At 65.6% G+C, this 53,950-nt stretch carries 53 protein-coding genes and 1 pseudogene; 36 read left to right on the top strand and 18 right to left on the bottom strand.

The annotated features are described in order from the left end of the window. Positions 1-155: 155 nt before the first annotated feature. The 6 genes from CEK65_RS06840 to CEK65_RS06865 form a co-directional block, all read right to left on the bottom strand. Positions 156-863, bottom strand: a complete 708-nt coding sequence (locus tag CEK65_RS06840) for a 2OG-Fe(II) oxygenase (RefSeq protein WP_152181204.1) — start codon at positions 861-863, stop codon at positions 156-158. A gap of 84 nt (positions 864-947) precedes the next feature. Further along, the gene (locus CEK65_RS06845) at positions 948-1,559 is read right to left on the bottom strand and encodes an NAD(P)H-dependent oxidoreductase (protein WP_017910083.1); all 612 of its coding nucleotides are present in this window, start codon (positions 1,557-1,559) and stop codon (positions 948-950) included. A 169-nt stretch (positions 1,560-1,728) separates the two neighbouring features. Next, complete coding sequence (locus CEK65_RS06850) at positions 1,729-2,001, bottom strand: hypothetical protein (RefSeq protein WP_152181205.1); 273 nt, start codon at positions 1,999-2,001, stop codon at positions 1,729-1,731. Positions 2,002-2,189: 188 nt separating this feature from the next. Continuing rightward, positions 2,190-2,582 (bottom strand): hypothetical protein, encoded by a 393-nt coding sequence (locus CEK65_RS06855; RefSeq protein WP_148827834.1) that lies wholly within the window; start codon positions 2,580-2,582, stop codon positions 2,190-2,192. Positions 2,583-2,843: 261 nt separating this feature from the next. Continuing rightward, entirely contained in the window at positions 2,844-3,860 is a 1,017-nt protein-coding gene (locus tag CEK65_RS06860; protein WP_148827833.1) for a class 1 fructose-bisphosphatase, read from the bottom strand. A gap of 169 nt (positions 3,861-4,029) precedes the next feature. After that, entirely contained in the window at positions 4,030-5,232 is a 1,203-nt protein-coding gene (locus CEK65_RS06865) for an amino acid aminotransferase (RefSeq protein ID WP_026144580.1), read from the bottom strand. Positions 5,233-5,362: 130 nt separating this feature from the next. Between CEK65_RS06865 and CEK65_RS06870 the strand changes: the two genes are divergently transcribed. Both CEK65_RS06870 and CEK65_RS06875 read left to right on the top strand, forming a co-directional pair. Next, positions 5,363-7,489: a TonB-dependent receptor gene (locus CEK65_RS06870; protein ID WP_193314716.1), complete on the top strand. Its 2,127-nt coding sequence runs from the start codon at positions 5,363-5,365 to the stop codon at positions 7,487-7,489. 441 nt (positions 7,490-7,930) lie between these two features. Next, a complete protein-coding gene (locus CEK65_RS06875; protein ID WP_017910076.1) occupies positions 7,931-8,350 on the top strand; it encodes a hypothetical protein in 420 nt (139 codons plus the stop codon). A gap of 122 nt (positions 8,351-8,472) precedes the next feature. Here CEK65_RS06875 and CEK65_RS06880 read toward each other — a convergent pair whose 3' ends face one another. Further along, entirely contained in the window at positions 8,473-9,237 is a 765-nt protein-coding gene (locus CEK65_RS06880) for an SDR family oxidoreductase (RefSeq protein ID WP_152181206.1), read from the bottom strand. 341 nt (positions 9,238-9,578) lie between these two features. Then, entirely contained in the window at positions 9,579-11,477 is a 1,899-nt protein-coding gene (locus CEK65_RS06885; protein ID WP_152181207.1) for a sigma-54-dependent Fis family transcriptional regulator, read from the bottom strand. A gap of 243 nt (positions 11,478-11,720) precedes the next feature. Between CEK65_RS06885 and adh the strand changes: the two genes are divergently transcribed. From adh to CEK65_RS06900, 3 genes are all read left to right on the top strand, one after another. After that, a complete protein-coding gene (adh, locus tag CEK65_RS06890; protein WP_152181208.1) occupies positions 11,721-13,250 on the top strand; it encodes an aldehyde dehydrogenase in 1,530 nt (509 codons plus the stop codon). 126 nt (positions 13,251-13,376) lie between these two features. Beyond that, positions 13,377-14,405 carry an alcohol dehydrogenase AdhP gene (gene adhP, locus CEK65_RS06895; protein WP_148828231.1) on the top strand — a complete coding sequence of 343 codons (1,029 nt, stop codon included), beginning with the start codon at positions 13,377-13,379 and terminating at the stop codon, positions 14,403-14,405. Continuing rightward, positions 14,405-14,800 carry a DUF779 domain-containing protein gene (locus CEK65_RS06900; protein ID WP_152181209.1) on the top strand — a complete coding sequence of 132 codons (396 nt, stop codon included), beginning with the start codon at positions 14,405-14,407 and terminating at the stop codon, positions 14,798-14,800. The genes adhP and CEK65_RS06900 overlap by 1 nt, the downstream gene beginning before the upstream one ends. A gap of 229 nt (positions 14,801-15,029) precedes the next feature. Here CEK65_RS06900 and CEK65_RS06905 read toward each other — a convergent pair whose 3' ends face one another. Further along, positions 15,030-15,332: a hypothetical protein gene (locus tag CEK65_RS06905; RefSeq protein ID WP_170268176.1), complete on the bottom strand. Its 303-nt coding sequence runs from the start codon at positions 15,330-15,332 to the stop codon at positions 15,030-15,032. Positions 15,333-15,490: 158 nt separating this feature from the next. Here CEK65_RS06905 and CEK65_RS06910 point away from each other — a divergent pair, with 158 nt between their 5' ends. Together CEK65_RS06910 and CEK65_RS06915 are read left to right on the top strand one after the other, a co-directional pair. Then, on the top strand, positions 15,491-15,886 hold the full coding sequence (locus CEK65_RS06910; RefSeq protein ID WP_152181211.1) for a hypothetical protein: 396 nt from the start codon (positions 15,491-15,493) through the stop codon (positions 15,884-15,886). Further along, positions 15,886-16,872, top strand: a complete 987-nt coding sequence (locus CEK65_RS06915; RefSeq protein ID WP_152181212.1) for a Ku protein — start codon at positions 15,886-15,888, stop codon at positions 16,870-16,872. The genes CEK65_RS06910 and CEK65_RS06915 overlap by 1 nt, the downstream gene beginning before the upstream one ends. 42 nt (positions 16,873-16,914) lie before the next feature. On the opposite strand, the gene lldD is transcribed toward CEK65_RS06915, so the two are convergent. The 5 genes from lldD to CEK65_RS06935 form a co-directional block, all read right to left on the bottom strand. Beyond that, on the bottom strand, positions 16,915-18,075 hold the full coding sequence (gene lldD, locus CEK65_RS06920; RefSeq protein WP_152181213.1) for an FMN-dependent L-lactate dehydrogenase LldD: 1,161 nt from the start codon (positions 18,073-18,075) through the stop codon (positions 16,915-16,917). A gap of 13 nt (positions 18,076-18,088) precedes the next feature. Then, positions 18,089-18,889: a transcriptional regulator LldR gene (gene lldR / locus CEK65_RS06925; RefSeq protein WP_152181214.1), complete on the bottom strand. Its 801-nt coding sequence runs from the start codon at positions 18,887-18,889 to the stop codon at positions 18,089-18,091. A gap of 103 nt (positions 18,890-18,992) precedes the next feature. Beyond that, the gene (locus CEK65_RS06930; RefSeq protein WP_226980501.1) at positions 18,993-19,298 is read right to left on the bottom strand and encodes a DUF2214 family protein; all 306 of its coding nucleotides are present in this window, start codon (positions 19,296-19,298) and stop codon (positions 18,993-18,995) included. 3 nt (positions 19,299-19,301) lie between these two features. Then, a complete protein-coding gene (locus tag CEK65_RS21145; RefSeq protein WP_226980496.1) occupies positions 19,302-19,448 on the bottom strand; it encodes a hypothetical protein in 147 nt (48 codons plus the stop codon). Positions 19,449-19,458: 10 nt separating this feature from the next. Next, complete coding sequence (locus tag CEK65_RS06935; protein ID WP_051067643.1) at positions 19,459-20,040, bottom strand: PEMT/PEM2 methyltransferase family protein; 582 nt, start codon at positions 20,038-20,040, stop codon at positions 19,459-19,461. 224 nt (positions 20,041-20,264) lie between these two features. On the opposite strand from CEK65_RS06935, the gene CEK65_RS06940 reads away from it, so the two are divergent. The 3 genes from CEK65_RS06940 (at position 20,265) to fabV (ending at position 23,550) form a co-directional block, all read left to right on the top strand. After that, positions 20,265-21,362 carry a histidine kinase gene (locus CEK65_RS06940; RefSeq protein ID WP_152181215.1) on the top strand — a complete coding sequence of 366 codons (1,098 nt, stop codon included), beginning with the start codon at positions 20,265-20,267 and terminating at the stop codon, positions 21,360-21,362. Further along, the gene (locus CEK65_RS06945) at positions 21,359-21,991 is read left to right on the top strand and encodes a response regulator transcription factor (protein ID WP_017910062.1); all 633 of its coding nucleotides are present in this window, start codon (positions 21,359-21,361) and stop codon (positions 21,989-21,991) included. Before CEK65_RS06940 ends, CEK65_RS06945 begins: the two co-directional genes overlap by 4 nt. 353 nt (positions 21,992-22,344) lie before the next feature. Further along, positions 22,345-23,550 (top strand): enoyl-ACP reductase FabV, encoded by a 1,206-nt coding sequence (fabV, locus tag CEK65_RS06950; RefSeq protein WP_017910061.1) that lies wholly within the window; start codon positions 22,345-22,347, stop codon positions 23,548-23,550. 572 nt (positions 23,551-24,122) lie between these two features. Here fabV and CEK65_RS06955 read toward each other — a convergent pair. Continuing rightward, on the bottom strand, positions 24,123-25,145 hold the full coding sequence (locus CEK65_RS06955; protein WP_152181216.1) for a sugar kinase: 1,023 nt from the start codon (positions 25,143-25,145) through the stop codon (positions 24,123-24,125). A 295-nt stretch (positions 25,146-25,440) separates the two neighbouring features. On the opposite strand from CEK65_RS06955, the gene CEK65_RS06960 reads away from it, so the two are divergent. The 15 genes from CEK65_RS06960 to CEK65_RS07040 all read left to right on the top strand — a co-directional run bounded on the left by CEK65_RS06960 (position 25,441) and on the right by CEK65_RS07040 (position 43,875). Then, the gene (locus CEK65_RS06960) at positions 25,441-28,218 is read left to right on the top strand and encodes a TonB-dependent receptor (protein WP_193314717.1); all 2,778 of its coding nucleotides are present in this window, start codon (positions 25,441-25,443) and stop codon (positions 28,216-28,218) included. A gap of 445 nt (positions 28,219-28,663) precedes the next feature. Then, on the top strand, positions 28,664-32,452 hold the full coding sequence (locus CEK65_RS06965) for a LamG-like jellyroll fold domain-containing protein (RefSeq protein WP_152181217.1): 3,789 nt from the start codon (positions 28,664-28,666) through the stop codon (positions 32,450-32,452). Between the two features lie 248 nt (positions 32,453-32,700). After that, the gene (locus CEK65_RS06970; RefSeq protein ID WP_152181218.1) at positions 32,701-32,910 is read left to right on the top strand and encodes a hypothetical protein; all 210 of its coding nucleotides are present in this window, start codon (positions 32,701-32,703) and stop codon (positions 32,908-32,910) included. 907 nt (positions 32,911-33,817) lie between these two features. Next, positions 33,818-34,468 (top strand): DUF4145 domain-containing protein, encoded by a 651-nt coding sequence (locus CEK65_RS06975; RefSeq protein WP_152181219.1) that lies wholly within the window; start codon positions 33,818-33,820, stop codon positions 34,466-34,468. A gap of 76 nt (positions 34,469-34,544) precedes the next feature. Further along, positions 34,545-35,480 (top strand): restriction endonuclease, encoded by a 936-nt coding sequence (locus CEK65_RS06980; protein ID WP_152181220.1) that lies wholly within the window; start codon positions 34,545-34,547, stop codon positions 35,478-35,480. Between the two features lie 182 nt (positions 35,481-35,662). Next, positions 35,663-36,517 (top strand): serine protease, encoded by an 855-nt coding sequence (locus CEK65_RS06985; RefSeq protein WP_152181221.1) that lies wholly within the window; start codon positions 35,663-35,665, stop codon positions 36,515-36,517. 408 nt (positions 36,518-36,925) lie between these two features. Beyond that, positions 36,926-37,174: a SymE family type I addiction module toxin gene (locus CEK65_RS06995; protein WP_343192910.1), complete on the top strand. Its 249-nt coding sequence runs from the start codon at positions 36,926-36,928 to the stop codon at positions 37,172-37,174. A gap of 485 nt (positions 37,175-37,659) precedes the next feature. Continuing rightward, the gene (locus CEK65_RS07000) at positions 37,660-38,013 is read left to right on the top strand and encodes a hypothetical protein (RefSeq protein WP_226980497.1); all 354 of its coding nucleotides are present in this window, start codon (positions 37,660-37,662) and stop codon (positions 38,011-38,013) included. 230 nt (positions 38,014-38,243) lie between these two features. Then, positions 38,244-38,597 (top strand): DUF2185 domain-containing protein, encoded by a 354-nt coding sequence (locus CEK65_RS07005; protein WP_150410026.1) that lies wholly within the window; start codon positions 38,244-38,246, stop codon positions 38,595-38,597. Between the two features lie 563 nt (positions 38,598-39,160). Next, positions 39,161-39,616 (top strand): hypothetical protein, encoded by a 456-nt coding sequence (locus CEK65_RS07010; RefSeq protein WP_150410025.1) that lies wholly within the window; start codon positions 39,161-39,163, stop codon positions 39,614-39,616. A gap of 430 nt (positions 39,617-40,046) precedes the next feature. Further along, positions 40,047-40,742 carry a DUF1963 domain-containing protein gene (locus tag CEK65_RS07015; RefSeq protein WP_226977897.1) on the top strand — a complete coding sequence of 232 codons (696 nt, stop codon included), beginning with the start codon at positions 40,047-40,049 and terminating at the stop codon, positions 40,740-40,742. 175 nt (positions 40,743-40,917) lie between these two features. Beyond that, positions 40,918-41,214, top strand: coding sequence for a hypothetical protein (locus CEK65_RS07020; protein ID WP_152181223.1), 297 nt, complete (start codon positions 40,918-40,920; stop codon positions 41,212-41,214). A gap of 67 nt (positions 41,215-41,281) precedes the next feature. Beyond that, the gene (locus CEK65_RS07025) at positions 41,282-41,716 is read left to right on the top strand and encodes a hypothetical protein (protein WP_226980498.1); all 435 of its coding nucleotides are present in this window, start codon (positions 41,282-41,284) and stop codon (positions 41,714-41,716) included. 131 nt (positions 41,717-41,847) lie between these two features. Continuing rightward, on the top strand, positions 41,848-42,336 hold the full coding sequence (locus CEK65_RS07030) for a hypothetical protein (protein ID WP_152181224.1): 489 nt from the start codon (positions 41,848-41,850) through the stop codon (positions 42,334-42,336). 1,101 nt (positions 42,337-43,437) lie between these two features. After that, on the top strand, positions 43,438-43,875 hold the full coding sequence (locus CEK65_RS07040) for an Imm1 family immunity protein (RefSeq protein WP_226980499.1): 438 nt from the start codon (positions 43,438-43,440) through the stop codon (positions 43,873-43,875). Positions 43,876-44,544: 669 nt separating this feature from the next. On the opposite strand, the gene CEK65_RS07045 is transcribed toward CEK65_RS07040, so the two are convergent. Then, on the bottom strand, positions 44,545-45,849 hold the full coding sequence (locus CEK65_RS07045; RefSeq protein WP_043093929.1) for a hypothetical protein: 1,305 nt from the start codon (positions 45,847-45,849) through the stop codon (positions 44,545-44,547). A gap of 151 nt (positions 45,850-46,000) precedes the next feature. Here CEK65_RS07045 and CEK65_RS07050 point away from each other — a divergent pair. From CEK65_RS07050 to CEK65_RS07070, 5 genes are all read left to right on the top strand, one after another. Then, a protein-coding gene (locus CEK65_RS07050; protein ID WP_150410023.1) for an IS3 family transposase occupies positions 46,001-47,106 on the top strand; the annotation gives its coding sequence in 2 pieces (ribosomal slippage) (positions 46,001-46,259 and positions 46,259-47,106; 1,107 coding nt in all). Between the two features lie 72 nt (positions 47,107-47,178). Then, a complete protein-coding gene (locus tag CEK65_RS07055) occupies positions 47,179-47,667 on the top strand; it encodes a hypothetical protein (protein ID WP_152181225.1) in 489 nt (162 codons plus the stop codon). Positions 47,668-47,992: 325 nt separating this feature from the next. After that, positions 47,993-48,559, top strand: a complete 567-nt coding sequence (locus tag CEK65_RS07060) for a hypothetical protein (RefSeq protein WP_152181226.1) — start codon at positions 47,993-47,995, stop codon at positions 48,557-48,559. 94 nt (positions 48,560-48,653) lie between these two features. Then, a complete protein-coding gene (locus tag CEK65_RS07065) occupies positions 48,654-48,917 on the top strand; it encodes a hypothetical protein (RefSeq protein ID WP_017914672.1) in 264 nt (87 codons plus the stop codon). A 70-nt stretch (positions 48,918-48,987) separates the two neighbouring features. Continuing rightward, positions 48,988-49,446 carry a T6SS immunity protein Tdi1 domain-containing protein gene (locus CEK65_RS07070; protein ID WP_226980500.1) on the top strand — a complete coding sequence of 153 codons (459 nt, stop codon included), beginning with the start codon at positions 48,988-48,990 and terminating at the stop codon, positions 49,444-49,446. Between the two features lie 337 nt (positions 49,447-49,783). Here CEK65_RS07070 and CEK65_RS07075 read toward each other — a convergent pair whose 3' ends face one another. After that, positions 49,784-50,461 (bottom strand): hypothetical protein, encoded by a 678-nt coding sequence (locus CEK65_RS07075; RefSeq protein WP_026143233.1) that lies wholly within the window; start codon positions 50,459-50,461, stop codon positions 49,784-49,786. A 240-nt stretch (positions 50,462-50,701) separates the two neighbouring features. Here CEK65_RS07075 and CEK65_RS07080 point away from each other — a divergent pair, with 240 nt between their 5' ends. From CEK65_RS07080 to CEK65_RS07105, 6 genes are all read left to right on the top strand, one after another. Further along, on the top strand, positions 50,702-51,136 hold the full coding sequence (locus CEK65_RS07080) for a hypothetical protein (protein WP_017914675.1): 435 nt from the start codon (positions 50,702-50,704) through the stop codon (positions 51,134-51,136). Between the two features lie 113 nt (positions 51,137-51,249). Beyond that, positions 51,250-51,531 carry a hypothetical protein gene (locus tag CEK65_RS07085; RefSeq protein WP_026143234.1) on the top strand — a complete coding sequence of 94 codons (282 nt, stop codon included), beginning with the start codon at positions 51,250-51,252 and terminating at the stop codon, positions 51,529-51,531. 59 nt (positions 51,532-51,590) lie between these two features. Then, positions 51,591-52,043: a hypothetical protein gene (locus CEK65_RS07090; protein WP_017911385.1), complete on the top strand. Its 453-nt coding sequence runs from the start codon at positions 51,591-51,593 to the stop codon at positions 52,041-52,043. A gap of 142 nt (positions 52,044-52,185) precedes the next feature. Continuing rightward, the gene (locus tag CEK65_RS07095) at positions 52,186-52,446 is read left to right on the top strand and encodes a hypothetical protein (RefSeq protein ID WP_017914677.1); all 261 of its coding nucleotides are present in this window, start codon (positions 52,186-52,188) and stop codon (positions 52,444-52,446) included. 267 nt (positions 52,447-52,713) lie between these two features. Then, positions 52,714-53,106: a hypothetical protein gene (locus CEK65_RS07100; protein WP_017914678.1), complete on the top strand. Its 393-nt coding sequence runs from the start codon at positions 52,714-52,716 to the stop codon at positions 53,104-53,106. A gap of 97 nt (positions 53,107-53,203) precedes the next feature. Beyond that, positions 53,204-53,656 (top strand): hypothetical protein, encoded by a 453-nt coding sequence (locus CEK65_RS07105; protein ID WP_017914679.1) that lies wholly within the window; start codon positions 53,204-53,206, stop codon positions 53,654-53,656. A 69-nt stretch (positions 53,657-53,725) separates the two neighbouring features. On the opposite strand, the pseudogene CEK65_RS20945 reads toward CEK65_RS07105, so the two are convergent. Next, positions 53,726-53,950: pseudogene (locus tag CEK65_RS20945) on the bottom strand (IS110 family transposase); the annotation flags it as partial.

Here is a 53,950-nt window from a genome sequence, read left to right on the forward strand (position 1 = left end):
GGGATTCGGAATTCGGGATTGGGGATTAGCAAGAGCGGCGCGTCGCGGCGGCCCGACGCAGCCACTGCAATTCAGCCACCAAGAAAGCAGCTTTTACGAATCCCCAATCCCCACTCCCGAATCCCTGCTTTTGACGAATCCCCATTCCCCATTCCCTATTCCCTGCCGTAAAGCGCCTGCGCCGACTGGAACAGGATCCAGCTCGTCGCGATGAACTTGTCGCCGCGTTGCGGGCGGTTGCCGCGGTGGGTGTGGGTGAAGGCGGTCGGGGCGATCAGCAGGCTGCCGGCGCGCGGGACGATCTTGCGCTGCTGGAACAGGAACTCGGTCTCGCCCTCGTCGAAATCGTCGTTGAGGTACAGGGTCCACAGCAGGTGCCGGTGCAGGGTCTCGGCACTCGGATCGCGCGGGTACAGTTCGCAGTGCCAGTACGGGTAGCCGCCCTCGCCCGCTTCGTACCACTGCAGGTTGATCGCGCCCGGGCGCAGGCAGGTGCGCGCCAGGTTGGACAGCGCGGCGTCGTCTAGCAGGGCGAAATCGTCGGCGCCGAGCCGGTGCGGCTGGCCGTCGGCGCCGGGCACCTGCAGCATCAGCGGCGAGATCAGGGTCTGCGGGTACTTGCGCAGGTAGCCGAGCAGCCCGCCGAACACTGCCTGCTGCAGCCGCTGTTCCACGTCGCGCCATGGCTCCAGGCCGCTGATGCGCAGGTCGCGGCTGCGCTTGAGCTCGGGGAACACGCCGCTGCCGATCTCGCCGGGCCGCAACTGGGTGCTGCCGCGCAGGCGGCGCAGGATGGCGGCGCAGTCCTCGCGGGACATGGCGCCATCGAACACTTCGATGAAATCGGGATGCAGGTCGGACATCGCGCGACCTTACCAGCGATTTCGCAGGGTTGCAGCCGCAGCGCAGCGGCTCCGTGCCACTGGCGCTCCGACGCGGCGGAACGCTCAGGCCAGCGGCGGTGGGTACGGATTGGCCTTGAGCAGGCGCGCCAGGTGCGCGGCGTTGCTGGCGGCGGTCTTGATGGTGTCGGCCAGCACCTTCGGCGTCTGCTTCAGGTCCTGGTAGTCGGTGCTGCCCATCGCCTCGCCGACCCAGTACGGCGGGCTGCCGGCGGCGACGCTGAAACCGAAGTCGGTCAGCCCCTGGTAGAGATCGGCACTGACCTTGTGCGCGCCATCCTCGTTGCCCACCACCGCGACCATGGCCACGCGGTTGAAGGTCGGATACACGCCGTCGTCGCCGATTTCGCCGAGGAACGCATCCATGCGCTCCAGCACGCGTTGCGCCAGGCTCGAGGGATGACCGACCCAGATCGGCGTGGCCAGCACGACGATGTCTGCGTCCAGCACGCGCTGGCGCAGCTGCGGCCAGGCATCGCCGTCGCCTTCGTCGGCACGTACGCCGGGGCGCACGTCGAAGTCGGCCACACGCGCCGAATCGCCCTGCACGCCATGCGCGGCCAGTGCCTGCAGGATCTGATCCAGCAGGCGCTGGGTGGACGAGGGCGCAGTGCCGCGCTTGAGCGAGCAGTTCAGGCCGAAGGCGCGCAGGGACATGGTCCGACTCCGTCAGTAAAACCTCACTGTGGATTGGGCGCGATGGGCCTGACGTCGCGATGGCGTGCAAGGGTCGTGAGCGCTGCGGCACCGCAAACGTGCACCGAGCGCGGTCCGCCGCCGCGATCGCCCATCGCGCACCGACCAGGCGTGCAGGCGTTGTCGATGGCTAGGAGCGCTCGGATGACCCGGGCGTGCCGCGGATCGCGATGCCCAACAGCGCCAGCCACAACGCCAGCGCCAGCAGGGTTGGCAGCTCGAAGCGGCTGGAGTTGTACAGGGTGAAGCTGCGGGCGGCGAAGAACAGCAGCGTCCACAGCGCCAGGTTGACCAGCACGATCCGCCGCCGCCAGCGGTGGCGGGTGAACAGCGCGATGACCGTGGGCATCAGCGCGACCGGTGCGGTGGCGAAGAAGAACAACACGACGAGGGTCTGGTTCATGGGGTTCCTCCCGCCCGGGACGACCAGGTGCACGCGACGAACGCCGGCGATCAACGCGTTTTGCTTGCGCCGGACGCCGCTACCCTACCGCAGTCGAGCCATCGTGCAGTGTCCGCCGGCCTGATCCGTTCGATTTCCATCCGTGTCGTTCGCCACTGCCGGCGCAACGCGGAGCGCATGCGGCCGTGCTAGAAATAGCCGCCCTGCGCTTCCTGCCAGATTCGGTAACCCTCGAGTTCTTCCTCGGTTACCGAGGACTGCTGGACAAAATGAAGATCCCAGCCAGCGAAAGAGGCTCTGGAGATCGGGAGGTGGCCCATGCCCAAGGGTTCATCATCGTGTCGATTGTCCCCAGCGAGATATAGGGTGGACGTGTCGACCGCTTTGGGCGGTACTGGGTAAACGTTGCTGTAGACGCGCACATGTACGCCATCCGCGTCCAGCTTGAGGATCTTGAGCAATACGTAGCCACCCTCCTGCCGACTGGTCGCGTAGAGGCCTCCCTCCCGCCACGAGTCGGCCGCCGCCGGGGAAGCGGCGGCAAATAGTGCTAGCAGGGCGGCAAGCCATCGTTTGAGCATGTTAGGTCTCCTGACACCTGAGTGGCTGCAATGTGCGCTGCGTGGCAGCGTGCACGCAGCGACTGGCTAGCCCAGCGTCTCACAGATCTGGAGGAATCGATTGGCATCGACGCCGCCGATCCGCTCGCTCCTCGCCTGAAGTACCACGGCGTCACCTCGCATCAGGCAAAACGCCTATGCGATGCCTTGCGCGGCAGACAGCGGCCGGATGAGAGCGAAGACGGGGCAACGTCCTGCCCGCGCCACCGACCGCGGCGCCGCTCAGCCATTTGCCGCGTCGTGCTCCAGGTGATACCGCACCGCCTCGGCCACTTCGTTCTTCGAGCCCAGGAACACCGGCACGCGCTGGTGCAGTTGCTCCGGTTGCAGGCCGAGGATGCGTGCGCGGCCGGTGCTGGCGGCGCCGCCAGCCTGCTCCACCAGCATGCCCATCGGGTTGGCTTCGTACATCAGCCGCAGCTTGCCGGCCTTGCCCGGGTCCTTCTTGTCCCAGGGATAGATGAAGATGCCACCGCGGGTGAGGATGCGGTGCACGTCGGCGACCATGCTGGCGATCCAGCGCATGTTGAAGTTCTTGCCGCGCACGCCCTCGCTGCCGGCCAGCAGGTCGGCCACGTACTGCTGCATCGGCGCTTCCCAGTGGCGCTGGTTGGACATGTTGATCGCGAACTCGGCGGTGTCCTCGGGGATGCGCATGTCGGCCTGGGTCAGCAGGAAGCTGCCCTCCTCGCGCTCCAGGGTGAAGGCGTGGGTGCCGTGGCCCAGGGTCAGCACCAGCATCGTGCTGGGGCCGTAGATGCAGTAGCCGGCGGCGACCTGCGCGGTGCCCGGCTGCAGGAAGTGCTCGTCGCCGGGCTTGTCGGTGCCTGGGGGCGCGCGCAGCACCGAGAAGATGGTGCCGACCGAGACGTTGACGTCGATGTTGGAGCTGCCGTCCAGCGGATCGAACAGCAGCAGGAAATCGCCGCTGGGGTACTTGTCGGGCACCGGCTGGCAGTGGTCCATCTCTTCCGAGGCGCAGGCGGCGAGGTGGCCGCCCCAGGCATTGGCTTCGAGCAGGATGTCGTTGCTGAGCACGTCCAGCTTCTTCTGCGCTTCGCCCTGCACGTTGCCGGTACCGGCATCGCCGAGCACCCCGCCGAGGGCGCCCTTGCTGACCGCGATGGAGATGCGCTTGCAGGCGCGGGACACGATCGTGATGAGCTGGCGCAGCTCCGGGCCGATACGCCCGGCATGCTGTTCTTCGATCAGGAAGCGGGTCAGCGACGTTCGCGACATGGGCAGGACGGCCTTGCGTGAGAAGGGGGCCGCCATTGTCGCGGGTTGCGCCGCAGATTTCGATCAAGGGTGTTCCGCGACCACGCCGGCGCGGGCCGACACGGCCCCCATGCAGGCGCAAAAAAGCCGGAAGCGCAGGCGCTTCCGGCTCGGTGCGGGACCGCAGGGCTCAGCCCTTGTGCACGGTCGCCACGGCCTGGGTCACGTAGTCCAGGTTCTTCTGGCTCAGCGCGGCCACGCAGATGCGGCCGGTGCCGACCGCATAGATGCCGAACTCCTCGCGCAGCCGGTCCACCTGCGCCTTGCTCAGGCCCGAGTAGGAGAACATGCCGGCCTGCTGCTGGATGAAGCCGAACTCCGGCGCGCCGAGGGCGGCCAGCTTCTGCACCATGCCGGCGCGCAAGGCGTGGATGCGCTCGCGCATCTCGGTCAGTTCCTGCTCCCACATCGCGCGCAGCTCCGGGCTGTTGAGCACCCCGGCGACCAGCGCGGCGCCGTGCGTGGACGGGCTGGAGTAGATGGTGCGGATGATGCGCTTGACCTGCGACTGCACCGCCTTGCTCTCGGCAGCATTCGCCGAGACCACCGACAGCGCGCCGACGCGCTCGCCGTACAGCGAGAACGACTTGGAGTACGAACTAGCGACCACGTAGTTGTCGATGCCGACCTCGGCCAGCAGGCGCACCGCGTAGGCGTCGGCATCGATGCCCTTGTCGAAGCCCTGGTAGGCGATGTCCACGAACGGGAACAGGTTGCGTTCCTTCAGCAGCTCGGCCACGGTGCGCCACTGCGCCTGGCTCAGGTCGGCGCCGGTCGGGTTGTGGCAGCAGGCGTGCAGCAGCACCACGCTGCCGGGGGCGAGCTGGCGCAGGTCGGCGAGCATGCCGTCGAAATTCAGGCCGTGGCTGGCCGGATCGAAATAGGTGTACTCGACCACGTCGAAGCCGGCGGCACCGAACACCGCGCGGTGGTTCTCCCAGCTCGGGTTGCTGATGGCGATGGTGGAAGTGGACAGCAGCTTCTTCAGCAGGTCCGCGCCCACGCGCAGCGCACCGCTGCCGCCGATGGTCTGCGAGGTGGCGACGCGGCCGGCGGCCAGCAGCGGCGACTCGGCGCCGAACAGCAGTTTCTGCGTGGCCAGGTCGTAGGCCGGCAGGCCGTCGATCGGCAGGTAGCCGCGCGGTCTGGCGTCCTGCGCCAACTGCTGTTCGATCTGCTGCACCGCGCGCAGCAGCGGGATGCGGCCGTTTTCGTCGTAGTAGATGCCCACGCCCAGGTTGACCTTGGTCGGGCGGGAGTCGGCGTTGTAGGCCTCGGTCAGGCCCAGGATCGGGTCGCCTGGGACCTGTTCCACGTTTGCAAAGAAGGACACGGCGGTACTCGTTCGGTGGCGGAGGTGGGGGCCGGAAGGACCGGAGCCGGCGCGGTCAAACACCTCATCCTAACAAACGCTGCCGCGCTTGGCCGGGTGCGGCCGGGCGGCAGTTGGGCGATGATGGGCCATGTCATCTTCCCTGCCCTCCGCCCTGCTCTGCGGGGCCTGCGCCCTGGCGCTGTCGCCCCTGGTCCACGCCGCTCCCGGCGAGGATCCGGCCACCACCTTGCCAGTGCTCCAGGTCCAGGCCGCCCGCGTCGGCGGCGTGGCCGATTTCGACCTGCCGGCGTCGCTGACCACGACCGGCCTGGGCGACAGCGACCGCCTCGGCATACAGGCGTCCGAGGCGCTGGTCGGGGTGCCCGGCCTGCTCGCGCGCGATCGCCAGAACTATGCGCAGGACACCCAGCTGTCGATCCGCGGCTTCGGCGCGCGCTCGGCGTTCGGCGTGCGCGGGGTACGCCTGCTGCTGGACGGCATCCCGGCGACGATGCCGGACGGCCAGGGCCAGTTGTCCAACTTCAACCTGTTCGGCAGCGAGCGGGTCGAGGTACTGCGCGGGCCGTTCTCGGCGCTGTACGGCAATTCCTCCGGCGGCGTGGTGCAGCTGTGGAGCGCCGACGGCCAGCCGGACGATCCGTGGCGGCTGCGCAGTGCGATCGGCAGCCACGGCACCGCCGCCCTCAGCGCGCAGGCGCTGGGCCAGCAGGGGGACGTCCACTACAACCTGGCGGCCACCCATTTCAGCACCGACGGCTACCGCGACCATAGCCACGCCCAGCGCACCACCTTCAACGCCAAGATCGGCATCGACCTGGCGCCCGGGCGGCGCCTGGACCTGCTGCTCAACGCGCTGGAGGCGCCCGATGCGCAGGATCCGCTGGGCCTGAGCCGCGCCCAGGTCGCCGCCGACCCGCGCCAGGCCACCGCCGCCGCCGGCCAGTTCGACACCCGCAAGTCCACCCGCCAGGTGCAGGCCGGCGCGATCTTCACCCAGCAGGTGGACCAGCAGACCTGGCGGCTGATGGGCTACGCCGGGCGCCGCGACGTCACCCAATACCTCTCGGTCCCGGTGGGCGCGCAGAGCAACCCGCTCAATGCCGGCGGCGTGATCGACCTGGACGGCGACTACGGCGGCCTCGACGCGCGCTGGGCCTGGCAGGGCGAACTGGGCGGCCGCCCGTTCCAGTTCACCGTCGGCGCCAATGCCGACCGCCAGCAACAGCACCGCACCGGCTACGAGAACTTCGTCGGCAGCACGCTGGGGGTGAAGGGCCGGCTGCGCCGCGACCAGCAGGACCGGGTGGAGAACGTGGACCAGTTCGCCCAGGCCTGGTGGCAGTTCGCCGAGCGCTGGTCGCTGCTGGCCGGGCTGCGCCACAGCCAGGTGCGGTTCCGCTCGAACGACGCCTACATCGTCGGCCGCAATCCCGACGACAGCGGCCGCACCGACTATGCGGCGACCACGCCGGTGGCCGGGCTGGTGTTCCGCGTCACCGACGACCTGCGGCTCTACGCCTCGGCCGGGCGCGGGTTCGAGACCCCGACCTTCAACGAGCTGGGCTACCGCCGCGACGGCGGCGCCGGCCTGGCGCTGGACCTGGACGCCGCGCGCAGCCAGAACCTGGAACTGGGCGCGAAGTGGCGCAACGCCGCCGGCGCCCGTTGGGATGCGGCGCTGTTCCGCGCCACCACCGAGGACGAGCTGGCGGTGGCCAGCAACACCAACGGCCGCAGCACCTATCGCAACATCGGCCGCACCCGCCGTCAGGGCGCCGAGACCAGCCTGACCCTGCCGCTGGGCGCCAGCGCGCAACTGCAGATGGCCTACACCTGGCTGCAGGCGACGGTGCGCCAGGCCTACCTGACCTGCGCCAGCAGCGGCTGCGCGACGCCGACCGCGGTGGTGGCCGCCGGCACGCGCCTGCCCGGCGTGCCGCAGCAGCAACTGTTCGCGCGCTGGCAGTGGCAGCCGCGCGCCTGGCAATTCGCGGTGGAGGGCGTGGCCGCCGGCGACACCGTGGTCAACGACCTGGCCAGCGAGGCCGCGCCCGGCTACGCCCTGCTCAACCTGGAAGCGGCGCGGCGCTGGACCACCGCGCACGGCACCCTGCGCACCTTCGCGCGCATCGACAACGCGTTCGATCGCCGCTACATCGGCTCGGTCATCGTCAACGACGGCAACGGCCGTTACTACGAGCCGGGCCCCGACCGCAGCTACACGGTCGGCTTGCAGTGGGACTTGCCGCACTAGCCGCGAACGCCTGCCGGTCTGGCTAGGCTTTCGCTTGCGGCTGCGTGGCGAGGCGGCTGCGCACCCGCTTGGTTCTGGCGACCACTCGGCGATGGCCTGCCGCAGCTTCACGCCGATGACGGTCGATGCGTTCATCAGCATCTGCACCTGTCGAACGACAGCAAGTGCGAGGCGCAGATGCAGCGCGAGGCGAACGCGATAGCGGCACTGCGGGAGAAGGCGTCTGGCAGCCGCGTGTGAAGCATCGGAGGCGATGCCGCGCCTGGCTTGAGCGAACGCCAGGTGCCGCGCGTCTACGCGCTGCGCCGCGCCTGCAAGTCGTCTACCAAACGCACTGCACCTGTCTACGCGAACCGGCGGCGGACGCTGGCGGCGTTCTTCGCGGCGGCGCTAGCGTAATGCCACCCCCGCATACCGCCACGCCTCTCCAGGAGACGCACCATGAGCACATCCGACGACAGCCGCGACAACGCCGGCACCAAGAGCAAACCGGCGCTGGCCGAAGGCGTCAGCGCCACGCCGTACCAAGGCACCTTCACGGTGGTCAATTGCACCGGCCAGACGATCAACAACGTCAGCGTCAAGCACACCTGCGGCAACTACATGGATCCGGCCGCTTCGGCATCGCTGCCGCCGGGCGGTACGATCGCCTCCGTACCGCTGCGGGCGCAGACCGGCTCCAACGACTACTGGAACCTGTCGTTCCAGATGAGCGACGGCAGCTCGCGTAGCCGCAACAGCAAGCAATGCAACTACGTGCAGAGCGACGCGCCGGGGACCTGCATCATCGCGCTGTACGCCAGCAGCTTCAGTGTGCTGACGCCGGTCAGCTCACCGTGCATGAACAACAGCTACGACTGAGCGATTGCATGCCCGGCCGCTGCTGTCGCGACGTCGGCAGCGGCAGGGCATTGCCCGCGGTGGCGAGCGTGCCCCTCGCCACGCAGCGTGCGGGCGCGGCGACATCGCGACCGCCGTCCGCGTCAACTGCGCATGATCGATACCCCGCCGTCGACCAGCATCGCGCTGCCGGTCACGAACGCGGCTTCGTCCGAGGCCAGGAACAGCGCGGCCCGTGCCAGTTCGTCCGGCTGCGCCAGGCGTTTGAGCGCATGCAGCTGCGCGACCTGCGCCAGCGCTTCCGGCGCGCCGTTCATCGCCTCCGCCATCGGTGTGTGCGTGCCGCCCGGCAGCAAGGCGTTGACCCGGATCGCCTGCGGCCCGAATTCCGCTGCCAGCGCCTGGGTCAGGCCGATCAGGCCGGCCTTGCTGGCGGCATAGGCGGCGGTGCACGGGAAGCCGACGGTTTGGCCGACGAAGGTCGAGGTGAAGATCAACGACCCGCCGCTGCGTGCCAGCATCGCCGGAATCTGATGCTTGGCGCCGAAGAATGCGCCGCTGAGATTGGTATCGAGCGCGTCGCGCCAGGCCTGCGCCTGCAGCTGCGTGGTCGGCACCAGCGTGCCCAGGGTGCCGGCGTTGTTGAAGCCGATGTCCAGCCCGCCGAAGCGCGTGTTCGCCAGCGCCACCAATGCCTGCGCATAGGCCTCCTCGCGGACGTCGCCGGCCAGCCACGCGGCGTGACCGCCGGCGTCCTCGATCTGCGCGGCGAGCGTCTGCAGCAGTGCACCGCGGCGCGCGCCCAGCACTACGCAGGCGCCTTCGCGCGCGAACAGGTGTGCGGCGGCGTGGCCGATGCCGGAACTGGCGCCGGTGATGAGCGCGATCTTGCCGTGCAAGCGTTGCATGTGAAGCTCCATGGTTGCGAAGGAGCCTGGAGCATCGCCGGCAGCACCGCGCGCTGCTCGCCGTGTTCGGACGCGGCAGTCGTGGGCGATGTGTTCGGTCAGAAAGAGGTCATGGATGCGAGAGCGGTTTCCAACCGATGAGGGGTCTGTGGGAGGGCTGTCGCGGCGAAAGGGCGCTCCAGCCGCGCGCGTTGCTGCGGTTCGGGGGAAACCGCGCTGCGCTGTAGGAGCAGCGTCAGCCGCGACTGACATGACCGATAACGCCGTGTCGCGGCTGCAGCCGCTCTTACGAGACATGCGACGTCGACGACCGCGTAAGGCGCAGCCGGCGATATGCCGCCTCAGTGCGTCCCCAACTGCAGCCGTCGGTACAGCGTGCTGCGGCTGATGCCGAGCCGGCGTGCGGCCTGCGAGACGTTGCCGTTGCAGGCATCCAGGGCCTGGCGCATGGCGCCGAGCGCGAGACTGTCGAGGTCGGCATCGGGCAACGGCATCGCGGTGCCGCCGTTGCTGCCCTGCTCTCCCGCGCGCACGCCGGGCAGGTAGGCCGGCAAGGCGTCGGTATCGACCAGCGCATTCGCTTCGCTCAACGCCACCAGGGTGCGCAGGCACGCCACCAGCTGGCGCAGATTGCCCGGCCACGCGTAGGCGCTCAGCGTCGCCAGGGCCGCCTCGGTCAGACGCCTGCCCTGGCCAAGCCGCGCCCACAGCTCGGCGACGAGCGCGCGTCGGTCCGGATGCGCACGCAGTGCCGGAATCTGCACGCAGTGGTGGGCGATGCGGTAGTACAGATCGGGCCGGAAGCGCTGCTCGGCCATCGCCGCGTCCAGGTCGCGGTGGGTGGCGCAGACCAGCGCGAAATCCAGCTTCACCGGCTTGCCGCCGCCCAGCGGCAGCAGTTCGCGTTCCTGCAGCACGCGCAGCAGCCGCGGCTGCAGGGCCAGCGGCATGTCGCCGATCTCGTCCAGGAACAGCACGCCGCCGTCGGCCTGGCGCAGCAGGCCCGGGTTGCCGTGCTTGCGCGCGCCGGTGAAGGCGCCGTCCTCGTAGCCGAACAGTTCCGCTTCGATCAGCCCTTCCGGCAGCGCCGCGCAGTTGACCGCCACGAACGGGCGCCCGGCGCGGGCGCTGCGCCGGTGCAATTCGCGCGCGAACACTTCCTTGCCGGTGCCGGTCTCGCCCTGCACCAGCACCGGCAGTTGCGCATCGAGCACGCGCCGCGCGCGTTCCAGCGCCAGTTCCTGCGCCGCGTCGAACAGCGGCGCGTCGGACGCCGCCGCCGCCGAAGGCCGCGATGACGCGGTCACGGTGATCGGCGCCTGCTGCGGGCGCCGCCGCGGACGATCGTCGGCCGGGCTGTCGATGCGTCCGTGCAGCGCCCGCCCCTGCAGGTCGAACACGCTGCCCTGCTGGCGCAGCCGCGACAGCGGCTCTTCGAACAGCGCTTCGTAGGGCGCGCGGCCGAGTTCGTGGCGCTCCAGGCCGAACAGCCGCAACCCGGCCTGGTTGGCGGCCACCAGGCGGCCGTTGCGGAACGCCAGCAGCGCTTCGCGCGCCGTGCCGAGCAGCGCCGGGTCGTGGTGCACGCGCAGCAGTTCGCAGCCGGGGATGCCGTCGTCGAAATAGCGGTGTTCGATGTTGGCCACCGCCATCCGCGCCAGTGCCAGCGCATGCATGTGCTGCACGCTGGCGTCGCCGGAGATGTCGAGCACGCCGGCCAGGGCGCCGTACGGATCGAAGATCGGCACCGCCGCGCAACTGAGGATCTGGTGCGGGGCGAAGTAGTGTTCGCCACCGCGCACTTCCACCGAACGGCTTTCGACGATCGCCGTGCCGATCGCATTGGTGCCGACCTGGGGTTCGCTCCAGCATGCGCCGGGCATCAGCGCCACCCTGCCCGCCTTGTCGAGGAAGCGCGGGCTGCCTTCGGCGTCGAGGATCCAGCCGGCCTCGTCGGTGAGCAGCACGATGCTGCCGGTGGCCGCGGCGTCGCCGGCCAGGCCTTCCAGTTCGGCGCGGGCCAGCCGCCACAGCCGCTCGTGCGCCTCGCGCAGGGCGCGCAGGCGCGAGGCTTCCAGCGGCTCGATCGCGGGCTTCGCGTCCGCGGCCAGGCCCAGGCGCTGGCAGCGCTGCCACGACTGCAGGATGGTGTCGGGCACCTGCCCGACCGGCGCGCCGCCGCGTTCGAAGAAGGCCCGCCGGGCCTGGCCGAGTTGGTGTTGCGAAGGGTGCTGCGCCATGTCCGGCTCCGCTGTCGCAGATTGCGACACCTGGTGATACGGGTGTTCCGATAAACAGCACATCCGTCGACGCAGCGCAATCGACAGACGTGACGCGACGCAGCAAAACCGCAGGGGGTGCGTCGGTGTGTCGCGGTGCGACCGCGTGACGCGGCGCAGCACGCAAAACCTGGCATCGGACTTGCGCACATGCCGCTACCGGACGGCCCCGCCCGTCCTTTCCGACCGCCGAAGGAGAACACCATGAACGCCGTCAGCACCGCCAAGCCGCATGCCACCGATCCGCAGTCCATCTTCAAGTCGCGCTACGGCAACTTCATCGGCGGCAAGTGGGTGGAACCGAAGAGCGGGCAGTACTTCGACAACAGCACGCCGATCACCGGCAAGGTGTTCACCGCGGTGGCGCGCTCCAACGCCGAGGACATCGAGGCGGCGCTGGACGCCGCGCACGCCGCCAAGGACGCATGGGGCAAGAGCTCCAGCACCGAGCGCAGCAACGTGCTGCTGAAGATCGCCGACCGCATCGAGCAGAACCTGGAACTGCTGGCCTATGCCGAGACCTGGGACAACGGCAAGCCGGTGCGCGAGACGCTCAACGCCGACGTGCCGCTGTGCGTGGACCACTTTCGCTACTTCGCCGGCGCGGTGCGCGCGCAGGAAGGCGGCATCTCCGAGATCGACCACGACACCATCGCCTATCACTTCCACGAACCGCTCGGCGTGGTCGGCCAGATCATCCCGTGGAACTTTCCGCTGCTCATGGCGTGCTGGAAGCTGGCGCCGGCGCTGGCCGCGGGCAACTGCGTGGTGATGAAGCCGGCCGAGCAGACCCCGGCCTCGATCCTGGTGCTGATGGAGGTGATCGGCGACCTGCTGCCGCCGGGCGTGCTCAACGTGGTCAACGGATTCGGCCTGGAAGCCGGCAAGCCACTGGCCAGCAACCCGCGCATCGCCAAGATCGCCTTCACCGGCGAGACCACCACCGGCCGGCTGATCATGCAGTACGCCAGCCAGAACCTGATCCCGGTGACGCTGGAGCTGGGCGGCAAGTCGCCGAACATCTTCTTCGCCGACGTGATGGCCGAGGACGACGACTTCCTCGACAAGGCGGTGGAAGGCTTCGTGCTGTTCGCCTTCAATCAGGGCGAGGTGTGCACCTGTCCGTCGCGCGCGCTGATCCAGGAGTCGATCTACGAGCGCTTCATGGAGAAGGTGCTCAAGCGGGTGGCGGCGATCAAGCAGGGCAATCCGCTCGATCCCAATACCATGGTCGGCGCGCAGGCCTCCAGCGAGCAGTTGGAGAAGATCCTGTCCTACATCGACATCGGCAAGCAGGAAGGCGCCGAGGTGCTGATCGGCGGCGAACGCAACGCGCTGGACGGCGAGCTGGCCGGCGGCTTCTACGTCAAGCCGACGGTGTTCAAGGGCCACAACAAGATGCGTGTGTTCCAGGAGGAGATCTTCGGCCCGGTGGTGTCGGTGACCACCTTCAAGGACGAGGCCGAGGCGCTGGCGATCGCCAACGACACGCTGTACGGCCTGGGCGCCGGCGTGTGGAGCCGCGATGCGGCGCGGCTGTACCGCATGGGTCGCGCGATCCAGGCTGGGCGGGTGTGGACCAACTGCTATCACGCCTATCCGGCGCATGCCGCGTTCGGTGGCTACAAGCAGTCGGGCATCGGCCGCGAGAACCACAAGATGATGCTCGACCACTACCAGCAGACCAAGAATCTGCTGGTCAGCTACTCGCCGAAGGCGTTGGGCTTCTTCTGATGCTCCGGGCAGGGCGGCGGCACGCTGCCGGCGTGCCGTCGTCCGCCTGCGAACTGATCTGGATCAAGGCACTCCGTCGCCGGTCGCGCGATGGTGACAGGACCCGTTTTTCTCAGGAGCGTTGCGATGGACAAGACGATGAAAGCCGCCGTGGTGCGTGAGTTCGGCAAGCCATTGGTGATCGAGGAAGTGACGGTGCCGCGGCCGCAAGCCGGCGACATCCTGGTCAAGATCGAAGCCTGCGGCGTGTGCCATACCGACCTGCATGCGGCCGAGGGCGACTGGCCGGTGAAACCGAACCCGCCGTTCATCCCCGGCCACGAGGGCGTGGGCCATGTGGTGGCGGTCGGCGCCGGCGTGGACCACGTCAGGGAAGGCGATCGCGTCGGCATTCCGTGGCTGTACTCGGCCTGCGGCCATTGCGAGCATTGCCTGGGCGGCTGGGAAACCCTGTGCGAGGCGCAGCAGAACACCGGCTACTCGGTCAACGGCGGCTTCGCCGAATATGCCCTGGCCAATGCCAACTACGTCGGCCACCTGCCGAAGAACATCGGCTTCGTCGAGGTCGCGCCGATCCTGTGCGCCGGCGTCACCGTGTACAAGGGCCTGAAGGTCACCGACACCAAGCCCGGCAACTGGGTGGTGATCTCCGGCATCGGCGGTCTCGGCCACATGGCCGTGCAGTACGCCAAGGCGATGGGCCTGAACGTGGCCGCGGTGGACGTGGACGACGCCAAGCTGGCGCTGGCCACGCGCCTGGGCGCGACGGTGACAGTGAATGCGCGCACCACCGACCCGGTCGCGTACCTGAAGAAGGAAATCGGTGGCGCGCACGGTGCGCTGGTCACCGCGGTCTCGCCGAAGGCGTTCGAGCAGGCCATCGGCATGGTCCGCCGCGGCGGTACCGTCTCGCTCAACGGGTTGCCGCCGGGCCAGTTCCCGCTGGACATCTTCGGCATGGTGCTCAACGGTGTGACCGTGCGCGGCTCGATCGTCGGCACCCGCCTGGACCTGCAGGAATCGCTGGAATTCGCCGAGCAGGGCAAGGTCGCCGCGACTGTGGCCACCGACACCCTGGACAACGTCAACGACGTGTTCGCGCGCATGCACGCCGGCAAGATCGAAGGCCGCATCGTCCTGGACATGGCCGCCTGATGGACGCGTCCGCGCCCGCTGACGCGTTGCCGCCGCAGGTGCTGGCGACGCTGCCGGCCCTGCAGTTGATCGCCAAGCTGCGGGCGCGGCACGGCGCGCTGCTGTTCCATCAGTCGGGCGGCTGCTGCGATGGTTCCTCGCCGATGTGCTACCCGCAGGACGACTTCATCGTCGGCGACCGCGACGTGCTGCTCGGCGAGATCGGGCACGCGCCGTTCTACATCAGCCCCTCGCAGTTCGCCTACTGGAAGCACACCCAGCTGATCATCGACGTCGTGCCCGGCCGCGGCGGCATGTTCTCGCTGGAGAACGGCGAGGGCGTGCGCTTCCTGGTGCGCTCGCGGCTGTTCAGCGACAGCGAGTACGCCGCGCTGGAGGCGGCGGGGAAGGTGTAGTGGCGGAAGGCACGCGGTGCAGCGAGTTCTTCTGCACCGTGTTTCCGATCCTATCGATGGAAGCGCTGCCCGCCGGCCCCTCCTTGTTGGAGGGACTTCAGTCCCGACTGCAGTGCAGTCGGACGCGCCGATGATGTCGCTCGTCGCGGCTGATGTTGCAGTCGAGATTTTTGAGGTGCCCTGAAGTCATTTCCACACCGATGCTGGTAGGACGCCAGACTTCGATGCGCTACGACGCCTTCGGCGCCTTCGCCGGCACGAACGGCGACACCGGATCGCTGGCGGGGAAGGTCTCTTCCAGGGCTTCGTCCTGGTTGGCGTCGGCATGCCGTCCGTGCGCGGTGTCCGGCGTGGAGTGCGCCGGAGTGTCCTGCGGGGCAGGGCGGTTCTCGCCGGTGCGCGGTTCGTGTTCGACGATGGTCTCGGGGCGGTCGCCGGCGCCGCGGTCTTCGCGGTCCTGCGTCTGGCGCTTGCCGCGCTGTTCGCCGGGAATGGGCGCGGCCTGGCGCAGCGGATCGGTGGGCGTGGACATGTCCGGTTCCTCCAGGGAATAGCGGAGGTCCAGTTCACCGCCGGCGTGGTGAAGCCATTGCGAATCGCGCATCCTCCACGGATCGGTCACGGGTCGCTAACGGCGGCAGCGCTACTGCTGCGCGTCCCCCCGCCGCCGTTGCCGCCCGGAGCCCTGCCATGCGCCCCAGCGACCGCCCCGACCCGCTGCTGTTCAACGCCCATCTGGACCCCTTGCCGAGCGCTCCGCCGCCGCGCCGCCGTGGTGCGGCACCGCGCCCGCACGACGCACCGGACTACCGCCGCTACAGCCTGGCCGACTACCGCCAGCGCCGCGCCCGCCACCGCACGCCGTGGCGCGACCTGTGCCCGGCCTATGCCTTCGCCCTGCAGACCCATGCCCGCGGCTGGCCGCGCGGGCCCGTTGCCGAGACCGAGGACGAACTGGCCGCGCACTGGGACCTGATGCGTGGCGACTCGCGGCTGGACTGGACCCAGGCGCGGCAGGTGATCGAGGATGCCTGGCAGGCGCTGGATCACCTGCCGGCGCAGGCCGCCGGCGTGGAGGCGCACTGATGCCGCGCCCGATCTGGACCGGCACGCTGTCCTTCGGCCTGCTCAACGTGCCGGTGTCGCTGATGTCCGGCGAACGCCGGATCGACCTGCACTTCCGCATGCTCGACGCGCGCGACAAGCGCCCGATCCGCTTCGAGCGGGTCAACGCCGACACCGGCGAGGAAGTGCCGTGGAAGGACATCGTCAAGGCCTACGAGTACAGCAAGGGCAACTACGTGGTGGTCGAGCAGCAGGACATCGCCTCGGCCGCACCGGAGAGCCACGAGACGGTGGAAGTGGAGGCCTTCGTCGACGCCGCCGAGATCGACCTGCGCTATTTCGAGAAACCCTACGTGCTGGTGCCGGGCAAGAAGGCCGAGAAGGGCTACGTGTTGCTGCGCGAGACCCTGCGCAACACCGGCAAGGTCGGCATCGCGCGGGTGGTGATCCGCACCCGCGAGTATCTGTCGGCGGTGATGCCGCTGCAGGATGCGCTGGTGCTGATCCTGCTGCGCTACCCGCAGGAACTGGTCGACCTGGACGACTACACGCTGCCCAGCGGCAAGGCCGCCGACTACCGGATCAGCGCCAAGGAAACCGAGATGGCGGCGCAGCTGATCGACTCGATGTCCGGGCGCTGGGACCCCGATGCCTACCACGACGAATTCCGCGAGCGGCTGCACGCGGTGATCCAGAAACGGATCAAGGCGCAGGAGGGCACCACCCAGGTCGACGAGGACGCCGAGGCGCCGCAGCGCGAGGACGCCACCACCAACGTGGTCGACTTCATGTCGCTGCTGCAGAAGAGCCTGGAGGCCAAGAAGCGCACGCCGGCCAGGCAGGACGAGCGCGTGCCGGTGCGCAAGACCGCGGCGAAGAAGAGCGGCAAGCCGGCCAAGAGCGCGGCCGGTAAGGCCAAGAAGGCGACGCGCGCCAAACCGAAACCAGCGGCGGCCAAGGCCAAGCCAGCTGCGCGCAAGGCCCCGGCGCGGCGCAAGGCCGGGTAGAGCAGGTCGGTCGCGGCGGCGCCAGTGTCGCCGCGACCGCCTTTACGCCGAGACCATCGCCTCGCGCGTCACCTGCGCCAGCGACTCGCGCGAAATCGCCGCGATCGATTTGGCGCCGGTCAGGGTCATCGCCACCTGCATCTCCTTCTCGATCAGGCTCAGCAGATGCTCCACGCCGGCCTGTCCGGCGGCGGCCAGCGCGTAGACGAAGGCGCGGCCGAGCAGCACGGTGTCGGCGCCCAGCGCCAGCATGCGCACCACGTCCAGGCCGTTGCGCACGCCGGAGTCGGCCAGGATCTTCAGCTCGCCCTTCACCGCATCGGCGATCGCCGGCAACGCCCGCGCGCTGGACAGCACGCCGTCGAGCTGGCGCCCGCCATGGTTGGAAACGACGATGCCGTCGGCGCCGAACCGCACCGCATCGCGCGCATCGTCCGGATCGAGGATGCCCTTGATCACCATCGGCCCGGTCCAGAACTCGCGGATCCACTCCAGGTCCTTCCACGAAATCGACGGATCGAAGTTGGCGCCGAGCCAGCCGATGTAGTCGGCCAGCCCGGTGGGATGGCCGCGGTAGGTGGAGATGTTGCCCAGGTCGTGCGGGCGCCCACGCAGGCCCACGTCCCAGGCCCAGCGCGGATGGGTGACGGCCTGCAGCATGCGCCGCAGCGGCGCGTTGGGGCCGCTCATGCCCGAATGCGCGTCGCGGTAGCGCGCGCCCGGCACCGGCATGTCCACGGTGAACACCAGGGTGGTAACGCCTGCGGCCTTGGCCCGCTCCAGCGCGTTGCGCATGAAGCCGCGGTCCTTGAGCACGTACAGCTGGAACCACATCGGTCGGTCGATCGCCGGCGCCACTTCCTCGATCGGGCACACCGATACCGTGGACAGGGTGAACGGCACGCCCTTGGCCGCTGCCGCCCTGGCCGCCTGCACCTCGCCGCGGCGCGCGTACATGCCGGTCAGGCCCACCGGCCCCAGCGCCACCGGCAAGGCCAGGCGTTCGCCGAACAGCTCGGTGTGCAGGTCCAGCGCCGACATGTCGCGCAGCACTCGCTGGCGCAGGGCGATGTCGCTCAGGTCGGACACGTTGCGGCGCAGGGTGTGCTCGGCATAGGCGCCGCCGTCGATGTAGTGGAACAGGAACGGCGGCAGCTGGCGCTGCGCGGCGGCACGGTAGTCGGTGGAGGCGGAAATGATCATGGGGGCAGGGCGGTCAGGGAGAGGAGGGCAGGCGCGAGGCACGGGCGCGGCGCGCATCGTCCTCGTCGAGGGTGCGCAGCGCGCTGTGCACGAATTCCAGGTGGGAGTGCGCGGCGGCGCGGGCGCGTTCGGGGTCGCCGGCCAGGATCGCGTCGCGCAGGGCGCGGTGCTGGGCGAGCAGGGCGGAGAAGATGCGCGGCGATTCGAACAGCTGTTGCCGGCTCTGCGAGATGTTGGCCTGCAGCAGGTCGAACAGCCCGCGCATCACCTGCAGCAGCACCCGGTTGTGGGTGGCCTCGGCGATGGCCAGGTGGAAATCGGCGTCGGCGTGCGCCTGCGCCGCCGCATCGGCCTGCGCATGGGTCTGCAGCAGCGCCTCGTAGGCCGCCTCGATGCGCGCGCGGTCGTCGTCGGTGGCGCGCAGCGCCGCATGCCAGGCGGTGGCGCCTTCCAGCGCATGGCGCGCTTCCAGCACGTCGAAGCGGTACTCCGGGTCGGCGTGCAGCAACGGCAGGAACGGCTGCAGCGGCGCCACCACCTGGTCTTCCGGGGTTGGCGGCCGTTGCACGTAGGTGCCGCCACCTACCCGGGCCCGCAGCAGCCCCTGGCTGGCGAGTTGCGCGATGGCCTCGCGCAGCACCGGGCGCGAGACGCCCAGTTCCGCGGCGAGGGCCCGCTCGGCGGGCAGGCGCGCGTCGACCGCCAGGCCGCGTTGCGCGATCAGCGTGCGCAACTGCGCGGCGACCCGGTCGCTGAGCCGGGCAGGGGACTCGCCGGCAGCGGCAGTGGCGGCAGCTTTAAGACTATTGGTCATACCAATAAACTGGCGGGGCGCGAATGGTGTGACCATTAGGCGCCTTGGATCACGCGGCGTCAATGGTTGCAGTGATGCGGGCTGCCTAAATTGGTAATACCAATCAGGGCATGCCGTTGCGTGCCATCGCCGCGGCCAGCACCACCAGCACCGCCAACAGGCCCAGTTCCACCCCGATCAACCGCTGCAGCGTGCGCACCTGTGCCGCGTTCGGCGACCAGGTCGGCTGCAGCCGCGCCTGCCGGCGCCAGCGCAGCAGGCGCAGCGTCGGCACCAGCGAGAGCAGGCCGATCGCCGCGAAGGTGCCGAGCTTGGCCCAGAACCAGGGGGTGTGCAGGGAGTAATCGGCGCCCTTGAGCCCGTAGCGCACGCGCAGGGCACCGATCGCCAGGATCAGTAGCGCGGCCAGCCCTTAGCCGGCATCGACGCGGACCAGCCGCGCCAGTTGGCGGTGGTCCAGCGGCGCATGCAGCAGGGTCCATTCCGCCACCAGCGCGGCGATCAGCAGCAGCATCGCCAGGTGGTGCAGGCTGGCCAGGATCAGGTCGCGCAGCGCCATCGCGGCGGCCTCACCACACCCACGGCAGCAGCCGCCAGCTGTGCGCGGCGTAGTCGGGATACTCCTCGGGGAAGGCCTGGGTCAGCATCGCCTCCTCGACCCGGATGCGGCGCAGGAACGCCCAGGTCACCGGCAGCACGATCGCCAGCAGCGACAGCACGTTGCCCATGCCCAGCGCCAGCCCGTAGAACGCCAGTAGCGCGCCGGTGTACGAGGGATGCCGCAGATAGCGGTACGGCCCGTGGCGGACCAGGCGGTGGCCTTCCTGGATGGTCACGTCGACGGTGAACCAGCGCGCCAGCACCCGGATCGACCACAGCCGCAGCGCCAGCCCGCCGGCCAGCAGCGCGCAGGCCAACCAGCGCAGCGGTTCGCGCAAGTGCGGCGCATAGCGCCACACGCCGAGCAGCGACAGCAGCGCGCCCAGCGCCACCGCGCCGTACAGCACGCGCCACAGCAGGCGCAGCGTGCCCTGGTCGCGCGCACCGCCATCGGCGGCGCGACGGCGGCGGCTGAGCAGCATCTCGTACGCTCCCCAGCCCAGGCCGAGCAGCATGAACAGCAGATCCGGATGGCGCAGGGTCAGGAGCATGACGGTGTTCCTCGTGGCGGCGTGCACCACGCATTGCGTGGCAGGGTGGATGAACCGGGCCCATCCTGCGTGCCGATCGTCCGGCACCCGGCAGGGCATGGACGCAGTGTGGCGCCATCGGGGTGGCGCGGCAGTGGCCGCTGGTCATGCCGTCCGCCTGCCGGAAGTCACTTTCTGCGCCTGCCCCATTGCCGCGGCGTCGGCACGCGGTCAGCATCCGTCGCATGACTCGATTCCTGCGCGATCTGATCGAACCCAAGCGCCTGGCCGGGTTGCTGACCGTGGCCACCGTGCTGTGGTCGTTCCAGTTCGCGCCGCATGCGCTGGTGGCCTGGCGCTGGACTGCGGCGGCGCTGTTCCTGCTGCCGCTGCTCGGCGCGCACTACCTGCCCGGGCGCTGGCGCGATGTCGCGCTGTGGGTCGAGGCAGCCGCGGCGATGGCCCTGGTCTGGCTGGAGCCACACGTCGGCACCGCGCCGGTGCTGCTGGTGGTGGTGGTCGCGCAGGTGGCGCTGCAGTGGCCGCCGCGCCCAGTGCTGGCGCTGGCGCTGCTGGCCAACCTGGGCACCTTCCTGGCGCTGTCCGCCGCCGGTATCAAGCATCCGCTGCTGACCACGCTGATCTACGCAGGCTTCCATGCTTTCGCCGGCCTCAGCGCGCACTACGCGCGCACTGCCGAGCTGGCGCGCGAGGCGCTGGCGCGGGTCAACGCCGACCTGCTGGCCACCCGCGCGCTGCTCGCCGATAGCACCCGCGACGCCGAGCGCCTGCGCCTGGCGCGCGAACTGCACGACGTAGCCGGACACAAGCTCACTGCCCTGCGCATCCAGTTGCGCCTGCTGCTGGCCGATCCGGCGCTGGCGCAACGCCCGGAGGTGGCGACGGTGGAGCGACTGTCCGGCGAGCTGCTGGCCGACATCCGCGCAGTGGTGCAGTCGCTGCGCGACGACCGCGGGGTGGACCTGGAGACGGCGTTGTGCGCCCTGGCCGCGCCGTTCCCGCGGCCGCAGCTGCAGCTGCAGATCGATCCGGCGCTGCGCATCACCGATCCGCACCTGGCAGAGACCCTGCTGCGGCTGGTGCAGGAAGCGTTGACCAACGCCGCCCGGCATGCCGACGCGGCACACGTACGGGTGCGCCTGGGCCAGGAGCGGCAGCAGCTGTGCCTGGACATCGAGGACGACGGCCACCGCGCCGAGCGCATCCGCGAGGGCAACGGCATCGCCGGCATGCGCGAGCGTCTGGCAGCGCTGCACGGGCGCCTGGAACTGGGCCGCACGCCGCTCGGCGGCATGCAGCTGAGCGCGAGGCTGCCGCTGTGAGCGCGCTGCGGATCGCCCTGGCCGACGATCAGGTGCTGGTGCGCGCCGGCCTGCGCGCGCTGTTGCAGACCCAGGGCATCGTCGTCGCCTGCGAGGCCGACGACGGCCAGGCCTTGCTCGACGTGGTGGCGGCCACGCCGGTGGACGTGGTGCTCAGCGACATCCGCATGCCCGGCATGGACGGCATCCAGGCGCTGCAGCAGTTGCGCGCGCGCGGCGACCGCACGCCGGTGCTGCTGCTCACCACCTTCGACGAATCCGATCTGCTGCTGCGCGCCACCGCCGCCGGCGCGCAGGGCTTCCTGCTCAAGGACGCGGCACCGGAGGACCTGCGCGAGGCGATCGCGCGCGTGGCCGCCGGCGAGACCCTGCTGCAGCCGGTCAGCACCGACCCGGTGCGTGCGCGCTACCGCTACCGCGACGAGGACGCCCCGCGCGACACCTTCAACGAACGCGAAGTGGCGATCCTGCGCCTGCTCGCCGGCGGCTACTCCAACAAGGAGATCGCGCGCAGCCTGTTCCTGGCCGAGGGCACGGTGAAGAACTACGTCTCCACCATCCTCGACAAGCTCGGCACCCGCGACCGCACCCGTGCCGTGCTCAAGGCGATCACCCTGCGCATCATCTGATGCGTGCACCAGCGGTGGCGCTGCGACGTCCACCGGCAGCGCGTCGGGACTGAAGTCCCTCCCACAACGGTGCCACCTTGCCGTGCCGCGGCCTGCCGCAGGAGCGGCTTCAGCCGCGACAACCGATGGCGCGATTGCGGCTCGCCGATCAGCTGTTTCCCTCCAGCCAGCACGACATCCGCCGCCACGACGCCGCCCCTGTGGGAGTGACTTCAATCGCGACGCGACCCATCCGAACGCGCGCGCGCGCCCGCAGTACGCTCCATACCCCGCCGTGTGCTGCCATCGGGACTTCTGTGCGCCCGCCGCAGACATTAAGATGCCGCGGGCATTGTGCCGACGAGGAATTCACGTTGATCATCCATCCGAAAGTCCGCGGTTTCATCTGCACCACCACGCATCCGCTCGGCTGCGAGCGCAACGTGCTCGAGCAGATCGCCGCCACGCGCGCGCGCGGCGTGCGCCACGACGGGCCAAAGAACGTGCTGGTGATCGGCGCGTCCAGCGGCTACGGCCTGGCCTCGCGCATCACCGCCGCGTTCGGCTTCGGCGCCGCCACCCTCGGCGTGTTCTTCGAAAAGCCCGGCAGCGAGAAGAAGGCCGGCACCGCCGGCTGGTACAACGCCGCCGCCTTCGACAAGCAGGCCAAGGCCGCCGGCCTGTACAGCAAGTCGATCAACGGCGACGCGTTCTCCGACGAGGCGCGCGCCAAGGTCATCGAACTGATCAAGCAGGACATGGGCGGCCAGGTCGACCTGGTGGTGTATTCGCTGGCCTCGCCGGTGCGCAAGCTGCCGGGCACCGGCGAAGTGAAGCGCTCGGCGCTCAAGCCGATCGGCCAGACCTACACCGCCACCGCCATCGACACCAACAAGGACGCCATCATCGAGGCCTCGATCGAGCCGGCCACCGAGCAGGAGATCGAGGACACCGTCACCGTGATGGGCGGCCAGGACTGGGAACTGTGGATCGATGCGCTGGACGCCGCCGGCGTGCTCGCCCCGGGCGCGCGTACCGTCGCCTTCAGCTACATCGGCACCGAGATCACCTGGCCGATCTACTGGCACGGCGCGCTGGGCAAGGCCAAGGTCGACCTCGACCAGACCGCGCAGCGCCTGCACGCGCGCCTGCAGCAGCACGGCGGCGCGGCCAACGTGGCGGTGCTGAAATCGGTGGTGACCCAGGCCAGCGCGGCGATCCCGGTGATGCCGCTGTACATCTCCATGGTCTACAAGATCATGAAGGAAAAGGGCCTGCACGAAGGCACCATCGAACAGGCCGACCGCCTGTTCCGCGAGCGCCTGTACCGCGAGGACGGCCAGCCCGCGGCCACCGACGACGAGAACCGCCTGCGCCTGGACGACTGGGAACTGCGCGACGACGTGCAGGATGCCTGCAAGGCGCTGTGGCCGCAGGTGACCACCGAGAACCTGTTCCAGCTCACCGACTACGCCGGCTACAAGCACGAGTTCCTCAAGCTGTTCGGCTTCGAGCGCAAGGATGTGGACTACGACGCCGAGGTCGACCCGGACGTCAAGTTCGATTGCGTGGAGCTCTGAGGGGCGGGGATTCGGGAGTGGGGATTCGGGCGTCGTGTTGATCCCGGATCCCGGACAGAGCATGCGGCCGGCAGCGATGTCGGCCGTTTTCTTTTGCGGTGACGGCGAGGCAGCGGTGGCGGCACGCCGACCGAATCGCGTCGGGACTGAAGTCCCTCCCACAAAGACCTCATCCATCCCCGCGGCATCTGCTGTAGGAGAGGCTTCAGCCGCGACAATCGAAGCCGCGACGCCGGGACTATCCGCACACCTTCAAGACAAAAAACGCAACAGCGCCACGCCAATCCGCACGCAAACCCCGCAGCGCCAGCGCTTCTACGATTCCCCACTCCCCATTCCCGGCGCTTCACCGCGTCGGGACTGAGGTCCCTCCCACAACATCCCAGCCATCCCGGCGGCAGCTTTCCCCGATAGGAGCGGCTTCAGCCGCGACAATCGAAGCCGTGGTGCTGGAATTGCCAGCACACCCCCACGACTAAAACCCCGCTACATCGCAACGCCAATCCGCACGCAAACCCGGAAGCGCCAGCGCTTTTACGATTCCCCATTCCCCATTCCCCATTCCCGGCTCTTCACCGCCTCACATCGAACCGCGTCGCCCCCACGCACGCCCGCACCTCGGCCTCGCTCAGCGCCAGCACGTCGCCCGGCAGCGTGTGCTTGAGGCAGCCGGCGGCCAGGCCGAAGCGGATCGTGGCGGTGTCGTCCCATCCGCGGCTCAACCCGTGCAGCACGCCGGCGGCGAAGGCGTCGCCGCCGCCGATGCGGTCGACGATGCCGCTCAGCTCCTCGGCTGGCGCCTGCGCGACGCTGCCGTCGCGGCGCAGCAGCATCGCGCCCAGGCTGTGCCGGTCCACGCTGTGCGCCACGCGCTGGGTGCAGGCCATCGCCTGCAGCTGCGGGAATGCGGCGAAGGCGTCGCGCGCGCCCGCTTCCACCCGCGCCTGCACGCTGTCCTGCGGGTAGCGGTGGCCCAGCACCACCTCCAGGTCGCGGTAGTCGGCGAACAGCACGTCCGCCTGGTTCAGCAGTTGCCGCAGGATGCCCGGCGCATCGCCGTTCCAGGCCTCCCATAGCTTGGGGCGGTAGTTGCCGTCGAACGACACCCGCACCCCGGCTGCGCGTGCCGCCTGCGCGGCCGCCAGCGCCGCGGCCGCGCCGCGTTCGCCCAGCGCCGGGGTCACTCCGGACAGGTGCAGCCACTGCGCGCCGTGCAGCAGTGCCGGCCAGTCGTGCCGGTCGCCCGCATCCAGCGCGAAGGCCGAGCCGGCGCGATCGTAGGTGACCTCGCTGGGGCGGTGCCCGGCGCCGGTGCTGAGGAAGTACAGGCCCATGCGCCCGGGTACGAAGCGCACCCCGCTGGTGTCCACGCCATGCCGGCGCAGTTCCCCGGCCGCGGCCTGGCCCAGCGGGTTGTCCGGCAGCACGCTGACCACCGAGACGGCATGGCCGAAATGCGCCAGCGCCACGCCCACGTTGGCCTCGGCACCGCCCACCTGCACCTGCAGCCGCGGCGTCTGCAGCAGCCGTTCGTGGCCGGGCGCACCCAGGCGCAGCAACAGTTCGCCGAAGCAGACGATGCGGGAAACGGTCATGGCAGGCGGGTCCGGCAGCCGAAGGGACGCCAAGCATGCCGCGAAATGCGAACGCCGACCAGAAAAAGTGACTAGCGGTGTCATTTTTGTGCGGCAGCAGGCGCTTCGGCACTGGCCGACGTCGCGATCCTGCGCTATCTCATTGACTGCAAAGACCCTCGGGTCGCCGAGCACTCTGTTGCGCTGCAAGATGCCGGGATGTTTCGCAACTGTTAACGTTGGTTTTGACCAGCGGTGTCATTCGCGACAGCGCCCGCAGTTCCACGCCGTCATGTAACCCTTGGGAGGGGAGGACATGCAATCACGTACCGAACGCCGGAAGACACCGGTTACCTTGCTCGCGCTGTCGATCGGCCTGGCCCTGCAGGCCGGTGCCCTGCAGGCACAGGACGCGCCGGCGGCCGCGCCGCCCGCCGCGGCCTCGGCCGATGCCACCACCGAGCTCGACACCGTCGTCGTCACCGGTTACCGCGCCAGCGTGGAGAAGGCGCTGGACATCAAGCGCGCCGAAAAGGGCATGGTCGACGCCATCGTCGCCGAGGACGTGGGCAAGTTCCCGGACACCAACCTGGCCGAATCGCTGCAGCGCATCCCCGGCGTGGTCATCACCCGCGACGCCGGCGAAGGCCGCAACATCTCCGTGCGCGGCCTCGGCCCGGACTTCACCCGCGTGCGCATCAACGGCATGGAAGCGCTGACCACGGTCGGTGCCAGCGACCAGAGCGGCGGCACCAACCGCGGCCGCGGCTTCGACTTCAACGTGTTCGCCTCGGACCTGTTCACCCAGATGGTGGTGCGCAAGACCGCCTCGGCCGACGTCGAGGAAGGCTCGCTGGGCGCCACGGTCGACCTGCGCACCGCGCGGCCGTTCGACTACGACGGCTTCACCTTCGCCGCCAACGGCCAGGCCACCTACAACGGCATGTCGCAGAAGGCCGATCCGCGCATCGCCGCGCTGGTCGCCAACACCTGGGCCGACGGCACCTTCGGCGCGCTGATGTCGGTGGCCTACTCCGAGCGCCAGGTGCTCGAGGAAGGCAGCGGCACCACGCGCTGGGCCAACGGCCCGAGCAACAACGGCTACAGCCCCACCTCGCCGTTCGCCGCGGCCAACAGCGCCAACGTGTTCAGCCCGCGCATCCCGCGCTACACGCAGATGGAGCACGAGCAGAACCGCCTGGGCGTGACCGGCTCGCTGCAGTGGAAGCCCAACGACAGTACCGAATTCTCGCTGGACGGCCTGTACTCGAAGATCGATGCCAAGCGCGACGAGCACTACATCGAGGCGATCAGCTTCAGCCGCGGCCGCTCGCAGAACGGCAAGCCGGACATGATCGTGCGCGACGGCTACGTCGACCCGGCCTCCGGTGCGCTGCTGTATGGCCGCTTCGACAACACCGACATCCGCTCGGAGAACCGCCACGACGAGTGGAACACGGTCTTCAAGCAGCTCACCTTGAACGGCGAGCACCGCTTCAGCGACACCTTCAAGATCACCGGCGAGATCGGCACCTCCAGTTCCAAGCACCGGAACCCGATCCAGACCACGGTGATCATGGACAAGAACAACGTCGCCGGTTACAGCTACGACTACCGCAACAGCTACACCTCGCCGGTGTTCAACTACGGCATCGACCCGACCGCCGCCAATGGCTGGACCCTGGCCGAAGTGCGCATGCGTCCGCAGTCGGCCAACAACAGCTTCGACACCGGCTCGCTGAACTTCGAGTGGAACCTGGGCACCAACTTCACCCTCAAGGGCGGCGTGCTGGCCAAGAACTACGGCTTCGACACCAAGGAGTTCCGCCGCGCGTCCGAGACCAGCGTGCCGACCTTCGCCACCGGCAACCGCATCGTGCCGGTCAACCTGGTGACGCTGGCCGGGCTCAAGGGCATCGAGGGCACGCCGTCGAACTGGGCGGTGCCCGACCTCAACGGCATCGCCGATGCGCTGGGCATCTACAGCGGCACCGGCACCTGGACGCTGACCGAGCGTGCGGTCAACACCCGCAGCGTGGAAGAGAAGGACCGCGGCGCCTGGTTGATGGGCGACTTCGCCTTCGACATCGGCGCGATCCCGTTCTCCGGCAACATCGGCGTGCGCTACGTGAAGACCAACCAGTCTTCCACCGGCTACGCCCTGGTCGGCTCGAACCTGATCAACACCACGGTCGAGCGCGACTACCACGACACCCTGCCGTCGCTGAACCTGGTCGCCGAGATCACCCCGGACTTCCTGATCCGCTTCGGCGCCGCCAAGGTGATGACGCGGCCGGGCCTGGGCAGCCTGACCCCGGGCGTGACGGTCGCCGTCGCCGGCGGCGCGCGCACGGTCAGCGGCGGCAATCCGAACCTGGATCCGATCCGCGCCAAGACCGCCGACCTCGGCTTCGAGTGGTACCTGCAGGAAGGCGCGATGCTCGGCCTGGCGCTGTTCTACAAGGACATCGACAGCTTCGTGCAGACCGCGCGCACCATCGCCCCGTACTCCAGCAGCGGCCTGCCGGTCAGCCTGCTCGACGGCACCGGCGCGGCGGCCACCGACGACTTCGTCTTCAGCGTGCCGCTCAACACCCCGGGCGGCAAGCTGAAGGGCGCCGAGTTCAACTACATCCAGCCCTTCAGCTTCCTGCCGGGCAAGTGGGCCAACTTCGGCACCCAGCTGAACTACACCTACGTGCAGTCCAAGATCCAGTACGTCACCGGCACCGGCGCGCTGTCGTTCAACACCGACCTCACCGGCCTGTCCAAGAACTCGTACAACGCCACGCTGTTCTACGAAGGCGAGCGCTTCAGCGGCCGCGTGTCGCTGACCCACCGCGACGGCTACCTGACCCAGGTGCCGGCCACGGAAACCGGCTTCGACATGCACGGCATGCGCGGCACCAATGTCGTGGACGCCAAGCTGACCTACAAGATCGACGAGAAGATCGACATCAGCCTGGAAGGGTCGAACCTGACCAACGTGCCGTACTACGAGTGGGTGCAGACCAGCGCCAGCGGCGCGCAGCTGCCGCTGACCTACAGCGAGACCGGCCGCCAGTACGCGATCGGGGTGCGTTACAAGTTCTGAAGACTGCGTTCGCCGATGCCGCGCTGCGGTATCGGCAACGCCCCGCTGCCCGCATACTCGTGGGCCGGGGAGGGAGATCGACGCGCGCCGCCACGGGGCGCGCCGATCGCAAAGGAGCGAGATGAAACAGGCAATGTGCGGCAGCGCGGTGGGCGCCGGCAGTGGTGTGTCGGCGATCGGTCCTGGGGTGTGGCGTCGCCTGAAGGCGAATGCGGTGCACCTGCTTGCGTCCATCGGCGCTCCGCGATTGCCACAGGATGTGCCGGCATCGCGCGTCGCGGCTGACGCCGCTCCCACAGTGCAGCAACGCACATGTGGGAGCGGCTTCAGCCGCGACGCGCGGTTCCTACCCACTTCGGCAAAGCAAGGCTCTACTGCATACGTCTCCAAATCGCAGAGCCCAGGTCGCATCTCACACCGCCTCGCCCTGCTCTGTGCCCTCGCGTTGCCAGCCATCGCCGCAGCCGCCACTCCCGAACTGCTGTTCCGCGTCTCCGCCGACAAAGGCCTGGACGCCGACGTCGCCCATGGCGACCCCCAACCCAACTTCCGCGACAAGATCGCCCTGGTACCGACCGGCGTGTCCGGGCAGGCCATCGAATGGGCCGACGACGGTGTGCTGTCCTGGAACGCTCCCGGCAACCTCTACACCCAGCGCGGCACGCTGTCGTTCTTCTGGCGCTCGCGCTACCCGGTGGGCGAAGCGCCGTTCGTGATCTTCCGCGTCGGCTACGCCGACCACACCAGCTGGGACATGGCCTGGCTGCGCATCGACTGGAACGGCCACGGCTTCGATGCCTTCGTGACCGACGCCAACCTGGCCCGCACCCGCGTTTCCTTCACGCTGGACAAGTTCCCCGCGCCCAGCGCCTGGACCCATCTGGCCTTCGCCTGGGACGAGACCCGCGGCGTGCGCCTGTACGTGGACGGCAAGGAAGCCGCGCGCGTGGACTGCACGCAGGCCTGCGCCGACGGCGGCTCGCTCGACTTCGACGCCGCGCTCGACCAGCTCGGCCTGGCCGCACGCGTGCTGGCGCCGCACCAGGTGCAGAGCCGCTACAACTTCCTGCGCGGCAGCGACTTCGACGAGATCCGCGTCTACGACCGCATGCTCGACGCCGCTGGCGTCGCTGCGCTGGCTCGCCAGCAGGAACCGCGTAGCGCCGAGGCGGTGCCCGACAGCGCCGCGCGCAACGCCTGGCTGCACCGCTTCGGCTGGGACCACGGCCGCGCACCGCCTGCGCTGGATGCCCCGTCCACGCGCATCCGCAAGGTCGAGTTCGCCGACGCCAAGGACCTCAAGGAATGGATGTGGAAGGCGACCGACGGCATCGCCGAGACCACCTGGCCCGGCGTGTACAACCGCTCGCGCCTGCCCGGCCGCAACGACTACTTCCAGCTGCCCGACTGGAACGTCTACGTCGAAGGTGGCAAGGCGCTGGACCTGGCCCTGCCGGACGAACCGTTCAACCGCATCGAACTGCGCGGCGCCGCCTACGGCCAGGCCACCTATGCCGCCGATGGCGCCACGCCTGCGCCGCTGTTCTCGCGCGCCCAGGGCACGGTGCGCAGCGTCGACCAATTCGAACGCCGCCGCGGCGGCCACCTGCGTTTCACCAACGTCGCCCAGGAAACCCCGATCCAGGAGATCTGGGCCTACGACGTCGGCGCCGGCGCCGAGCCGGCCCACCCCAGCGCCACGCTGCGCTACACCGTGCGCAGCGACATCGCCCCGGACTACGCCAACCTCGCCGCACTGCGCGCCTACATCGCCGGGCGCTATCCGCCGGACGAGCGCAGCACCGTGGTCGCCCTGCCGACCAAGGCGCCGTCGCGCAAGCGTGCCGACGACAAGACCGCGGTGCCGCCGCTGCCCATCGTCCACGTGCTCATTCCCTCCAACCTCGGCGACGCGCCGGCCGCGCAGCCGCTGATGCGCAGCTGGTCGTACGGCTGGGAGAACATGCACGACGGCCTGGACGGCATCGCCATCGACCTGCCGGCGCTGCAGCTGCCGGCCACGCACAACGGCCTGATCCCGCTCAACCTCCGCGTCAAGGATCCGATCTGGCCCGGCCGCGACATGCTCGACGTGTCGGTCTCGGTCGCGCCCGGACAGGCGCGCACGCTGTGGCTGGACCTGCGCGACCGCATCCTGACCGACGACAGCCTGATGCTCAGCATCGCCTCGGCCGCGCCCGGCTTCGACGCGCGCGCGCTGGACGGTGCGCAGATCCGCCTGCTGTTCAAGCCGCGCGAGCAGGCCAAGGTCGAGCACATCGCCGACCGCTTCAACCAGGTCAAGGACAACTGGGGCTTCCTGGTCGAGGAACACACCACCTCCAAGCGCCAGCGCCTGTACGCGCGCCTGGATGCCGACATCCACGACCTGCTGCGGGTGGACCCGGATAACGCGCTGGGCCGCCAGTACTGGGCCGACATCAGCTACGGCAACCAGGGCCCGCTGCCGGTGCAGTTGCCGCAGCCGCGCAAGGGCGTGCCGGGCTGGGCGTTCTGGCAGCTGGAAGACCTCAAGGCCACGCGCCGCTACATCAACTGGTGGATCGACGAGCGCCAGGTGGATTACGGCGATTTCGGCGGCGGCATCTCCGACGATTCGGACCTTACCCAGCAATGGCCCGGCGTCGCCCTGATGGGCGTGGACCCGGACAAGCTCAATGCTTCGCTCACCGCCCTGTCCGACGCCAACTACCGCAACGGCATGTTCACCGACGGCCTCTCCACCATCGAGACCGACGAACTGCATTCCTACGAGGACGGCATCAACATCAACAGCGAAATGCTCTACCTCAACTGGGGCGACCCGCTGACGGTGGAGCGGCTGATGCGCACGGTGAAGGCGTTCGACAACATCATCCAGGTCAACCCGCAGGGCCACCTGCTGTTCGCCAGCAACTGGTTCGGCGGGCGCAAGGTCTACCGCGAACCGAACTGGCAGTGGCAAAAACCCTACTCGTTCCCGATCCTGCACCCGGCGCTGCTGCTGGGTGGCTACAACGCCGACCCCAACAGCCGCCGCATCGTCACCGGCCTGGCCGACAGCTACCTGGCCCACGCCTACACCGACGCCAAGGGCCAGTGGGCGCTGCCCAACGAGATCAACTGGGCCACCGGCAAGACCCGCGGCGGCAGCCTGTTCGACGGCAGCGGCGGCCCCGACACCCTGCACACCTTCTGGGCCGCCTACCGCTGGACCGGCGATGCGCGCTATCTCCAGCCCATCGACTACCGCGTTGCGAAGGCCGGGCCCGGCGGCCTGTCCCTGCTCAACGAGAACTTCCTCGACGTGCTCGGCAAGCGCGACAGCTGGGGCGCCAGCCTGGCCAAGGCGGCAGCAGACGCCGACCCCGACGACGCCCCGGACTTCGCCCACCACGTCGCCTGGGAGCAGAGCGGCGACCCGCGCTGGCTGGAAACCCTGTACCGCGCCGAGACCCGCGACAAGCTGCAGAGCTTCTACATGAACACCGAAGGCCACTGGTGGAGCGACCGCGTCGAATCGCCCACCGTGAACCTGCAGCGCGCCCGCCTCGGCGGCGTCGCCCTCAAGCGCAACCAGACCTACCCCGGCCACACCGTCAGCTGGCGCTTTGCCGACCCCGAAGGCGCGGTGCAGGTTGCGCTGCTGCTGCCCAAGCCGCGGCAGGACCACTTCACCGTCATCGGCTACAACACCAGCGGCAAGGCGCAGCGGGCGCAGATGACCGGGTGGAATGTTGCCGCCGGGCAGTGGCGGATGCGTGCGGGCGTGGACCGCGATGGCGACGGGAAGATCGACGGCAAGGCGGCCACGCGCGAGTTCGCGTTCGAGAAGAGCGGGGCGGTGGACGTGGAGTTCCCGGCCGGGCAGACGGTGGTGATGGAGTTCGAGCTGGTCACGCCGGCGGCGGTGCCGGTCGAGCTACGGCCGGATCTGGGGATTGGGCGTGGGGATGTGCGGGTGACGGCCGATGCCATCGAAGTCACCGTGCATAGCCTGGGGCATGTGGATGCGCCGGCGGGGTTTGTGGTGTTGGAGGATGCGCGGGGCCGGGAATTGGCGCGGGCGGGGTTTGCTGCGTTGGAGGCGCCGCGGGATTTGGAGCATAGGACGGCGGAGGTGCGGTTGGCGCTCCCGGCTGTTGATAAAGTCAAAGGCTCGCGACTGCGGATCGTCACCGACGGCGAGGTGGACGAGGTGACGCAGCGCAATAACGCGATCGAGTTGCCCTGATCCAGAAAGGCATAAGCCAATGGCGGATGCTCCGATAACAGGAGGCGTCGTCGCAAGGGAAGCAACTTCGGGACAGAAGTTGCATTTGTCTCCACGCGCCGCATCGCGTCGTGCTACAACAGAATCGTCTATCTGGGAGGGGGACTCCCATCTGATCCTATTGAGCGGGTGCGCCTGCTCGCGGTTTGCGGCGCACACCTCAATACGCGGCAGGAAAGCTAGAACTCGACATTTCTCAGGGGGAATCGATGTTCACCAGAGTTTCGATCATCACGGCACTGGCTGGATTCGCCATATGCCTGGCCGCCGCATCTGCGGACGCCCGAGTCCGCGCGTCCGGCGCACATCACACATCCAGTCACGGAGGTCACTACTCGTCTGGCCACGGCTCCTCGCATAAGGGCGGCAGCTACCGTAGTCCAAGTACCAACAATCAATACCGTCGGCACAAGTCTTAGTCTCTAAGCTAAGAGATTAATGGCAAAGAGATCAGATGAGTAGAATCATTGAAGTTAGACCATATTTTTTCCGCGCCCGTCACTCTGAAAGTACACTCTGACCCCGATTCTCTGGTTAGGCAGTCCAATAGTAGTTAGGCCAACAACGATGCTCATTGCCCTACATAATTCCCAACGAAAGAGAGCCGAAGCGGCTGGTAGCGGGCAGATCGGAAAATGTCCTTGGACTGGGTTAGACGTGAAAGCACACGTTGGAGCTATTAGACAGTATTGGGCATATGTAGGCGCACAGCCCAGGCTGCCACCTGGATATGAGCCGGAGTCAGATTGGCACCGCTGCTGGAAGGAAGTTGTTGACGACGCGCACTGTGAAGTCGTTATGGGTCAGAGTAACGAGCATAGAGCAGACATCTTTGGCAGTAATGACACGATAATTGAGATACAAAGAAGTGTTATTGATATACGAGACGTAAGAGCTAGAACAGACTTCTATTTTAAAGAGTCCGGAAAGAGAATGATATGGGTGGTTGACATTCAAGAGTTCTGGATGAAGAGATTTTCTCTTGTTCCGACTGATAAACTTGGTCAATTTAAGGCTGAATGGAAACCGAAAAGAAGCTGGCTATGGGATTTGGCAAAAACCCAAGATACCCATTTGTATCTCGAGTTCAATCAAAAGAACGACAAGTTGCTCCACTGTTGGATTCATAAATCTGAGATGTACTGCAAGTACATAACTAAGAAGCAATTCTTTATGAATTATCTAGATGGGGTTGCACGCCCTCAATTTCGAGGTTTTACGAACGAGGCCCTTAACGTACTGCAAGGGTTGGCCTAACAATTCATTCAAGCCGACGCCGGTTCGCGGCGCGGCTTAATTCAGACGTTATGCCTCACAGGGGAGATCATGGAAAGCTGGTGGAGCCTTGGCGACTGGTCTGGTTTTCGGGGATCAGAACTCGCGACCAACGAAATCGTTTGTCCGTTCTGCGGTGAGCGAGGCAACTGGTCGGTTGAGTTTTCTGCACAGAAAAAGCAACCCAATGGACACAAGGTTCTGCACTATGACACGCTCAAGTGCGGATCATGTGCATCGTACGTTCAAGCATTCTGGTCCGCTGGGTTCGGGCTTCATGACTTCAGGGTTCAGCCGTGGCCCCTCAAAGTAAGTAAGGCGCCAGAACATTGGCCAGAGGCCATTGGTCGCTACTGGCTTCAGGCAAAAAGAAACATCAAGGACGAGAGCTGGGATGCCGCCGCCGTAATGGCTCGCAGCGCTCTCCAACTGTCACTGCGTGACCAAGGTGCTACCGGGCGGACACTTCAAGCGGAGATCGAGGATCTTGCAAGCAAGGGCGTGCTGCCCTCGCTCATGCGTGACTGGGCCCATGAGGTTCGGGCTCTGGGTAATGACTCTGCGCATCCTGCCCCGAGTCAGGAGCCCACAGAGGCCCAAGATGCACGCGACATTGTTCAGTTCTTGGACTTCTTCTTGGAGTACTCATACTCGCTTCCAAAGAAGATCAACGACTACCGTGCACGCAGGTCAACGACGTGAGACATAACAATTCATTCAAGCCGACACCTCTTTGCGGCGCGGCTTAATTCAAGTGTTAGATTTCAAAGGAAGGAACGTGGCAGCTTTAGATTTCAAAGAAATCGCACAGGCAAACCTCGGATCAGGATCTCAGGACTCATTCGAGCTGTTCACGCGAGACTTCCTAGAGTTCCTCGGGTACAAGATTGTGCTTGATCCTTCGCGAGGTGCGGATGGAGGCAAGGATGTCGTTGTTGAGGAAAAGCGAGTTGGTGTCGGAGGGGACACTATCGTTAGATGGCTCGTTAGCTGTAAGCACAACGCGCACTCTGGCAACTCCGTCAGCCCTACCCAAGAAGCGAACATCCGCGACAGGGTAGATGCGAATGGCTGTGCCGGCTTCATCGGCGTCTACTCGACACTGCTAAGTGGCGGCTTGAGCACGGTACTTGCCGGCCTCCAAGGCAAGATCGAGACACAAGTTTTCGACTGCGAGAAGATTGAAGGACGGTTGCTCGGAAACTCCAATGGCCAGCATCTTGCCAAGAGATACTTCCCTATTTCCATGTCCAAATGGGTGATTCAGCATCCGAAAGCAGCAAACGTCTTCTCCACCTCACCGACACTTAAATGCAAAAACTGCGGACACGAACTTTTGAGCGTCCCGGCGTCGGGAATTGTAGTGGCATGGATTGACCACACAAAGAACAAAACCGAGGAATTCTATTGGTGCTGCAAAGGCAAGTGTGATCAGTACCTTTCATACAAGAGGCACGGCTCTGATCTCTCTGACGAGTGGGAGGACATCCCTGATGTTGCTATTCCATTGGTTTTTGCACGATGGATGATGACGCCACTTAATGAGTTGCGCAGTGGACACCAATACTCAGATCAAGCATTCGATGCGCTGAAGGAATTTATTCTAAGCGTTTATCCGTTCATTGCACGAGATGCAACCGACGAAGAGGCAAAGAGAATCAACGGCTTGTTAATGATACCTGCCGCGTTCGGAGGCCTTGGCTTTGAAGTCTAACTATTAGATAACAGAGCAAATGGGCGAGAGTATAATTTTCATGCTCGACCGCTCGGCGGCAGTGCTTGGAAGCACGGTCCAGGCTTCACAACACCCTGGCACCAAAGCCTAACCATTCATTCAAGTCGACGCCGTTTCGCGATTCGGCTAATTCAGATGCTGTGCCCCGCTTGGAGGTGATTGTGACACTGGGAATCATGGAGCAACTGGTGCATAGCACTGTGAGGATTGAGACTACACTCATGACCGGCGGCGTTTCCTGCGGCACGGGCTTTTTCATGAACTTCTTGCAATCCGAGCAAGAAGTAGTTCCTGCCATAGTCACGAATAGGCACGTCATAGCAGCAGCCGACCGGGGCAAGTTTCATTTGACGCTCGCGAGCGCTGATGGATCACCCAATATTGGTGCTCACCGTGAGTTCACACTGGACAACTTCGAAGCCAGGTGGATAGGTCACCCCGACCCTAGCGTCGATCTAGCGATCTTTCTGGTTGGGCCATTGGTGAACGAGGTGCAGCAAAGCGGCGTGCGGCTATTCTTCGTTCCACTGCGTACCGAACTGATCATGGCAGTTGGTGATCGCAAGGCTCTTTCCACGATGGAAGAGATCGTCATGATTGGCTACCCCAGTGGCATCTGGGATTCATTGAATAATCTTCCAGTGATTCGACGAGGAATCACAGCTACGCATCCAGCAATCGCGTGGAACGGAAAGTCAGAATTCCTGACGGATATCGCGAGCTTTCCCGGTTCGAGCGGGTCCCCGATACTCCTTGCAAATCTCAATGGCTACACCGATGCAAATGGGAATACAATCGTTGGTGCGAAGAGAATTCGACTGCTTGGTGTCCACTATGCTGGTGCAATGCACACTGCCACGGGCGAGATCAGGATCGTGACGGCCCCGACTGCAGTCGGACCGATTTCTATTACGGCTATCCCGAACAACATCGGGGTTGCCATCGACTCGCAGCGCTTGCTGGAATTCGAGCCGATCATCGCTCGGATCGTGCGCGGAACGGCGGTACATCGATAACGGGCTCAGATCAAGTTAGACGCTAGCTACCACGTCGCTTTTTTGGGCTTGACATGCCATTCAATGGGTAGCAATCTCTAACTTAAGGAGCGTAGAAACTCCTCGAACAGCGGTACCCACCTCCGACAATCCGGTGGGTTTTTTGTGCTCGTTTCTCGGGTACAGCCGACGCGATGCCTACGTCGGGAGGGCGGCTAATACAACACCCTTTGGGGAATACGCCCGCCGTCTGTTCGCGGTTTCTAACCTCCCGACATCCCGTCGCCGGTCGGCGGCGGGTTTCTGGCCGTCAAGGAGGGCTTCGCCATGCATTCACCGTCATCCCGTCCCGCCCCTGCGCGCAAGCGTGCCACGCGCAAGGCAACCTGCTGCCCGAACTGGACCATCGTCGAGTCCGAACTCATCCCCATGCTGACGCCCGAGCAGATCGCCGCGGCCGACGCCGCCGATCTCGCCCGCCAGCAACGCCCCCCGCGCCGCACGCGTCCGCCGCAGCACTGCACCGTCGGTTACGGCCACTATGCCAACGGCAAGCGCATGCCGGCGGTGCACCTCGCCGGCCGCTGGATGGAGGAACTGGGCTTCGCCATTGGCAAGAAGCTACACGTGCGCGTGCGCGACGGCGAACTGGTGGTAAGCCTGGCCACGGAGGACTGACGTGGACATCCTGCACCTGCCGGAAAAATAGGGGTCAGAGTTCACTTTGTTGTGCGCGGCACTTTTGGAAGTTCGCGGACGATTGCGCGCTTGCGTGGCAATGCCATTAGCGACGTCCGGCGGAGAAGGCTGCGGGACCAGGTGCGCAGTTGATCGAGTGATGCATCAAGCGAAGTCCTAGCCAGACTGCGCGCTATTGTATAAACAAAGATAGGGGTCAGAGTGCATTTTTCTTGTATGTAGGGCAATTTAAAGTTAGCTCTGACCCCAGTTCCGGCGCAGACATGCTGTGTAAAACAATCCACTCGAGACGAATTCCTATCGTGGGTCCGCTTACTTCAGGCGTCAGTAGTGATGCACGCGCGGTGCAGCGTCCACCTTGGACAAGTCCTCATGATCGCGATCCGTGGCATGCTCGGCTCCTGGCGGCAGTACTGGGGAGCGCGGTCCATGCTTCACCCCTTCCTTGGCACCAACGCCTAACGATGATGCAACCCGAAGCCGCCGCGCGGTGCGGTTCAATTCAGGTGCCAGGCCCCGAGAACATGTCTATGCAGCCGGCGAAGATTTCCGTACTTGCTCTTCTGGTTCTTGAAGCAAGTTTGGTCATTTCTACGGTGGCGGCCCTCCTCCTGCGCGATGTACCTGTGGTGCCTGTTGCGTTCGCCGTGCTTGGCGTTGGCTCGTTCCTGGCGCTTCTGATCTCTGTTCCGGCAGCGTGGTACTCCGTGGCCACGGATCGCTCAGCTCGTTCGGCGCCTCACCTGTCGGCCGTCGCCGTGGGTAGCCTCCTGATTACCTGTTTCATCGTGCTGCCGTTTCTGGGTGGCGGCGTGTAGCAGTGGGCACACCAAGAGCCTGGAGGCTTGGGGCCCGACGACCGGTCTTGGTGATACCCAGAGACCAGCGACGCCAGCAAGATCCAAGACAGAGATCTATGGCATGCTCGCGCCCGTGCGGCAGTGCTGGGGAAGCGCAGTCGATGCTCTACCACCTCCTGGCACCACCGTCTAATTACTCATTCAACCGGCCCGGCTTCGCGGTGTCGCCCAATCCAGGTGTAGGACGCGTGACCAAGCAGTTCCGACTCTCGCAAGATCAGATCAAGCCAATGGCCGAAGGCTACGGCGGCTGTATTGCCACCGACAGGATCACCGTTGACGGTGATTCCGTGCGCTTCATGTACCGCGAGGCGCCGGACAACGACGTCGATAGCGGTTGGCGCTTCATGTCAGGCTACGAAGACGATGCGTACATGGACAACCCAGCCAACCATGCCGTCTATGACGTCAACACGATCGCCAACTACGACCCAAGCATTATTCCGTTTTTGGACGCTCCGGAAGGGAGCGCATTTGAAAAGCCCCCGGAGTCGGAGCAGTTCATCGCTGTGACGAATTGGGAGCCAGCGGATGAGTCATGACGGCTGGATCAAACCACCTCCAGATCTTGCTGCGGTTTAACGGAGGCGTTAGCGACAATGGGCAATCTTCCGCAAATTCGGATCTATGCAGATTTCAACGGTCTGGTCCGTGGCGTCATCAATCCGGAACGAACCGCTGTCGTTCTCGACACGTTTGGCAGCATCCGGGACCTATCAAACGCTGGGGTTGTGCTGTCGCCTGGCCTTCCGCTTGTAGCCTATGATGAGTCGGATGAGTCCGAGGACCTTGAGGGGCATGGAACGGCGCAGTACGACCCGAAGCGCCGTTGGTGGGTAGTTGAGTTCGATGAGCTGGGGGTTCGGTATGTCCCGCGTGTCGGCCAAGTCTCGGCGGCAGTGTTTCACTGCGTTCGTTGCCGTCTTCCGGTGGCTGGCGTTACCTGCAATACGCTTGGCGACCCCGGGCTCTGTTGCAAAAGCTGTGGGACAAGTGCGATGGCGGCAATCAATCCGCCAGCATGATGCCACCTAAGTATTCATTCGAGCGGACGTCCCAATCGCTTCGCGCTTGGTCCGCTGCTTAGTTCAAGCCTCGACTGCACATGAAAACTTTCTTTGCTCTCGTATTGCTCACGTTCCTAGCATTGCCACTGACGCTAAGCGCGTCTGGTCCTGAGCTATTCAGCATTTCCTTCAAACATGGTCAGCCTTCTGTCGACAATGATCTGACCACATCTGTCGACTCTGCAGAGTGGCTTAGGCGCGTCGTGGAACACGATTCGCAGATCATGTTGCGTATCGATGAGGTTCGGTATCAGGTTGTTGGCAGAGCCGACCCAAGCGAATGTGCGGATGCGCAATGCAGCGCCCTGGCACTCAAGCGTGCGCAGCTGTTTCAGGATGCCTTGGTGAGCGCTGGAGTTCCGCTCTCACTGTTCTGTCCACCCGCCGCGCTTGGGCCACCTTGGCCCCCGACCTATCGACCCACACCGGAGCAATTGATATTGGCGCGCCAGGCCGGCGTTGAGCCTGTCTTCGACGGCTGTGAGCAAAAGTAGAGGCAAGAGTGCGCTGCTAGGTGCGACACCCTTGAAAGCTAGTCCGATGATTGAAGTACATGGGACGCATGCCTACGGTGTACCGGAGACGATCGCGCTTCGTGGCGCGGCTGAACCCAGTTGGTGTATCGCTCATGGAATCCATGAAGCTCTTCCCCGGATTGCTTGTCGCTCTTGGTGGCCCGGTGAAGGCCACTGCACCTGACCTCGGCTTAGAAGAGGTTGTCCTCTGTTGCTTCTCGGATTCTGATCTACGCGTATACGAGCGGCTCGTTGCGCAACGGGGGGCCTGACAACGCGCTTAAGTCCGAGGTACCGGGGAAACGGGATCGGAGCGCACTTGTCTTGGAAATGCATACTGATCCATGTTCTATTGAACGCAAAGCCACTAAACATGGCTCGGCCTAGATGAGGCGCGGAAGACGCACACGTGACGACGACAGCTGACGACCTCAAAGCCCAACTCGTCCGCTCGGGTGTCATCCTGGAGATCGGTGGATTCCGGCCGCCCGACGATCCCCTGGCCAGTTGGTTCGGTCGCGTGAACGTCTGCGCGCCGGGCGAGACATGGCCGGAGACGGCGGGACGGCCGATGCATGCGCTGTGTCAGATCAATGTCAGCGAACTGCCGCTGCGGCCGGCCCGCCTAGCGGATATCTCACTGATTGCGGTGTTCATCGGTCCCGATACGCTCCCGGTCGATACGCCTAATGGGGAAGGGTGGTGTCTGCGGGCCTACAAGCGGCTCGATGGACTGGTCCCGCTGGCGCCACGGAACATCGATTCGCCGATCAGCGCATTTCCGATGCGGCCGCATGTCTTTCATGACGACTACCCGTGCTGGGAGGATGCGCCGATGGATCTGCCAGCAGATATCGAAGCGCACTACCACGATCTTTTCCGGAACCTGGATGGCTTCAAGCTGGGAGGATGGCCGACGCTGATCCAGGCCGAGATCTTCTGGGCGCCCTTCAAACGCCATCCCGCATCGCCCGAGTTCGTCTTCCAGATCGATTCCACGGACAAGGGCCGCTGGATGTGGGGCGACGGCGGCGTCGGCTACTTCGGCCGCGGAACAGCACCAGGAAAAGAAGACGAGTGGGCGCTTGCGTGGCAGTGCTACTAGCGACGCCCGGCGGAGAAGGCTGCGGGACCAGGTGCGCAGTTGATCGAGTGATCCATCAAGCGAAATCCTAGCCAGGCTGTGCGCTATTGTGCGCAGTAGGCCAACAGTTCTACTCTGATCCAGCTGTCTGGTTGATCACATTAGGGGGTGTGATATGAAGTGTGGACTGCTGTCGTTGGTCCTGCTGGCGGGTCTTGCGGCATGTCACTCGGCGCCGTCGCCGCGGCCGGCCGTCGCACATGGGGATGGCGCACCGCCGGACCGTCCCGTCGATCTGTCTGCGGCGCATAGCGAAGGCGCGGGCATCGCCGCGCAACGCACATGGCTCGATCAGCACTACCCCGGCGCGCGCATCAAATCGCAGTCGCTGTTGTTTGAGCCGTCGGCCATGGATCTCATCACGATCGTGCTGCCCTCCGGCGAGGAGCGCAAGGTCTACTTCGACATCTCGTCCTACTTTGGGAAGTGGTGAGCGGTGCCATCGTCAGTATGATGCGATGCGCTTGCGTTAGCGCATCTGCATCAAACGCCCTGCAATGATGAAATGCCAACTGCAGATCGATCCAGGCACCCACGACATGAAGCGACATATCCAAGCGCTTGGAGGAGCGACGATCCTGGCATGTGTCGCCGGATTCATGCTCTTCGCCTATTCGCCGACGCCTTGTGCCTGCGAAACGCCATGGCAGCTTGTGTATGCCGCGTCCGGCTTGCCGTTTGACCGTCCCTATCGGACCTATGACGCGGACCAGCTGCAACGTGGCCTTGACCGTCATCTTGCAGGATCGACTGTCGTAGGTTCGAGCGACTACTTCTTCGACGCCTGCAAAGAAACGGCGCCCCGGCGGCAGCGATGCGTCATCGCCACCGAAGAATCGCTGCTCCGAAAGTCTGGCTACGTAATCGAGATGGAAACGGACGCGGAGGGAAGGCTCGAACGTACCCATGTAGCGACCTACTCGGCGTGGCGCTAGCGGTTCCACCGTGGGAAAGAAATTGCATGCAACGATGATTCGTGTCATCTCGGAATTTCTCGTATCCGATGACTTGAGAACCGCTACGACAAGGTTATGCAACAATGCGCCTAAGCCGCTGGAGAGAAAGTATGAAAAAGCATCTCGCCGTACTGCTGCTGATCGGGGGCCTGGTCTGCAGCGCGCCCGCGCTCACCCAATCCTCCAAGTCCCCATTGCTTGGAAAATGGATGCTCGATGTCTCAAGCATGCCGGCGCCGCCCGCGCAGCGGCCGAAAAGCGCCTCTCTCACCTACAGCGATGTGGGCAAGGGCAAGTGGCAGACGAATGCCGATATCGTCGGCGGCGATGGGCATGACATCCACGCCGTCGCCATCTATCCGCTCGACGGAACCGCAGCCCCAAGCAAAGGCTACCCGACGGTCGACACCACGGCCGTATGGCTGCCGGCGCCGAACGTGATGGTCGCCGCGTTCTACTTGAAGAGAATGCCACGCACGACGCGTACCTACACCGTCGCCCCTGACGGCAAGACGATGACCGAAACCGTGGCCTGGTTGAACATCAACGGAGAGCCGGCGATCACGATGAATCGCTTCAACCGCGCGGAGCAGCAATGACGTGTTGGTGGCGTTTGCCGTAGCGCTGCGCTGGCGGTTGCGGCACAAGGCCGAGCAATAATTTAGGCCACGTACGGCCACGACGACCACCTCTAGGAAATGCGCCAAGAGTAGGCGACCGGCGCGCTTGCACTGATCCGAAATTAGGGGTCAGAGTGCACTTTTTCTTGTGTGCTATACCTTTATAGTTCACCCTGACCCTAGTTTTAGCATACCAATTTCATGGAAACCCAAACCTGGACAAAGAAAGAATACGTGGAGTGCCTGAAGCACGAACGCCACTTGTTCGCGCGGGTTTTTCGCTCTTACGGGTCGTACTCACCGGCGGACGCTGACGACGCGGCAGCTGCATGCTATCCATACGAGGAGCCAAGTGATCTACACGGGCTAATTTTTCATGACGAGGCATGGCATTGGGCCATGCTTCGCATCCACGGAGAATTTCACTGGCTTGCCAAGCCTAAGCTTGAGTCTCCGCCGCAGGAATACCTTGATGCATCATCGTCGCTGGAGGCTAACAGTGGCCCCCAACAGTTCACTCAAGCCGACGCCGAAGTCGCTGCGTGGGTCCGCTTAGTTCAAGCGCTAGGTGCCACGTCAGATGCTTAGCCAGCTTTGGGAATCATGGCAGTTCAACCTCGGACTCGGCTTGGCTAGCCTCGGCGCTGGGCTGCTGGTAGTGTCGCCGTGCCTGCTCGTCCCGTCTTGGCGTCGCAAGCTTCTTCGGTCGAACTTAGATATCGAGGGCGTCGGTCTCATTGCGCTGACGGTCGCGCTTGTTGCAGTCGGCTGTTACAACTACGTCAGTGCCGGAAACGGCAGCTGACAGTTCCATTCAGGCCGAACCGGCTTCGCTGATTGAGATAATTTAAGCGCTAGGTCACATGAAGAAGATTTTCGCAAACCTAGTAACAGTGCTCGGCGTGCTAGTCGCGCTGACCGGGCTATTCGGCACGCCATTAGTACTGCATCAGCTTCCGATCTCCTTGATGTTGCCAAGTGATGGAGAGACCCCCCATCAATACCTTCGGGCAGTCCCTGCCGAGCTACCCTGGCCGGAATATCTGCCATAAATTTTTATCCTTTTGGGGAGCGCAATGCTTGTTGGCGGCATACTTTTGCGCCGAAAAATTCGTGCACTGCGGCGTAACTGGTTATTCAAGCGGAAGCTGCCTCGCGGTTCAGTTTAAATCAGGTGTTCGTCCTTATATGTTGATTTGCGCTAACTGTCGGGAGGTCTGGGAATCGGCTCCAAATGGGTCGTCTCTTTGCGCTCTCATCAACGGCGACATCGGCTGGCTTATGTTCTTGCCTTCGTCTGAAGATACAGGCTTCAGTTCTCGCAACCCTTCCTATTCCGGACCGCTTGACGAAATGATCGAATACAGGCTCTCCAATGGCCAAGTCGATTTATATCCAGCTTCATGGGCGCTGCCGCTCGCAACGATTGAGCGAGCCTTCGCCTCCTTCCGGGACACGGGAAAGCCCCCAACTTTCGTCCGCTGGCACAACGACTCCGGTGATGCTTTAGAAGTCTGATCACCGGTCTAGGAAAAAGAGTCAGTAGGAAAAAGAGTCAGTAGGAAAAAGAGTCAGTAGGAAAAAGAGTCAGAGTGCACTTGTCTTGAAAATGCACTCTGACCCCAGTTCTCTCACCAGTTCTCTCAGTTGAGGATCGGTCTCGTCGGCCGACTTGCGGGTATAGATGACGCAGCGCATGGGGATCTCCGGCAAAAGAATGGGAGCACGCTCAGCACCTGCTGCGCGTGCGCTCAGATCTCTTTTTGCTGTTCAAATCCACGCCGTGAAGGCGACATGCGACGCGTTCGGACATCTATGCGACGTTGACGTGGTCGAACCGGATACTACCTCAGCGCGCCCGGGCTTGAGCCAGGCGGCGCCGATCGCCGAGCAGACGCTTTTCCGGCACTGGCCGTTGTTTTCGCGCGACGCTGCCAGCCGCGCCGCATCCCCCCGGCCGCCTGGACCGATGTGCTGGCCACGGCTCTCCTTTGCCGTGCCGCATCGGCCCATGCCGACAAGGTCCTCGAACACGAGCGACTGGCGGGGGCGCAGCGCCTGCTCGATTAAGCGGCACGGCTCGCCGCTGCGGCGGCTCCTGCGGCGGGTTCTGGTATGCCGGCTGGACAACTTGATCTGCGCGCGATGCGCTAGTGATAGAGCCGGTAGAGGTGCAGCGTACTGGAATCAGTACAGCCGTAGGCCTAAGTCCACGATCTTGCCAATCGGACTGAAAACCAGCGCGCCGCACCGGCCCGGTTCGACGCCCGCATAGGAAGCGCTCTTGACGATGCCGTAGGCAATGTTTCCATAGTGGACCGGCCCGCCACTGTCACCACGAAAGCACGCCAAGTCGTCCCCCACTACCACCTTGTAGGCCAGGGGGTCACAGACCTGTCCGTTGCACTCCTTACTGCTAAAGCTCGCCGTGCTACTCGACACGACGCCGCACGTCCAACCGGTCTGCAAGCCCCTGTGGCATACCCGATCTCCAGCTACGGCGGCTGCGGCCGAGAGGATCGCCACACCGCAACTGGAACAGGTGTCCCTCGCAAAGACTTCTCCAAGTGGGCGGTAGCCCAGAACTGGGAAAGAAAACCATGCCAAGTCGTGTGTCGCGTCGAAAATCCGGTCCTCGTAAGTCAGCTTCGCGGTGACCTGTACGCCGCTTGCCGCATCCGACCAGTTTCCGTACATGAGGTTCTTGCCACAGTGCGCCGCGGTGACCAGGCCCCAATTGGTGTTGTCCTTGTTCCGCACGATGAAGCCGCCGGTGCACTGGTGCTCGTTGTCCAGATTGAGGATCTGCGAGCCGCCCCGCACATAGGGGGACTGGGTCGTTGCCAATGGCGCACTCTGTGTCGGCAACGTTGAGCTGGACGATGGCTCGGGCGACTCTTGTGGTTCTGATTCCATGGGGCCCGGCAGGAACTTGAACCTGACAGGCACGCCGAGCTGGCGACTCAGCGCTGCGTTCTCCGCTTCGTAGGCAGCTTGCTCCTCCGCAGGGACGAAGACGTAAAGCACGATCGCAGCATCCACTTCATCGATACCCGTGCCCTGCAAGCCGGGCACCTGCTCCTGCAGGCGTGCTTGGTTCGCCGCCAGGATGGCGCTGATCTCGTCTAGCGTCTTGCCGGACACCAGCGTGAACTTGACCGGGATGGTTCCGTGCGGCGTGGACAACTCATGGATAGCGGGTAGCGGACCCTGCTTGAGCCGCAGCACGAGCTTGAACCCGTCGCGGCTATCGTCCCAATACGAGGTATCGAGACGGTCGGCATAGTCCGCTTTGAAAGCGTCGATCTCCGACCGGGCAAGCACCTGCCTGAGCTCCAGGCGCCGCGAGGCTTCCGCTTCAGCCACGTGATTGTCCTTTGCGTAGCTGCGGGAGATGACCTCCAACTGGTCCAAAGGCTTGGCATCCTGAGCCTGAGCAGTACTGGACAGCGCCATTGCGCAGGCTGCGACGAAAAGCCACGTGTGTGTCATCGTTTGATCCTCCTTGAATTTTGTTCCTGAAGGGCAGCTCCATCTATTTTTCTTGTCGCGTATGCCTGTGTCAAACCGACGCCCCGACGTCCCCCGGTTTTGAGTAGCAGGGCGATTTGGAGTCCAATCCCCAACGAGACGGAGATTGGACGTGAAGAAGCGCTTTACCGAAGAGCAGATCATCGGCTTCCTGCGTGAGGCCGAAGCCGGCGTGGCGGTGAAGGACCTGTGCCGGCGGCACGGATTCAGCGAGGCCTCCTACTACCTGTGGCGAAGCAAGTTCGGCGGCATGAGCGTGCCGGAGGCCAAGCGGCTCAAGGAGCTGGAGGCGGAGAACACGCGGCTGAAGAAGCTGCTGGCCGAGCAGTTGTTCGAGAACGACGTTATCAAGGACGCCCTGCGAAAAAAGTGGTGACCGCACCGGCGCGCAGGATGCTGGTGCGGCAGCTGATGGAGCGCGGGCTCACGGAGCGTCGGGCGCTGGCCGTGGTGCGGATGAGCGCCAGCGCGCTGCGCTACGTCCCGCGTCCGGATCGCAACGTCGAGCTGCGCGAGCGGATCCTGGCGCTGGCGCAGCGGCACAAGCGCTACGGCGTCGGGATGATCTATCTGAAGCTGCGGCAGGAGCAGTGGCCGGTGAACTACAAGCGGGTGGAACGGCTGTATCAAGAGGCCAGGTTGCAGGTGCGCCGGCGCAAGCGCAAGAAGGTGCTGCTGGGCGAGCGCCAGCCGTTGCTTCGGCCTGAAGCCGCTAACCAGGTCTGGTCGATGGACTTCGTGTTCGACCGCACCGCCGAGGGCCGGGTGCTCAAGGCCCTGACCATCGTCGACGATGCCACGCACGAGGCGGTGGCGATCGAGGTGGAGCGGGCTGTCTACGGTCACGGCGTGGCCCGGGTGCTGGATCGGCTGGCACTGACACGGGGTCTGCCGCAGGTGATCCGCACCGACAACGACAAGGAGTTCTGCGGCAAGACGATGGTGACGTGGGCTCACGAGCGCGGTGTGCAGCTGCGCTTGATCCAGCCAGGCAAGCCGAACCAGAACGCCTACATCGAGAGCCTCAACGGCCGCCTGCGCGACGAGTGCCTCAACGAACACTGGTTCCCGACGCTGCTGCACGCCCGCGCCGAGATCCAGACCTGGCGACGGGAATATAACGAGGAGCGACCGAAGAAGATCTTGGGCGGCCTGACCCCGGCCGCCTATGCCCAACAGCTAGCGGCCAAAGCCGCTACGATGAAACCCGGACTCTAAAGAGCCCCGTTACTGAAAGCGGGGGGACGTCGAGGTTATGCAACAATGCGCCTAAGCCGCTGGAGAGAAAGTATGAAAAAGCATCTCGCCGTACTGCTGCTGATCGTGGGCCTTGTCTGTAATGCGCCCACGCTCGCCCAATCCTCCAAGTCGCCCTTTCTCGGAAAATGGGTGCTCGATGTCGCGAGCATGCCGGCGCCGCCCGCGCAGCGGCCGAAAAGCGCCTCGCTCACCTACAGCGATGTGGGCAAGGGCAAGTGGCAGACGAATGCCGACATCGTCGGTGGCGATGGGCATGACATCCATGCCGTCGCCATTTATCCGCTAGACGGAACCGCAGCCCCAAGCAAAGGCTACCCGACGGTCGACACCACGGCCGTATGGCTGCCGGCGCCGAACGTGATGGTCGCCGCCTTCTACTTGAAGGGAATGCCACGCACGACGCGCACTTACACCGTCGCCCCTGACGGCAAGACGATGACCGAAACCGTGGTCTGGTTGAACATCAACGGCGAGCCGGCGATCACGATGAACCGCTTCAACCGCGCGGAGCAGCAATGACGTGTTGGTGGCGTTTGCCGTAGCGCTGCGCTGGCGGTTGCGGCACAAGGCCGAGCAACAATCTAGGCCACTACGGCCACTACGGCCACGACGACCACCTCCAGGAAATGCGCAACTAGGACGAGACCGGCGCGGATCCGTCGCACTCAAGTGGGGCGAAGGCCGGGGCTGGCGCCTCTACTGTGCCAAGAACCTGTTGGCGGCCTGCGAGCACTCTGTGGTCACTGAAAAGCCGGTCGTGGTGAATGTCGACTAGGACGGGAGGCGTCGGTCACTTCCACAATCTGACAGTCCTCAGCACGAGCTCGCATCAAGGCTAGACAACATGTCAAACAGTCATCTCTCGACCCGTCATCTCGACGCGCTGAAGGAACAGCTACGGGAACTGAAGGAAGCACAACCGCCACATCCTTGGTGCGAAGTAGCGACTATTGCTGTCGCCGGTTTGCACTCCATCGGATTCGATATGGAATCCGAATATCTGCTTGTTGTTTCAAGCGCCGGCCGGGGAGTAATCGACTGTCATGCCGGGCAGAAGGTGGCACGAGACTATGAGGAGAACTACGAGGGGGAGGAATTCTTGGAGGCCAATGGCATTGGCCCACTTCAGGGAAAGAAAATTCGTACATCTGGCTTGCCGGGTGGAGGCCTACCCCTTGGTACATCCGATGGTTGGCATATTGAACTGGTAACCCTCGACTGGCCCATCAGGGAGATTATTCTCGTAGAGCCCTTTTCATCTCTCTACGGCGCCCGGAACGGAAAGCCGGCGATCTTTCATAAGATCTATGCGACGTACGAGTTGAGAGCTATTGGATTTTCGTACACGGGCAAGACGCTTGTCATTGCCACGTCAAGCGATATCGTGATCTTCTCAAGAGGTGGAAGCTGACATCCCCATTGCCTAGAAAATGAGGATATCGGCACGGATAGCCTCGATCCACCAAACTCGCTGTTGGCATCGATCCATCAACATCTGCCCCCCCATGACCACATTCCAATTCCAACCACGCTGGAAGGAAGAACTCGTCTGCACCGGCCCGGGCGGCGAGTTCGTACTGGATTTCCCGATGGGCGTGCCGACGGTCTACGTGCCCACCGAGCATGCCTGGGCGCAGAGTGCACCTGCGTGGGCGCGCGAGCTGTGGCCGGTGTTCAAGGCCGAGCTGGAAGCCTGGTGCCAGGCGCGCGACGTGCAGTTCTTCCTGGATGGATCGGCCAAGTGCTACGGAGCCACCGCCAAGGCCTAGGTGAACACGCTGACAGCAGGTGGATGCACGTGGCTTGGTATCCTGCCGCGCCATCGCTGCAAGGCCCCCAATGAGCCAGAGTAAAGAGCGCGCTGACACGACGAACGTCCCGCTGTACCACCTGATCGCGCCGGAATCGCACGAGGCCCTCGGTCCGTGGGCGGACGCGTTCCCGGCGTACACCGTCGTGGTCGGCTACTCGAGTCTGGGTCACGTCTTTCTGCACGACCCGGCCAGCCAGGATTACGCGGTGCTGCACCCGTTCAAGGCCGCCGGCAAGTCCTATGGTGCGCACGCCTCCGCCGAGGCATTCGAGGCGGCCATCCTGCGCGATCCGGGCTTCGAGGCGTACGTGTTGCGCGGCGACCACGTGCGGGCGATCGCGGCGCGTCTTGGCCCGTTGAAGCCTGGGCAGATCTACATTCCGCAGCCGTATCCGACGCTTGGCGGAACGGAAGCGCCCGAGACGTACGACAAGGGCGATGTATGGGTGTTCGCGGATCTCGTCGCGCAAAGCGTGGGCTTGTGACGTGAACCCGAGCGATTTCGCAGGGCATGGCTGATGGGGATGCTGCGTGCAAGTCGCCGATCGACACGTGTGTTGTGCGTGCTTGCAGGCGCGCTGCTTGGTGTTGCCGCGCTGTGCGTGGGCGTTGATCCTGCGTCGCCGGTACGGTCGAGCGCGTGTGTGCTGCTTGCGATCGGCGCCGGCGTCCATGTGGTCTCCGCGTTCCTGGGCAGCGACGCCTGGCGGAGTCGCTTGATCGGGCTATGGCCGGGCATCTGAAGGCACGCTTTCGACAACCCGGGCGGCACGGCCTCGCCGCCCGGATCACACGCAACGCGGACGCCGCAGAGGCCGCGCCTCAGTGCTTCGCCGTCTTGCGCCGGTACACGCCATTGAAGCTGACGTTTGCGCCACCGCACTCCAGGTTGTCCGAGGCCACCAGCAGGTCGCCGACCAGCTGTAGGCGAACCTTGCAGTCGTCCTGGCTGAGTTCAAGCCGATTGCCTTCGGGAAAGCCGCGCGCGGTGACAGCGCCAAGGTGCGGCCCACCAGGCGCTTGATCTGGGGTCGGGTTGGCACTAGGCCAGTAGGCATCGCCGTTGGCGGTGATGGTGCCGTCGCCGTTGGCGATCAGTTGCAGTTCGTTGTCGCCGTCGTGCCACTGGCCGACCCAGGCCTGCGGCTTCGGTGCGGCCGTCGCCGGCAGCGGCTGCACGCTGGACGCTGCCACCCAACCGGCGCTGCCGCCGACCTTGTTGGGGTAGAACGCGCAGACGAAGCCGCCCTGGCGCTGCGCCAGGATCACGGTGTCGTCCTTGACCACATAGGCGCGCTGCCGGCACGCGGCCTCGCCCTTGGCCGGGCAACCGTCGTCGTCGTTGAGCAGGTACAGGCGCGGCACTGCGACCTTGGCGAGCGAGAACCCGGCCGTGCTCATGGGGAAGCCGCCGTTGCGGCACATCGCCGTGTCCTCGTCCGGCGCCGCGTAGGCCAGTGCGGGAACCGCCAACAAGGCGAGCAGCCAGGTCTTGTGCATCATAGTCGCTCCAGAGGTGGGGCAATAGTGTGGTGCATGCCGGGTGAACCGGTGGCGAGCGAATCAGCAGGTGAGGACATCATGCTGCCCGCCGGACACCGTCGCTGTGGTGCATGGCGTGGCCTCCCGTAACCCATGCGCGCCAGCCAGCCGCAGCGACGCCGAGGAACACCTCGACCAGTAAGGTGGCTGCCATCAGGCACGCCGCGGGGATACCCTTGCCGCGGTCCAGATTTTGGAATGGCAGTGAAGTACCTGGCGGGCGATGTCTTCGCGATCCCGTCGGATGCGGGAACGTACGCGCTCTGCCAAGTGCTGTGGGCGCCGCAGGGCGACTATCGCAAGGTGGTCGGCTTCTGTGTGCTGGAACAGCAGGCATCGGAACCGACGCTTGGCGCGTCGCCGACCCGGCCGTTGCCGGTGCGCGATGGCGACAAGGACATCCGATTGCTGTTCACCGGCATCCAGAAACTCAGGAGCGGCGAATGGCAGATCGTCGGCCGCGCGCCGCTGCCCCAAGACGCCGGGGAGTTGCTGACCTTCCACACCGCCGGCGCCCTACACGAAGGCGACACCTTCGTGCGGATGCTGTCGGTGGACGAGTACGCGTGCTATCCGTCGATGTCGGTGCTCGGATTCGAGCTGGTGCAGCGGCTGCTGAGCGACAGCCGGTGATCGAGGGCGCCGGCCGTTGACGGCCAGTGCCCGCTCGGCGAGCATCGCATGCAGCCTCGGCGCAGGGGCGAGGCCAACGCCGCACATCACTTCTGTCTGGATCAGGTGACACCATGCCCGCGAGCCTGTTGACCGAGGTCGTCCTGCGCCCGCTGGTCGAGATCGTCCTCTATGGTCTGTGCTATGTCGTCGGTATGCTCGTGGTGCCGACGTTCTCGTTCGGTTACTACAGTGTCGAACCGTGGAGCAGCAAACGGCGCAGCAAATCCGACAAGCGCAGCGCGTACCTGGCCCCACGCGTGGTCTCGGCCGACGCGGCGGCCTTCTGGGGCGGGTTTGCCCTGGTGGGCTTTGGGCTGTTGGGCTATGCGCTGTGGCAGGCAGCGGGGACTTAACCCCGAAGCGGCCACACAGCGCTACGCTTGCTGTCGACTGCAACGGATTGCACCTACCCATGCCTCACTCGGCCACCTGCTTCACCACGCGTTACACGCTGTCGACCCTGCGCGATCAGATCGACGAGCGCCCCGAACTGGTGATGGCGTTGGAGTGCATGATCGAGGTGGAAGAGGAGCACTTCCCTGACCCACCAACCTTCGCGGCGCTGTCGCATCTGGCGCAGTGCTCGGCATGCCAGGCCTGGAGCGCCGCCTGGATGGACGCGCAGTTCCCGGAGCGGGTGGTGTGGCGCAAGCGGATTGCACGCTACTGCTGCAGCAGCATGTTCGCGGCGGTGACCAAGCCGGACAGGGTCGTGCGGATCGGCTTCGAGTTGTTCCGTGGCGAGGATCCGACCTGGTACCTCAATGATGCGATCTGTGTGCAGTTCTGTCCGTGGTGCGGGCAGCGCCTGCCCGATCGTCCGTTCGAGCCGGATCTGGAGCCGGAGCCGGAGCAAACACCGTGAGGCTGTGCCGCAGCTGCGTCGCCATGACGGCGGGAGGGCTGCCGCGACGGTCGATCGCCCTGTGGCGGCTCAACCGGCTTGCGGATCCGTCGCACGACCACGCTGCTTGCCGCGTGGCGATGTCGGCACTTGGCGGTGTGCGATGAAGCAGCGCCTGCTCGCCCTCGCGATCGCGCTGCTGTCCGCCGGTTGGGTGCTGCCGCTGTGGTGCGGTGTCGAGGCGTGGCTGACGTTCTGGCAACGCGGGGGCACAGCGTCGTTGCAAGGTGGTCCTCCCGGCGACTCGTTTCCGTACCTGGCCTTCGCCTCGGCCTGCAGCAAGGTCGCCAGCGTCTGGCTTGCCGTCGCAATCGGCATCTGGACGTATCTGGGCGCGCGTGCCTGTCTACGACAGATGCGATGAGTTGTCATGCGCCCGTGCTGCAATGGGTCCGGCCGGTCGCTGCACCACGGTGTCGGTCCCCGGTGGCAGGGCGCTGCGAGAGATGCCCATGTGCCGCAGACGGCGATGCCGGCCGCCACCGGGTTGCATGACGTGCCGCACCGTTGTCCACCTGGGCGGCCGTGCATGCGTTACCTTCCTGGACCGCCCATCCGCGCCTGCGCGCCATGACGCAGCCACGCCGATGCGCGCGTCCGCCCCCCGATCGTTCGAGAGTCAAGCTGCCGCATGCATCCTGTCATCCATTTCCGCTCCCGCCTGCTCGAGGTGAGCGCCGAGCCGGAGAATCCGATCAATCCGATCCGCGGCAGCTCGCTGCTGGACTGGCTGCGCGTGCGTGTGGGCGACGCCATGGTCCTGTCCGAGCCGGACCCGGAGGACTGGGGCTGGGCCTCCGAAGCCGAATGCCAGGGACGCACCTACCTGGTCGGCGCCTACGCCGAGGAAGAGGTCGATGGCAACCATACCTGGATGCTGCAGATCGAGAAGGAGCGCTCGTTCTGGGAGCGGCTGCTCGGCCGCCATGCGATGCGCGACGACGATCCGTGCTTTGCGCGGCTGCATGCGCTGATCGCGGCCGAACCACGGTTCACCGACGTGGTGGTGGAACGCGAATCCTGACCGCCGGTAGGGCTGCCCGACGCGATGGCAGGGACTGCAGCACACGCGCCATCGCGCTTGGGTATGCTCGGCGGTCCCTCTCCATCCGCGTGCCACCATGCCGATCCGTACCCTGTCGCTGTTCCCGTTGCTGCTGATCGGCACCTCGCCCGAGCTGATGGCGGCGCCCAGGCATTGCCTGCCGTATGGTCCGACTCAGGTCACCCTGTCCGGTATTCTGGCGCCGTCGCCCACCGACGCCGCCGCGCCTGCTGTCCCGCATACGCATACGCATACGCATCCGGACGCCGCTGCCGGTGCGGCAGCGACCCAGGAAGAGGTACTGATCCTGCCGCAGCCGCTGTGCGTGGCGGCGTCGGCGGATGGGCGCCAGCCGCGGCACGAGCAGGTGCGCCAGCTGCGGCTGGCGGTCACCGCGGACCAGGCGGCGCATCTGCGCGAAGAAGGTGTCGGCCAGGTGGTGAGGGTGACCGGAACCCTGGCGCATGCGCCGATCGGGCCGGATGCACCGCCGCTGCGCTTGAGCGTGCTCGGGGTGGACAGCGACTGAAGGATGCCCCGGTGACGCGCTTTCGCTGCGATTTAGCGGCATGTGTCGTGGCCTTGTAGGAGTCAACTGTCATGCACCTGCGATGACAGGAGGAGCGTACGGGGCCTGATCGCGCGCGATGGCATTGAGCCAGCGCAGGAACTTGTGCATGCAGGCGACGATGGCGACCTTGGCCGGCTTGCCCGCTGCGCGCAGACGTGCGTAGGTGTTGGCCAAGGGGGATTTGGCGCGGATGCTGGCCCAGGTGGCCATGTACAGCACGCGCCGCACGTCGGCACGTCCGCCTTTGATGCG

Origin of the sequence: Xanthomonas sp. LMG 12459, assembly GCF_009192905.1 — a bacterium.
Lineage (GTDB): Bacteria > Pseudomonadota > Gammaproteobacteria > Xanthomonadales > Xanthomonadaceae > Xanthomonas_A > Xanthomonas_A sontii.

Bases quoted from the DNA above. Each gene is read 5' to 3' on its own strand.
- CEK65_RS06840 (WP_152181204.1), bottom strand. From the start codon at position 863: ATGTCCGACCTGCATCCCGATTTCATCGAAGTGTTCGATGGCGCCATG.
- CEK65_RS06845 (WP_017910083.1), bottom strand. From the start codon at position 1,559: ATGTCCCTGCGCGCCTTCGGCCTGAACTGCTCGCTCAAGCGCGGCACT.
- CEK65_RS06850 (WP_152181205.1), bottom strand. From the start codon at position 2,001: ATGAACCAGACCCTCGTCGTGTTGTTCTTCTTCGCCACCGCACCGGTC.
- CEK65_RS06855 (WP_148827834.1), bottom strand. From the start codon at position 2,582: ATGCTCAAACGATGGCTTGCCGCCCTGCTAGCACTATTTGCCGCCGCT.
- CEK65_RS06860 (WP_148827833.1), bottom strand. From the start codon at position 3,860: ATGTCGCGAACGTCGCTGACCCGCTTCCTGATCGAAGAACAGCATGCC.
- CEK65_RS06870 (WP_193314716.1), top strand. From the start codon at position 5,363: ATGTCATCTTCCCTGCCCTCCGCCCTGCTCTGCGGGGCCTGCGCCCTG.
- CEK65_RS06875 (WP_017910076.1), top strand. From the start codon at position 7,931: ATGAGCACATCCGACGACAGCCGCGACAACGCCGGCACCAAGAGCAAA.
- CEK65_RS06880 (WP_152181206.1), bottom strand. From the start codon at position 9,237: ATGCAACGCTTGCACGGCAAGATCGCGCTCATCACCGGCGCCAGTTCC.
- CEK65_RS06885 (WP_152181207.1), bottom strand. From the start codon at position 11,477: ATGGCGCAGCACCCTTCGCAACACCAACTCGGCCAGGCCCGGCGGGCC.
- adh (WP_152181208.1), top strand. From the start codon at position 11,721: ATGAACGCCGTCAGCACCGCCAAGCCGCATGCCACCGATCCGCAGTCC.
- adhP (WP_148828231.1), top strand. From the start codon at position 13,377: ATGGACAAGACGATGAAAGCCGCCGTGGTGCGTGAGTTCGGCAAGCCA.
- CEK65_RS06900 (WP_152181209.1), top strand. From the start codon at position 14,405: ATGGACGCGTCCGCGCCCGCTGACGCGTTGCCGCCGCAGGTGCTGGCG.
- CEK65_RS06905 (WP_170268176.1), bottom strand. From the start codon at position 15,332: ATGTCCACGCCCACCGATCCGCTGCGCCAGGCCGCGCCCATTCCCGGC.
- CEK65_RS06910 (WP_152181211.1), top strand. From the start codon at position 15,491: ATGCGCCCCAGCGACCGCCCCGACCCGCTGCTGTTCAACGCCCATCTG.
- CEK65_RS06915 (WP_152181212.1), top strand. From the start codon at position 15,886: ATGCCGCGCCCGATCTGGACCGGCACGCTGTCCTTCGGCCTGCTCAAC.
- lldD (WP_152181213.1), bottom strand. From the start codon at position 18,075: ATGATCATTTCCGCCTCCACCGACTACCGTGCCGCCGCGCAGCGCCAG.
- lldR (WP_152181214.1), bottom strand. From the start codon at position 18,889: ATGACCAATAGTCTTAAAGCTGCCGCCACTGCCGCTGCCGGCGAGTCC.
- CEK65_RS21145 (WP_226980496.1), bottom strand. From the start codon at position 19,448: ATGGCGCTGCGCGACCTGATCCTGGCCAGCCTGCACCACCTGGCGATG.
- CEK65_RS06935 (WP_051067643.1), bottom strand. From the start codon at position 20,040: ATGCTCCTGACCCTGCGCCATCCGGATCTGCTGTTCATGCTGCTCGGC.
- CEK65_RS06940 (WP_152181215.1), top strand. From the start codon at position 20,265: ATGACTCGATTCCTGCGCGATCTGATCGAACCCAAGCGCCTGGCCGGG.
- CEK65_RS06955 (WP_152181216.1), bottom strand. From the start codon at position 25,145: ATGACCGTTTCCCGCATCGTCTGCTTCGGCGAACTGTTGCTGCGCCTG.
- CEK65_RS06960 (WP_193314717.1), top strand. From the start codon at position 25,441: ATGCAATCACGTACCGAACGCCGGAAGACACCGGTTACCTTGCTCGCG.
- CEK65_RS06970 (WP_152181218.1), top strand. From the start codon at position 32,701: ATGTTCACCAGAGTTTCGATCATCACGGCACTGGCTGGATTCGCCATA.
- CEK65_RS06975 (WP_152181219.1), top strand. From the start codon at position 33,818: ATGGAAAGCTGGTGGAGCCTTGGCGACTGGTCTGGTTTTCGGGGATCA.
- CEK65_RS06995 (WP_343192910.1), top strand. From the start codon at position 36,926: ATGCTGACGCCCGAGCAGATCGCCGCGGCCGACGCCGCCGATCTCGCC.
- CEK65_RS07000 (WP_226980497.1), top strand. From the start codon at position 37,660: ATGATGCAACCCGAAGCCGCCGCGCGGTGCGGTTCAATTCAGGTGCCA.
- CEK65_RS07010 (WP_150410025.1), top strand. From the start codon at position 39,161: ATGAAAACTTTCTTTGCTCTCGTATTGCTCACGTTCCTAGCATTGCCA.
- CEK65_RS07025 (WP_226980498.1), top strand. From the start codon at position 41,282: ATGAAATGCCAACTGCAGATCGATCCAGGCACCCACGACATGAAGCGA.
- CEK65_RS07030 (WP_152181224.1), top strand. From the start codon at position 41,848: ATGAAAAAGCATCTCGCCGTACTGCTGCTGATCGGGGGCCTGGTCTGC.
- CEK65_RS07045 (WP_043093929.1), bottom strand. From the start codon at position 45,849: ATGACACACACGTGGCTTTTCGTCGCAGCCTGCGCAATGGCGCTGTCC.
- CEK65_RS07055 (WP_152181225.1), top strand. From the start codon at position 47,179: ATGAAAAAGCATCTCGCCGTACTGCTGCTGATCGTGGGCCTTGTCTGT.
- CEK65_RS07060 (WP_152181226.1), top strand. From the start codon at position 47,993: ATGTCAAACAGTCATCTCTCGACCCGTCATCTCGACGCGCTGAAGGAA.
- CEK65_RS07065 (WP_017914672.1), top strand. From the start codon at position 48,654: ATGACCACATTCCAATTCCAACCACGCTGGAAGGAAGAACTCGTCTGC.
- CEK65_RS07070 (WP_226980500.1), top strand. From the start codon at position 48,988: ATGAGCCAGAGTAAAGAGCGCGCTGACACGACGAACGTCCCGCTGTAC.
- CEK65_RS07075 (WP_026143233.1), bottom strand. From the start codon at position 50,461: ATGCACAAGACCTGGCTGCTCGCCTTGTTGGCGGTTCCCGCACTGGCC.
- CEK65_RS07080 (WP_017914675.1), top strand. From the start codon at position 50,702: ATGGCAGTGAAGTACCTGGCGGGCGATGTCTTCGCGATCCCGTCGGAT.
- CEK65_RS07085 (WP_026143234.1), top strand. From the start codon at position 51,250: ATGCCCGCGAGCCTGTTGACCGAGGTCGTCCTGCGCCCGCTGGTCGAG.
- CEK65_RS07090 (WP_017911385.1), top strand. From the start codon at position 51,591: ATGCCTCACTCGGCCACCTGCTTCACCACGCGTTACACGCTGTCGACC.
- CEK65_RS07095 (WP_017914677.1), top strand. From the start codon at position 52,186: ATGAAGCAGCGCCTGCTCGCCCTCGCGATCGCGCTGCTGTCCGCCGGT.
- CEK65_RS07100 (WP_017914678.1), top strand. From the start codon at position 52,714: ATGCATCCTGTCATCCATTTCCGCTCCCGCCTGCTCGAGGTGAGCGCC.
- CEK65_RS07105 (WP_017914679.1), top strand. From the start codon at position 53,204: ATGCCGATCCGTACCCTGTCGCTGTTCCCGTTGCTGCTGATCGGCACC.